This window comes from Methylobacterium sp. 285MFTsu5.1 (assembly GCF_000383455.1).
In the GTDB taxonomy this organism is placed as follows: domain Bacteria; phylum Pseudomonadota; class Alphaproteobacteria; order Rhizobiales; family Beijerinckiaceae; genus Methylobacterium.
Genome location: NZ_KB911300.1, coordinates 1 through 46,034 on the forward strand (window position 1 = coordinate 1; position 46,034 = coordinate 46,034).

Annotated in this window: 40 protein-coding genes and 1 pseudogene; 25 read left to right on the top strand and 16 right to left on the bottom strand. The window is 70.7% G+C overall.

Annotated features, from left to right (window positions below):
• Window positions 1-601 precede the first annotated feature (601 nt).
• The 4 genes from H288_RS0127840 to H288_RS35770 all read right to left on the bottom strand — a co-directional run bounded on the left by H288_RS0127840 (window position 602) and on the right by H288_RS35770 (window position 1,648).
• Complete coding sequence (locus tag H288_RS0127840; RefSeq protein ID WP_020095857.1) at window positions 602-835, bottom strand: hypothetical protein; 234 nt, start codon at window positions 833-835, stop codon at window positions 602-604.
• Between the two features lie 19 nt (window positions 836-854).
• Window positions 855-1,049 carry a hypothetical protein gene (locus tag H288_RS35285; RefSeq protein ID WP_128083422.1) on the bottom strand — a complete coding sequence of 65 codons (195 nt, stop codon included), beginning with the start codon at window positions 1,047-1,049 and terminating at the stop codon, window positions 855-857.
• A gap of 91 nt (window positions 1,050-1,140) precedes the next feature.
• A complete protein-coding gene (locus tag H288_RS0127850) occupies window positions 1,141-1,488 on the bottom strand; it encodes a hypothetical protein (RefSeq protein WP_020095858.1) in 348 nt (115 codons plus the stop codon).
• A complete protein-coding gene (locus tag H288_RS35770) occupies window positions 1,481-1,648 on the bottom strand; it encodes a hypothetical protein (protein ID WP_020095859.1) in 168 nt (55 codons plus the stop codon). Before H288_RS35770 ends, H288_RS0127850 begins: the two co-directional genes overlap by 8 nt.
• A gap of 412 nt (window positions 1,649-2,060) precedes the next feature.
• Here H288_RS35770 and H288_RS0127860 point away from each other — a divergent pair, with 412 nt between their 5' ends.
• On the top strand, window positions 2,061-2,279 hold the full coding sequence (locus tag H288_RS0127860) for a hypothetical protein (RefSeq protein WP_020095860.1): 219 nt from the start codon (window positions 2,061-2,063) through the stop codon (window positions 2,277-2,279).
• Window positions 2,280-2,571: 292 nt separating this feature from the next.
• Window positions 2,572-2,862, top strand: a complete 291-nt coding sequence (locus H288_RS0127865) for a hypothetical protein (protein WP_026605349.1) — start codon at window positions 2,572-2,574, stop codon at window positions 2,860-2,862.
• Window positions 2,863-2,923: 61 nt separating this feature from the next.
• Here the strand turns inward: H288_RS0127865 and H288_RS0127870 are convergent, their stop codons facing one another.
• Window positions 2,924-3,838, bottom strand: a complete 915-nt coding sequence (locus tag H288_RS0127870; protein ID WP_020095862.1) for a manganese catalase family protein — start codon at window positions 3,836-3,838, stop codon at window positions 2,924-2,926.
• Window positions 3,839-4,061: 223 nt separating this feature from the next.
• Between H288_RS0127870 and H288_RS0127875 the strand changes: the two genes are divergently transcribed.
• The 7 genes from H288_RS0127875 to H288_RS0127905 all read left to right on the top strand — a co-directional run bounded on the left by H288_RS0127875 (window position 4,062) and on the right by H288_RS0127905 (window position 11,563).
• Window positions 4,062-4,271, top strand: a complete 210-nt coding sequence (locus H288_RS0127875; RefSeq protein WP_020095863.1) for a hypothetical protein — start codon at window positions 4,062-4,064, stop codon at window positions 4,269-4,271.
• Between the two features lie 131 nt (window positions 4,272-4,402).
• Window positions 4,403-5,575 (top strand): alpha/beta hydrolase, encoded by a 1,173-nt coding sequence (locus H288_RS0127880; protein WP_020095864.1) that lies wholly within the window; start codon window positions 4,403-4,405, stop codon window positions 5,573-5,575.
• 129 nt (window positions 5,576-5,704) lie between these two features.
• Window positions 5,705-7,006 (top strand): MFS transporter, encoded by a 1,302-nt coding sequence (locus H288_RS0127885; RefSeq protein WP_020095865.1) that lies wholly within the window; start codon window positions 5,705-5,707, stop codon window positions 7,004-7,006.
• Between the two features lie 208 nt (window positions 7,007-7,214).
• A complete protein-coding gene (locus H288_RS0127890) occupies window positions 7,215-8,633 on the top strand; it encodes an FAD-linked oxidase C-terminal domain-containing protein (protein ID WP_020095866.1) in 1,419 nt (472 codons plus the stop codon).
• A 438-nt stretch (window positions 8,634-9,071) separates the two neighbouring features.
• Window positions 9,072-10,373 (top strand): oxalate/formate MFS antiporter, encoded by a 1,302-nt coding sequence (gene oxlT / locus H288_RS0127895; RefSeq protein ID WP_026605350.1) that lies wholly within the window; start codon window positions 9,072-9,074, stop codon window positions 10,371-10,373.
• 279 nt (window positions 10,374-10,652) lie between these two features.
• Window positions 10,653-11,354 carry a GntR family transcriptional regulator gene (locus tag H288_RS0127900; RefSeq protein WP_020095868.1) on the top strand — a complete coding sequence of 234 codons (702 nt, stop codon included), beginning with the start codon at window positions 10,653-10,655 and terminating at the stop codon, window positions 11,352-11,354.
• 26 nt (window positions 11,355-11,380) lie between these two features.
• On the top strand, window positions 11,381-11,563 hold the full coding sequence (locus tag H288_RS0127905; protein WP_020095869.1) for a hypothetical protein: 183 nt from the start codon (window positions 11,381-11,383) through the stop codon (window positions 11,561-11,563).
• A 50-nt stretch (window positions 11,564-11,613) separates the two neighbouring features.
• Here H288_RS0127905 and H288_RS0127910 read toward each other — a convergent pair whose 3' ends face one another.
• From H288_RS0127910 to H288_RS0127925, 4 genes are all read right to left on the bottom strand, one after another.
• The gene (locus H288_RS0127910; RefSeq protein ID WP_020095870.1) at window positions 11,614-12,969 is read right to left on the bottom strand and encodes a peptidoglycan-binding protein; all 1,356 of its coding nucleotides are present in this window, start codon (window positions 12,967-12,969) and stop codon (window positions 11,614-11,616) included.
• A 184-nt stretch (window positions 12,970-13,153) separates the two neighbouring features.
• Window positions 13,154-14,446 (bottom strand): cytochrome P450, encoded by a 1,293-nt coding sequence (locus H288_RS0127915; RefSeq protein ID WP_020095871.1) that lies wholly within the window; start codon window positions 14,444-14,446, stop codon window positions 13,154-13,156.
• A 59-nt stretch (window positions 14,447-14,505) separates the two neighbouring features.
• Complete coding sequence (locus H288_RS0127920) at window positions 14,506-15,645, bottom strand: helix-turn-helix transcriptional regulator (RefSeq protein ID WP_020095872.1); 1,140 nt, start codon at window positions 15,643-15,645, stop codon at window positions 14,506-14,508.
• 154 nt (window positions 15,646-15,799) lie between these two features.
• Window positions 15,800-17,668, bottom strand: a complete 1,869-nt coding sequence (locus tag H288_RS0127925; RefSeq protein ID WP_020095873.1) for a di-heme-cytochrome C peroxidase — start codon at window positions 17,666-17,668, stop codon at window positions 15,800-15,802.
• A gap of 422 nt (window positions 17,669-18,090) precedes the next feature.
• On the opposite strand from H288_RS0127925, the gene H288_RS0127930 reads away from it, so the two are divergent.
• On the top strand, window positions 18,091-20,913 hold the full coding sequence (locus H288_RS0127930; RefSeq protein ID WP_020095874.1) for a hypothetical protein: 2,823 nt from the start codon (window positions 18,091-18,093) through the stop codon (window positions 20,911-20,913).
• A gap of 819 nt (window positions 20,914-21,732) precedes the next feature.
• On the opposite strand, the gene H288_RS32950 is transcribed toward H288_RS0127930, so the two are convergent.
• A complete protein-coding gene (locus tag H288_RS32950) occupies window positions 21,733-21,951 on the bottom strand; it encodes a hypothetical protein (RefSeq protein WP_020095876.1) in 219 nt (72 codons plus the stop codon).
• A 261-nt stretch (window positions 21,952-22,212) separates the two neighbouring features.
• Here H288_RS32950 and H288_RS0127940 point away from each other — a divergent pair, with 261 nt between their 5' ends.
• On the top strand, window positions 22,213-22,878 hold the full coding sequence (locus H288_RS0127940; protein WP_234083264.1) for a phosphatase PAP2 family protein: 666 nt from the start codon (window positions 22,213-22,215) through the stop codon (window positions 22,876-22,878).
• 14 nt (window positions 22,879-22,892) lie between these two features.
• Here the strand turns inward: H288_RS0127940 and H288_RS0127945 are convergent, their stop codons facing one another.
• A complete protein-coding gene (locus H288_RS0127945) occupies window positions 22,893-23,054 on the bottom strand; it encodes a DUF1127 domain-containing protein (protein WP_244435356.1) in 162 nt (53 codons plus the stop codon).
• Window positions 23,055-23,438: 384 nt separating this feature from the next.
• On the opposite strand from H288_RS0127945, the gene H288_RS0127950 reads away from it, so the two are divergent.
• Genes H288_RS0127950 through H288_RS0127970 form a run of 5 tightly spaced genes read left to right on the top strand, consistent with a single transcriptional unit; the run spans window position 23,439 to window position 28,126 of the window.
• On the top strand, window positions 23,439-23,936 hold the full coding sequence (locus H288_RS0127950; protein ID WP_020095879.1) for a MarR family transcriptional regulator: 498 nt from the start codon (window positions 23,439-23,441) through the stop codon (window positions 23,934-23,936).
• A complete protein-coding gene (locus H288_RS0127955; protein ID WP_020095880.1) occupies window positions 23,933-25,975 on the top strand; it encodes an FUSC family protein in 2,043 nt (680 codons plus the stop codon). Before H288_RS0127950 ends, H288_RS0127955 begins: the two co-directional genes overlap by 4 nt.
• Complete coding sequence (locus H288_RS0127960) at window positions 25,972-26,181, top strand: DUF1656 domain-containing protein (protein WP_020095881.1); 210 nt, start codon at window positions 25,972-25,974, stop codon at window positions 26,179-26,181. Before H288_RS0127955 ends, H288_RS0127960 begins: the two co-directional genes overlap by 4 nt.
• A gap of 57 nt (window positions 26,182-26,238) precedes the next feature.
• Window positions 26,239-27,186, top strand: coding sequence for an HlyD family secretion protein (locus H288_RS0127965; protein ID WP_020095882.1), 948 nt, complete (start codon window positions 26,239-26,241; stop codon window positions 27,184-27,186).
• 52 nt (window positions 27,187-27,238) lie between these two features.
• A complete protein-coding gene (locus H288_RS0127970; protein WP_020095883.1) occupies window positions 27,239-28,126 on the top strand; it encodes a VOC family protein in 888 nt (295 codons plus the stop codon).
• A 248-nt stretch (window positions 28,127-28,374) separates the two neighbouring features.
• On the opposite strand, the gene H288_RS0127975 is transcribed toward H288_RS0127970, so the two are convergent.
• From H288_RS0127975 to H288_RS0127985, 3 genes are all read right to left on the bottom strand, one after another.
• Complete coding sequence (locus tag H288_RS0127975; RefSeq protein ID WP_020095884.1) at window positions 28,375-28,824, bottom strand: DUF6691 family protein; 450 nt, start codon at window positions 28,822-28,824, stop codon at window positions 28,375-28,377.
• Window positions 28,825-28,827: 3 nt separating this feature from the next.
• Window positions 28,828-29,253: a YeeE/YedE family protein gene (locus tag H288_RS0127980; RefSeq protein ID WP_020095885.1), complete on the bottom strand. Its 426-nt coding sequence runs from the start codon at window positions 29,251-29,253 to the stop codon at window positions 28,828-28,830.
• A gap of 315 nt (window positions 29,254-29,568) precedes the next feature.
• Complete coding sequence (locus H288_RS0127985; protein WP_020095886.1) at window positions 29,569-29,892, bottom strand: metalloregulator ArsR/SmtB family transcription factor; 324 nt, start codon at window positions 29,890-29,892, stop codon at window positions 29,569-29,571.
• A 598-nt stretch (window positions 29,893-30,490) separates the two neighbouring features.
• On the opposite strand from H288_RS0127985, the gene H288_RS0127990 reads away from it, so the two are divergent.
• A complete protein-coding gene (locus H288_RS0127990) occupies window positions 30,491-36,844 on the top strand; it encodes an autotransporter outer membrane beta-barrel domain-containing protein (protein WP_020095887.1) in 6,354 nt (2,117 codons plus the stop codon).
• 185 nt (window positions 36,845-37,029) lie between these two features.
• Here the strand turns inward: H288_RS0127990 and H288_RS0127995 are convergent, their stop codons facing one another.
• The gene (locus H288_RS0127995) at window positions 37,030-38,487 is read right to left on the bottom strand and encodes an FAD-dependent monooxygenase (RefSeq protein ID WP_020095888.1); all 1,458 of its coding nucleotides are present in this window, start codon (window positions 38,485-38,487) and stop codon (window positions 37,030-37,032) included.
• 114 nt (window positions 38,488-38,601) lie between these two features.
• Entirely contained in the window at window positions 38,602-38,826 is a 225-nt protein-coding gene (locus H288_RS36325) for a lipase family protein (protein WP_107353651.1), read from the bottom strand.
• A 191-nt stretch (window positions 38,827-39,017) separates the two neighbouring features.
• Between H288_RS36325 and H288_RS0128005 the strand changes: the two genes are divergently transcribed.
• From H288_RS0128005 to H288_RS32955, 8 genes and pseudogenes are all read left to right on the top strand, one after another.
• A complete protein-coding gene (locus tag H288_RS0128005; RefSeq protein WP_026605351.1) occupies window positions 39,018-39,422 on the top strand; it encodes a hypothetical protein in 405 nt (134 codons plus the stop codon).
• A 48-nt stretch (window positions 39,423-39,470) separates the two neighbouring features.
• Window positions 39,471-39,620, top strand: a pseudogene (locus H288_RS34305) (IS3 family transposase); the annotation flags it as partial.
• A gap of 459 nt (window positions 39,621-40,079) precedes the next feature.
• On the top strand, window positions 40,080-40,901 hold the full coding sequence (locus H288_RS0128010) for a hypothetical protein (protein WP_020095891.1): 822 nt from the start codon (window positions 40,080-40,082) through the stop codon (window positions 40,899-40,901).
• A 301-nt stretch (window positions 40,902-41,202) separates the two neighbouring features.
• Window positions 41,203-41,517 carry a hypothetical protein gene (locus tag H288_RS0128015; protein ID WP_020095892.1) on the top strand — a complete coding sequence of 105 codons (315 nt, stop codon included), beginning with the start codon at window positions 41,203-41,205 and terminating at the stop codon, window positions 41,515-41,517.
• 390 nt (window positions 41,518-41,907) lie between these two features.
• The gene (locus tag H288_RS0128020) at window positions 41,908-43,557 is read left to right on the top strand and encodes an ABC transporter ATP-binding protein (RefSeq protein ID WP_020095893.1); all 1,650 of its coding nucleotides are present in this window, start codon (window positions 41,908-41,910) and stop codon (window positions 43,555-43,557) included.
• A gap of 571 nt (window positions 43,558-44,128) precedes the next feature.
• Complete coding sequence (locus tag H288_RS0128025; protein WP_026605353.1) at window positions 44,129-44,638, top strand: sigma-70 family RNA polymerase sigma factor; 510 nt, start codon at window positions 44,129-44,131, stop codon at window positions 44,636-44,638.
• Window positions 44,639-44,710: 72 nt separating this feature from the next.
• Window positions 44,711-45,658 (top strand): FecR domain-containing protein, encoded by a 948-nt coding sequence (locus H288_RS0128030; protein WP_020095896.1) that lies wholly within the window; start codon window positions 44,711-44,713, stop codon window positions 45,656-45,658.
• Between the two features lie 48 nt (window positions 45,659-45,706).
• The coding region (locus tag H288_RS32955) for an autotransporter-associated beta strand repeat-containing protein (RefSeq protein ID WP_043713263.1) at window positions 45,707-46,034 on the top strand (328 nt) is incomplete at its 3' end.

The window sequence follows — 46,034 nt, forward strand, 5'->3', positions numbered from 1 at the left end:
CCGCCGCGGCTCAGAAGCCCATCAGCACCCCGGCCGAGCCGGTCACCGTCATCGCGAGGCCGCCCAGGAAGGCGCCGATCATCGCGTAGGAGAAGCCCTTCAGGACCATGTCGTGCACGCCTCTCATCGAGCAGCGGGTCTCGGGCGAGACCCGGGATCACCAACTGCAATGATGATGCCGGATCGGCCGGCTGCGTGCGGTGCGAAGAGTCACGCTGCGCCGCGGAACCGTTCGGCGCGCGTTCAGGCGGCGACGGTGGGCGAGACGGCCGCCGGGCCCGTCTCGCTCACGCGAAATGGGCCGGCAGGCTGAGGGCCTGCGCGTAGGTCACGAGGGCGACCGCGCCGGCGATCAGGGTTGCCACCAAGGCGATGCGGTTGGTCCAGGTCATCGTCGTCTCCATCGGGTTCGCGACTGTGTTCGCGGTGTGATCCCGATGTACGCCCAAGCTTTCAGGTCCGGCGTGTCCCGGAACACCTGCAGGGCCGCCGCTCGCGCACGGATCCCGGGCCGCGCACCGGCCGGAGGCGGGCAGGGAGGCCGCCTCCGGGCTCGGAGGGCCCCGCAGAGCGGGACGGGACCCTGATCCGCCGGCCCGCTCTATCCAGCCCCCGCGCCCTGATCCGCGTTGGAGGCGACCGTGAAACCCTCGCGATCGAAGACGGTGTAGAGGATGCCGGCCGGATCGAGGCCGAGACCCCCGATATGCGCGATCGCCGCTTCCTTGGCCTCGGCCAGCGTGCTGAACGGGTCCGGCAGCTGATACATCCGTGAGGCCTGCTCGGCGCCGTCGATCCGCACCGGCGGCGTGGTGATCTCGACCGTGTAGGGCACGACGACTGTCCGCCTCGACCTAGTGGAACACGCCGAGGAAATACAGCAACAGGATGATCGGCAGCGGGATTCCCAGCAGCCACAGCAATCCACCGCGCAGCATTCGCGCCTCCTCTATGTCGACAATCGCACCGAAATATCGGCCGGTTCGAGATTGGAACGCGCGAACATCGGAAAGGGATGCACAATACTGGTGCGAATGCTCGGAGCGCACCTTCGGTAGAGCTGCGTGAGATCTGCAGGCGTCCCGCCCCGCGCGGATGGCCGTCCGCGCCCGACCTCCGCCCGGCCGCGGCTGGGACGGCTCAGCGATGCAGCGCGGCGATCCAGTCCCTCAGCGGATCCACCACGTAGGCCATCCAGGTCCGCGCCCAGGCCAGGGCAGGGCGGTTCGCGTCGATCGGCCGGGCGGCCATCAGGGCCGCCACGTAGGCGTCCTCCTGGGGCTTGCACGCGTCCAGGGCGCCCCGCTCCCGGCCGGGCCTGCTCCGGTGCGCCGGCTGCCGGTCGAAGGCCTCGCGGACGCAGCCGTGCCACGCCCGCTCCAGGCCCGGCAGGTCGGCCGGCTCCGCTGCCAGCGCCGCGGCGGGCTCGGCCCCCGCCAGGGCCGCGAGGAGCGTCAGGCCGGCCGCGAGGGGCGAGCGCCTACTCATCCGACGCGCGCTCCGTCTGCGGGGCCGCGTCGGCGAGGGTCATCGCGCGCGCGGCCGTGCGCAACTCGTGGCGGGCCACGCCGTCCGCGAGCGCGACGAGGGCGACGAGCACGAGCCCCAGCATGAGGAGACGGCGGATGGTCGGGGCGGGGATGAGCATCGAGGGCGCCTCAGGGAGACGTCCGCACCGTAGCGGAGCCGTCGCGCGCCGGCTGCCACTCCAATGCCACATGAGTACGGAAAGCGAACCTCCGTCCACGAAATCCCGGCGGGAGCGCCCCGGCGCGCCCGCGAGTCGCGGATGCCGGCCATCGCCGCGCCGGATCGAGCCGCGGTGCCGGGCGCGCCCAAAAGGGGCCGGTCCGGCGCGACGAAGAGACCCCGCGCTCGATCCGATACTGACGATTGTGCGGCGTCGCACGCATTCGCGGCAACCGCCGGCCTAACATCCATGTTGAAGGATGACATTCGGCCCGACAGAGCCGAGGCGATCAAGACCGCCGGAACGACGATCTTCCTCACTCGCGACAGTTGACCGGATGACTTCGTGCCGAAGTCAGAAAAGGTTTGCCATGACCGTCCGCCTGTTCGCTGCCGCCGCGCTCGCCGCGACCCTCGCCGCCGCCCTCGCGACGCCCGCCTCCGCGCAGGGATCCGCCGCACGCCACGGCCTGTCCGACGTCACCGCGGTGATGCTGCCCGAGATCTCCGTCACCTACCACCGGCCCGTGCCGGCCGACCGCTCCGCCGGCCCGCACGTCGCCGGCCCGGCCGGCCGCCAGCCGCGCTGACCGGTCAGGCCCGGCGCCCGCAGGATTGCCGGCCTTCCGCGATCTGACCTGCACGAGGCGTGCACGAGGCCTGCACGGTGCCCGCACGGTGCCCGGCGGGGAGGGCACGTCTCACGGCGCGAAGGCAGATCTCGATCCGGTCGGGCCGGGCGGCGACGCGCATTCGCCGAGCCCGCGCCCGGTCGACATGCACGCGCGATTAGTGTTGACGGCCGTCAATGCTATGCTCGGTGGTCCGTCCACGGTATGCATCGACTTCAGGAGCGCGCCGGGACGCGAAGGGCCGATTGCTATGACACGCTTGACCGTCGCCGCGCTGGTGTTCGCCCTCGCAAGTCCCGCGATCGTCGCGCAGGCCCAGCAGGACATCCCGATCCAGCAGGATCTCAAGCGCATGGATCGCCTCGATCAACGGCTCGGGCGCGAGGATACCGAGTTGAAGGTCGATCCGAACGTGACGCCGGACAATCCGGACGGTGTGGTCGGCTTCGACGGACCTCCGTTCAACTACGGGGATCCCGGCGTGATGGGTGACGGCCCCCTCCCGCCGGGATCGCCCGCCGACGACGACGACTGGTACTGACCGGGGACGGCGCGGCCCGCGGTTCTGAGACCGCGGGGCCCTGCCCGGTTCTGAGCGCGCCTCAGCGCCCCTTCTTGTAGAGCTTGCTGGCGATCTCGAAGATCTCCTCGGGGGCGTAGTTGGGCGCGAAGGCCCCGTAATTGCCGTCGAGTTCCGGGATCTTGCCGCCCTCCGGCAGGCCGTCGACGACCTCCAGGTTGCCGGGCGGATCCCCCGGCAGCGCGACCTCGTCGTTCGACCAGACGCCGGCCGCTTCCTTGTAGTCGTCCGGGCTGAAGCGGTAGAGGCGCCGGTGCGAGCCCTCCTGCAGATATTTCTGGCACTCCGGAATCTTGTCGAGAACGATGTTCGGGGTTGGCAGCATCTTCTCGATCTCGACGCCGGTCAGCTTCTTGAGCGCCAGCGCGTAGGCGTGCGCGTGCACCGAGCCGCGCACGAGCAGGTAGCCGCAGACCTCGCGGCCGGTCGGGTCCTTCAGGGTCTCGTAGACGCGCAGCTTGTGCAGGCGCGCGCCGCACTCCAAGTGGAAGTTGTGCAGCAGGTCGATGATGATGTTGCCCGTCGTCGTCACCATGTCGACGTTCCAGGACTGCGCGTTGGAATTGACCGGTGTCGCGCCGCCGCCGTTGCTCAGGAAGCTGCCGGCGAGCCGGATGTCCTGCATGTTGTGGAACGGGGCCTTCGAGACGTCGACCTCCTCGGTGTCGTCGCCGGGGCCGTTGTTGAGCATCGCGATGCCGGTCGAGACCAGCTCCACGTGCCCGAGCTCCTCGGCGAAGATGCTCGACACGAGGCTGTAGAAGGGGCGCAGCTTCGACTTGTTGCGGAAGTTGAAGCTCTGGAACATGTAGTTCCCGAGGGTCGACATCTCCCCGTACTTGCCGCCGAGCAGCTCCTGCAGCGCGGCCGCCGCGTTGGGATCGGGCTTCTTCGGCTGTGGCAGTTCGGCCTGAAGGCGGTCGAGCTTCATGAACATGCGAGCAGCTCCGTTCGCGCGGGGTGCGCATGACGGCATCTTCCCGCACGGACGATTGTTCCTGCGGCTGAGACGGGGCGGCCCGCGGGCGGCCTCCCGGCGGCCGGCGCCATCCGGCTGTGGACAGTGGCCTCGGCGCGGGCGCCCGGCCGCCATCCTTTCCGGAGCGGTAACCATGCCGGTCCTACCAGCCGCGACCCCGGACGGTGAGGCAGGTGGACGAATGGGCGACGACGTGGCGGCGATCCTGTTGACCCTCGTGACCGAGAATTCCGAGTTGCGCGAGCAGCTCGCCAGCGCGCAGGACATGCTGATGGAGACGGCCATCGATGCCGGGCAGCTTCATGCCCGGATCCAGGGCCTGGAGGCCGAGCGCGACGCGTGGCGGGCCGAGGCCGGGCACCGGCAGGCCCGCGCCGCCCTGACCGCCTGACGGTTCGGCGGCGCGCCGACTGGGCGCGGAGGTGGGGCAGGGCCGGATGCGCGCGGGTCGGATTTCGCGGTCGGATCGCGGAGCGTGTACGCTCGGCGGCCGTCGAACAATCGGCACGGGAGCGCGCGGCCATGGTGACGAACGTCCTGCCCCCGCTCGATCCGGCCGCCCTCCCGAACGGAATCCGCGCCCGCTTCGTCGAGGACGTCAACGGCCTGCGCATGCACGTGCTGGAGGCGGGCGACGGCGGTCCCGACCGCCCGCTCATCCTCCTGGTGCACGGCTTCCCCGAGATCGCCTATTCCTGGCGGAAGGTCATGCCGGCGCTGGCCGCGGCGGGCTACCACGTCGTCGCCCCCGACCTCCGGGGCTACGGCCGCACCGCGGACGCGCCGGTCGCCTTCGCGGACGACCTCGCGCCCTACCGGCTGCACAACCTTCTCCTCGACCTGCTGTGCCTGATGAGCGCCCTGAAGCGCGACAGGGTCGCGGCGCTCGTCGGACACGATTACGGGTCCTGGGTCTGCGGCTACTGCGCCCTGGCGCGGCCCGATCTCTTCGGCATGGTCGCCCTCATGAGCGCGCCCTTCGCGGGGGCGCCGGGGCTCGACGCCCTGGCACGCGGCCTCCGGACGCCGGCCGACGACCCGATCCACGCGGCGCTGGCCGCCCTGCCGCGCCCGCGCACGCACTACCACCGCTACTACGCGACGCGCCGCGCCGCCGCCGACATGGAGCGCAGTCCCCAGGGCCTCGCCGCGTTCCTGCGCGCCTATTTCCACCACAAGAGCGCGGACTGGCCGGACAATCGACCCCGCGCGCTCGCCGGCTGGACGGCCGAGGCCCTCGCCGAGATGCCGACCTACTACGTGATGGATGAAGGCCGGACGATGCCCGCGACCGTGGCGCCGGAGATGCCGGAGCGGGGCGGCGCGGACTGCGCCTGGCTGACGGAGGCAGAACTCGCCGTCTACGCGGCCGAGTACGCGCGCTCCGGCTTCCAGGGCGCGCTCCAGGGCTACCGGTGCCGCATGGATGGCAGCATCGACCGCGACCTCGCGCGGTTCGCCGGCCGGCGGATCGAGGTCCCCCTCCTGTTCGTGTCCGGGGCGCGCGACTGGGGCCCGTTCCAGGCGCCGGGCGCGCTGGAGCGCATGAAGGATGCCGCCGGCGCGGGCCTGCTCGGCTGCCACTTCGTGGCGGGGGCGGGGCACTGGGTTCAGCAGGAGCAGCCCCGGGCCGTCGCGGACCTCCTGCTCGACGCGCTCGGTCGCGGCGGGGCCGGATCCCGCCCCGGCGCGTAGGCGCCCGCCGCCGCACCGCGTCCGCTTCTATCGGGGCGCCGACGGCCCGGCTATGTCTCCCGCCAACCGACCGGAGGCCCAGTCGGATCGGGCGCCCGGCGTCCGTTCCGGATCCTCGAGGGGGCGACGATGGATGTGGAAGCGCGCGCCATCCGGCGGGTCAGCAGGCGGCTCCTGCCCCTCCTGATCACCTGCTACTTCATCTCCTACCTCGACCGGGTCAATGTCGGCTTCGCCGCGCTGACCATGAACGGGGACCTCGGCATCTCCGCCACGGCCTACGGGCTCGGGGCCGGCATCTTCTTCCTGAGCTACTTCGTCTTCGAGGTGCCGTCGAACCTGATCCTGGAGCGGGTCGGGGCGCGGGTGTGGATCGCCCGCATCATGCTGACCTGGGGACTCCTGTCGGGCGCGATGGCCTTCATCGTCGGCGAGAAGAGCTTCTACGCCGTGCGCCTGCTGCTGGGCGCCGCGGAGGCCGGGTTCTTCCCCGGCATCATCTTCTACCTCACGCTGTGGTTCCCCGCGCGCTACCGCGCGCGCATCATCGGCACCTTCATGGCCGCGGTCCCGCTCTCGAGCGTCATCGGCTCGCCGGTCTCGGGGGCGTTGCTGGGCCTCGACGGGGTCTGGGGCTTCAAGGGCTGGCAGTGGCTCTACGTCCTCGAGGCGCTGCCCGCCGTCATCCTCGCGGGCATCGTCCTGGCCTTCCTGACGGACCGGCCGGCGCAGGCGGCCTGGCTGCCCGACGACGAGCGCGCGTGGCTCACCGAGCGCCTCGCGCAGGAGCGGCGGGCGCGCGAATCCGCCCGCCGCTACAGCGTCGCGGAGGCGCTCCTCGACCGGCGCGTGCTCGCCGTCGCCTTCGTGTATTTCGGCAACGTGGCGCTGCTCTACGGGCTCAGCTTCTTCCTGCCGCAGATCGTCAAGGGCTTCGACCTCACGAACCTCCAGACGGGTCTCGTCAGCCTCATCCCCTTCGCGATCGGGATCGTCGGCATGCTCGCCCTCGGGCGCTCCTCGGACCGCAGGGGCGAGCGCAAGGGGCACGCGGCCTTCGCGCTCCTGCTCGCGGCCGGCGGCACGGCCGCGGCGGCGCTGGTCTCCGATCCCTACGCCAAGATGGCCCTGTTCAGCGTCTCGGCCTTCGGCATCTTCGGCGGCCTCCCGGTGATCTGGACGCTGCCCACCGCCTACCTGTCCGGCGCCGCGGCGGCCGGCGGCATCGCCATCATCAACGCCCTCGGCAACCTTTCCGGCTTCGCCGCGCCCTACGCGGTCGGCGCGATCAAGGACGCCACCGGCACCTTCACGGGCGGCCTCCTCCTCATCGCGGCGGCCGGCCTCGCCGCCATGGTGACGGTCCTCTGCCTCACCCACGACCGGCACCTGGAGCAGGCCGCGGCGCGCGGCGCGCGGGCGGCGGAGTAGGCGCGGCGGGGCAGACGCGGTGGGTGAACGCGACCCGGGGGGAGGGGGCAGCGCCGCCGCCCCGCCGCGCCCGGGTGGCGGGCGGCCGCCGATCGACCTACGGTCGCGTCGCCAGGTCGTCCCAGCGGAGGCCGTGTCGCGGGGCCGCGCGGCCCCCGGGACACGCCGTCCCCGGCGACGCCCCAGTTCGAGCCCATCGGAGCAGCCCATGAACGCCCCCGTTCCCGCCCCGCGGACCCGCCCGGACGCGGCGACGATCGCGGGTCTCGCCGAGGCCCTGCGGGCCGTGCTCGGGGACCGGGTGACGGCGAGCCCGGCGGTGCGCGAGCAGCACGCCAACCAGCTCACCTGGGCGCCGTGCGAGCCGCCGGACCTCGTGGTCTTCCCGCACTCCACCGCGGAGGTGCAGGCCGTCGTGCGCGCCTGTGCCGAGCGCGACATGCCGATCGTGCCCTACGGCGTCGGCACCTCCCTCGAGGGCCACGTCAACGCGCCGTTCGGCGGCGTCTCGATCGACACGGGGGCAATGAACCGCGTCCGCGCGGTCCATGCCGACGACCTCGACTGCACGGTCGAGGCCGGCGTCACCCGCAGGGCGCTGAACGCGTACCTGCGCGACACCGGCCTGTTCTTCCCCATCGATCCCGGGGCGGACGCCACGATCGGCGGGATGGCGGCGACGCGGGCGTCGGGCACCAACGCCGTGCGCTACGGGACGATGAAGGACGCGGTGCTCGGGCTCACCGCGGTGATGCCGAACGGCGACATCGTCACGACCGCCCGGCGGGCGCGCAAGTCGTCGGCCGGCTACGATCTCACCCGGCTCCTCGTCGGCTCGGAGGGCACGCTCGGGATCATCACCGAGGTCACGCTGCGCCTGCACGGCATCCCCGAGGCGATCTCGGCGGGCATCTGCCCGTTCCCCTCGATCAAGGCGGCCTGCGACGCCACGATCCTGACGATCCAGTCCGGCATCCCGGTCGCGCGCATCGAGCTGCTCGACGAGGTGCAGGTGGCGGCCTGCAACCGCTACTCGAAGCTCGCCCTGCCGGAGACCCCGCTGCTCCTCGTCGAGTTCCACGGCACGGACGCGGGCGTGCGCGAGCAGGCCGAGCGGTTCGGCGAGATCGCCGCCGATCTCGGCGGCGGCCCGTTCGACTGGGCGACCGGGGCCGACGAGCGCGCGCGCCTCTGGCAGGCGCGCCACGACGTGTACTGGGCCTCGGTCGCGCTGCGGCCGGGTCCCACGATCAAGAACATGTCGACCGACGTCTGCGTGCCGATCTCGCGGCTCGCGGAATGCGTGGAGGCGACGAAGCGCGACATCGCCGCGACCGGGCTCACGGCGCCGATCGCCGGCCATGTCGGCGACGGCAACTTCCACACCCTGCCGCTCGTCGATGCCGACAGCCCCGAGGAGATGTCCGCGGTGGCCGGCTTCCTCGACCGGCTCGTCGCCCGCGCGCTGGACCTGGGCGGCACCTGCACGGGCGAGCACGGGATCGGCCAGAAGAAGATGCGCTTCATGGAAAGCGAGCACGGGCCGGAGGCGCTCGGCCTCATGCGGACCCTGAAGCGCGCGATCGACCCCCGGAACCTCATGAATCCCGGCAAGCTGATTCCCTGACGCGCCCCGCGACCCGGCGCCGCCGTCCGCGTCGCCCGTCGATCCCTCCGATCCCTCCGATCCGGGCCGATCGTCTGCATCGGTGCTGTTCAGGGCCGAGCGATCACGTCGTCCGATCCTCAAAGCTGGGGATCGCGCCGACGCCGCGGGCCGGGTCTCAGATGGCGCCGGCACACCGAGGACGGGCGTCCGCGAGAGCGGCGGCCGGCCGCGCGATCCGGTAGCACGCGCGAGATCGCCCTCTAATCCCGAATTCTCGGCCGAAACGGATGAATTATTCTGCTTGCCATACGTTCCTGGCACACAGAATAATGCATGCCGCCGTGCCAATTTCGGAACCCAACATAAGGTTCCGGCGCGGGCAAGGAATTCGTCGGCGTGCACGCCAATCCTATAGCACGCCGCTGAATGTCAGCGCAGGAATGAGGGAGGAAGCTCATGGCCATGCCAAATGCCACGCCGGCTACGGCAGTACCCAGTACAAATCGATGGCTGCAGATCGTGCTCGGCGTGATCTGCATGGTTGCAGCGGCGAACATCCAGTATGCCTGGACGCTGTTCGTCCCCGAGATTCAGAAGACCTTCGGCTGGGACCGCGCCGCGATCCAGGTCGCCTTCACGATCTTCGTCGTCGTCCAGACCTGGCTGACTCCGATCGAGGGTTACTTCATCGATAAGTACGGCCCGAGCCGCGTCGTCATGTTCGGCGGTCTGATGACGGGCCTGGCCTGGGTCATCAACTCCTACGCCACCAGCCTGAGCGGCTTCTACCTCGGCTCGGTGGCCGGCGGTATCGGCGTCGGCTGCGTCTACGCCACCTGCGTCAACAACGCGCTCAAGTGGTTCCCGGACAAGCGCGGCCTCGCGGTCGGCCTCACGGCGGGCGGCTACGGCGCCGGCTCGGCGCTCACCATCCTGCCGATCGCCAAGATGATCGACAGCGGCAACTACGCCCAGGCCTTCTTCGTCTTCGGCCTGATCCAGGGTGCCATCATCATCGCCGCCGCCATCGCCATGCGCGCCCCGCGCAAGGATCAGGTGCCGTTCTCCACCAAGGTCCTGCAGTCGCGGCGCGACTACACCCTGGGCGAGGCGCTGCGCACCCCCGTGTTCTACGTGATGCTGCTGATGTTCACCTGCACGGTGACGGGCGGCCTGATGGCCGTGGCCCAGCTCGGCGTGATCGCGCAGGATCTCGGGGTGAAGAACTTCCAGGTCAACCTGTACTTCTTCGCCATGGCCGCGCTGCCCTTCGCGCTGATGCTCGACCGGATCATGAACGGCATCTCGCGCCCCCTCTTCGGGTTCGTCTCGGACCGGATCGGCCGTGAGAAGACGATGTTCATCGCGTTCGCGATGGAGGGTATCGGCATCGTGGCGCTGGGCTACTTCGGCTCCAACCCGTGGGCCTTCGTGATCCTGTCCGGCGTGGTGTTCCTGGCCTGGGGCGAGGTCTACTCGCTGTTCAGCGCCACGGCCGCCGACACCTTCGGCTCGAAGCACATCGGCAAGATCTACGGCGTGCTCTACTGCGCCAAGGGCTTCGCCGCGCTGTTCGTGCCGGTGGGCAACCTGATCATGCAGGCGACCGGCACCTGGGCGACCGTCCTCTACACGGTGGCGACCATGGACCTGATCGCCGCCGTCCTGGCGATCGCGGTCCTGCGGCCGATGCTCAAGCAGCACCACGCGGCGAACAACGACGCGGCGGCTCCGGCGATGAAGCTGGCCCACGCCTGAGCGACGGCCCCGGCCGCTCCGCGGCCGGGGCGAAGCCTCCCCGACCCGGCTCCGGAATTCCGGAGCCGGGTCGGCCAGCACCGGGCAGCTGGCCCGCACGGAGACCGTCTCGTCGAGACGCAGGGCGCCGCGGGCGATCGCGCATGTTCGGGCGCGCATCGACGATCGGGCGAGGGGCGGCTGTCCTGGCGCCTCGCTCTCACGCGATAGCCCGGCCACGCTCGGCGCCATTCCAGGACCTGAGGCCAGAATCCATTCTCGCGTTCCCGGAGTTCGACTGTGCTGCAGCCTTCCGAGACCTCTCTGGGTCTAGCCTCGATCGGACAGACCCTGAGTCTGCGTGAACAGGCCTACGACAGCATCAAGCAATCGATCCTGGCGATGGATCTCTACGCCGGATCGGCGCAGATCCGGCTGCACGAACACCAGATCGCGCAGGATCTCGGCATCAGCCGCACGCCGGTCCGGGAAGCCCTGACGCTCCTGGAGCGGGAGGGCTTCGTGTCCACGGTGCCGCGCCGCGGCCTCTTCGTGACGCGCAAGAACAAGCGCGAGATCGTCGAGATGATCACCGTCTGGGCCGCGCTCGAAGGCATGGCGGCCCATGCCGCCGCACGGAACGCCGAGGATGCCGATCTCCGCGCGCTCGGCAGGGCCTTCGAGGCGTTCGATATCGCGACTCTGCCCGACCATCTGAAGGCCTACGACGAGGCCAACCTCGACTTCCATCGGACGATCATCCGTCTCGGCGGCTGCGGGTTGATGGTCGAGATGACGACCAACCTGTTCATTCACATGCGGGCGATCCGGTCGGCCTTCCTCCATCGGGCCGGGAGGCTCGAGGACTCGATGCGCGAGCATGCCGCCATCATCGCCGCCTTGCAGGCACGCGACGCGGATCGGGCCGCGATCCTCGTTCGCGATCACGCGCTCGGGCTGATCGCGCATGTCGAGGCGCACTGGGTTTGGCCAGAGGGGTGAGAGGCACCTCTGACGGAGGACCACCGATGCTACCGTCCGTTCAGACGACCGATCTGCTCGGCCTCGGCTTCCTGATCATCGGGCTCGCCGCAGCTGGGATCGCCAGCGCGAGCCGGTCCGCGCGTTTCGCAGAGGAGCCGCGCGAGGAGCTCGCGGGCGGGGCTCTGCTGGTGGCGATCCTCGGCCTCGCCTTCGTGCTCGCCGAGTGAGCGGGCGCGGCGCGTCGTGAGCGCCGGACTTCCCGGGAGCCCGCCGCGCGCTACGGGGTCGCCTGCCCCGCGCGTGCGTTCCACTTCTCGAACTTCCCGAGCGCGCCCCACGCCGTCAGCCCGATGAAGATCGGCATCGTGTAGGGGCTCAGCCCGAAGGCGGGCGTGAGCTGTGCGAGCACCTGCCCGAGACCGGTGTTGAGCGGCACCTGGGACAGGATCTGCGTGGCGACGGCGCCGATGATGCCGATCGCCGACTTCTTGCCGGAGAGCAGCTGCCCGATCGTCTGCCCGAGCGCGCCGTTGACCGGCCCGAGGACCGCGCCGTCGGGACGCGCCGCGGGCGGGCCGGGCAAGATCGGGGCGGTCGGGAGGCGCGCACCGTCGATCTGTCGGCGCAGGGCCTGGAGGAACTCGTCGAGCCGCGCCGCGACGTCGGCGGGCGGCGCGGCCGGCGCGATCACCACCGGGGGCATCGAGGCAGGTTGCATCGGGGCGGGCTGCATCGGGGTGACCGCCCGCGCGGCGAGCTGTCGCTCCAGGTCCTGGATCCGCGTCAGCACCGCGTGGTCCGGCGCCGCCGGCCGCAGCGCCTCCTGGATGGCGGCGATCGTGCGCGCGTCCGCGAGGCCGGTATCGTCCAGACCGCACCGCGCCTGGAACGTCGCGACGGCCGTCATGGTCCGCGGCCCGTTCCGGCCGTCCTCGACGAGGGGCGGCGTCGCGCCGAGGCGATTGAGCGATTGCTGGACCCAGAGCGTGCTGTCGGCGAGTTCGTCGTCGGGCTCGCGGGACACGGCCGCCTCGACGGCGCGCGGCGCCGCGAGCGCGACCGTCGCGTCGAGGTCGATGAGGCTCCGCAGGATCACCGCGGTGCCGATCTGCGTGTCGACCACGTTCGGGTCGAACACGTGGTCGCGCACGAACTTGCCGCCGCGCGCGCCCGGCGGCCCGTAGGCCGTCGATCCGCCCCAGAGATACGGCGAGTTCACGCCCCGGCCGTGGTAGCCGTAGCCGTTGAAGCCCTCGAGCCGGTAGAGGGCCCGCGCGACGCTCCAGTCGCCGAGCCCGACCAGGCCCTGGAGGCGCAGCGCGTCGACCGCCCCTTCGACGAAGGCCTGCGGCCCCGTGAACGGCCCGCGCCCCTTCGGGACGATCGTGGTGCGCCGTCCGAGCTTCTGTCCGTTGCCGAGATACGTGTCGAAATCGAAGGCTGATTCCCGGTAGTGGCAGAGCCCGATGAACCACCAGGGCACGCCGGTGCGCGCCTCGATCTCCTGGTAGCGCGGCTTGCCGGCGGCGAGCTGCTGCGCGAGCTTGCGCACGGTCGCGAGCTTCTCCGGCCGGATCTGGAGCGACGCCCAGGTCCGCTCGTAGCCGTCCTGAAAATCCTGGAAGGATGCCATGTCGATGCTCCGGGCTCTGCGGTGACGAAGCCTTGATGGGACGGCCGGCACCTGCGCGCGGCCGGGCGCCGATCGGGCGGGGCTCCGGGCGACGCCCCGGATCCGGGCGCGCGCGGTCGCGCGCCGCCCGGGCTCGCGACGGAGGGACCGGGTGCGGTGTCGGCGACGTCCCGCGCGCGCCGGGCTAACCGGGCCCGGCGGCCCCCGCCGGCCGGCCGGCGCAGGAGATCCGGAACGCGGTCGGGAACGGCGTGCCCCCGTCCTCGACCGCGCCCTCGGCCCGCACGGCGTCGCGCAGGAGGATGCGGCGAACGATCTCCGGGACCATCGCGCCCGCCACGTAGCGGCCGAGGCACTCGTGATGGCCCCGGCCGAAATGGAGATAGGTCTGCTCCGGGCGGGCCGGGTCGAAGCGGTCCGGGTCGGGCACGCCGGTCGCGTCGAACATCGCCGACAGGCTGAGGGGCAGGACGACCCGGCCCTTGGCGATCCCGCTCTCGGCCGGGCTGCCCCGGCCGAGCACGTGGTCGGTCTCCGCCTGGCGGAACATGAAGGCGACGATCGGCGCGAAGCGCAGCGCCTCCCACACGTAGCCGTCGAAGGCGGCGGGTCCGGTCCGGGCGGCCGCGCGGGCCGCCGCGAGGATCTGCGGCCGGCCGAGGAGCTCCGCGAGGGCGTGCACCACGGCCTCCGACGTGGTCTCGATGGCCCCGATCAGCAGGCCGCCGACGTTGATGACGACGCGGTCCATGCCGAAGCCGGTCGCCGCCGGCAGGTGCAGCCGGAGCAGCCGGGTGAGGACGTCGTCGGGCAGGTCGGCGCCGGCCTCGATCGCCGCGACGCGCGCCGGGATGATCCTGGCGAAGGCCGCCCGCATCTCCTGGCGCGCCAGATCCGCCGCCGCGTGGATCGCGTCGGCGTCCGGGCGCTCGTCGAAGGGGAGGTTGTTGAACTGGTCGAACTGGTTCGCGTACGACCAGCGCAGCAGGTCGGCATCGGGCGCCGCGAACCCGAAGAAGCGCTGCACGATCCGCAGCGGGACGCGGCGCGAGACCGACGCCACGACGTCGATGGATCCGCCGCCCTGGTCGAGACCCGCGTCGAGGGCCGCGTCGGTCTCGGCGCCCGCCAGATCGCGGATCGCCGGGAGGTCGCGCCAGGACAGCACGGCGCGCATGACCGCCTTGTCGCGGTAATTCACCTCCGTGCCGTCGAGCGCCAGCATGAACTCGCCCATCTTGGGCTTGTAGAGCGCGACGGAGAAGACCTGCGGCAGGGACAGGATCTCCTCGACCTCGGCGCGGCCGGCGACGAGGATGGCCGCGCCGCAATCCAGGGCGGTCCGTCGCGCGCGCAGCTGCGCGAAGAAGGGCTGGGGCGCGCGGGCGATCCAGTCCCGGGCGCGCTGCCAGCGCTCCGCCACCGGCAGGGCCTCCAGGAAGGCGAGGCAGGGCGTCTCGGGAGCGGCGGCGCGCATGCACGACCTCCTGTGGCGTTCGCGGAGCGGCGCGGGCCGTCCGGCCCGACGCCCGGTGGTCAGTTGAGCGAGACGTCCAGCCCCTCGCGCAGGCGCGCCACGAGCTCGCCCTGCCGGTGCGTCTCGGTCTTGGCGAACAGGGCGCGCAGCTGGGTGCGGGCGGTCGAGATCGCGATGCCGCGGTCCTGGGCGTGGTCGTCGAGGGACCGTCCCGAAGCGACCGCGTTGGCGAGGATCGACTCGGCGACGGTCAGCCCGAACAGCTTCTGCAGCCGCGCGGCGTTGCTCCCCTGGACCTTCGGGGTCCCGGTCCGGATCACGATCGCCAGCTCGGCCCGCACCTTCGACCCGGTGCCGGCCGGCCGCTTCGACAGCGGGTGCAGCGACACCCGGTAGGGCATGCCGCTCTCGCCGCAGGTCACGGTGATGTGGTCGGCCTGCGTGATCGCGACGTCGCCGCTCGCGGCCGCGAGCGCCTCGCCGGCCGCGCGGGCGATCCGCCGCCCGGTCTGGCTGTCCTTGAGGACGAGGCTGCCCTTCACGAAGGACAGGCCGGTCCGGGACCGCGCCAGCGCCTCGGCGGCGCGGTTGGCGTGCGCGACGCGCAGGTCGGAATCCGTGAGGATCACGGCGGCGTCGAGCAGGTCCAGGGCGGAGGCGAGATCGGACGTGCGCTCGGAGGCCTGCCGCATCAATGCGTACAGCTCGAAGGCCCGGCGCAGGTGCGGGACGAGCATCGCCAGGCGCCGGACCTCGTCGGACCGGAAGGGGCCGCCCTCCTCGCCCCGCATCGCCGCGAGCGTCGCCATGACGTCGGCTTCCTTGGCGAAGTAGGTGACGAGGCTGTGCTCGATCTCGAAGGGCTGGACGACCTCCTTGAACAGGGCCGACTCGCGGAACTGCACCGCGTCGACCCCCTCCTCGGCGCGGATGACCTTGCCCTGGTTCGACAGGATGTAGGGGAGGCGCGGATCCTCGGTGGCGTGCCGGTAGAGGAACTCGCGGTACCGCGACCGCTCGAAGCCGGACACCGCCCAGAGCGGCTTGCGGTTCCCGTCGAGGCTGAACACGGCGAGCTGGCCGACCCGGCCGCCGACGAAATCGGTCAGATCCTCCAGGAGCGCCGACCACTCCTCCGGCTGGCCGACGCGGTCGTAGATCGACCCCACCAGAACCGAATACGCCTCGAGATCCTGCATGGCCACGCTCCGCGCTGAGTGCGAGTCTTGAGTGTTGTCAGATCTCCAGCCATCCGGTCGGACCGACAGGTGCCGAAATCGGTTGTTCCATTACGGATGCAATCGAACGACAAATCAATACTGATAAGATAGAAATCGAAACCGCGGAGCTCGCCTACAGGGTTCGCAGATACTCCAGGAGCTGCCGGCGCTGCGCGTCGTCGAGCTGCTCGGTCCCGTAGGTCGGCCCCTCGTGGCCGGTATTGGCATTGCCCGGCAGCGCGGTGTCGAACAGGAACGGCCCGAGATCGGACCGGAACCCGATCCGGTCCTCGTCCAGCTCCCGGCTCCCGACCCGGAACGTCCTGGATCGCCGGCTGGACGGCAGCAGGAGTTCGTACAGGTTCGGCACCGAGCCGTTGTGCAGGTACGGGCCCGTCGCCCAGATGCCGTTGAGCGGCCGTGCCTTGTAGACCATGAGGTCGCGGTCTCTCCGCGCACCGACGAACGCGGCGACGAGGCCCTTGCCGCCGGCGGTCGAGACGTCGTCGAGCATCGCGTTGCGGGCCTCGAGGGCGGCGGTGCCGCGCTTGAGCAGCCGGTCGAGGATGACGGTCTGGTCCGCCCCGACGCCCGCTGGGTCCGGTCCACGGTCGAGGGGCGCCAGGATCGCGCCGGCGACGAGCGTGGCCACGAGTTCGAGGCTGCTCGTCTCGGCGGCCAGCGGCGGCGTCGTCGCGAGGAACGGCATCCGGATCCCTTCGAGGATCCCGGTCCGCGCGCGCCGGGACACGGCGTTCGTCGCCATCTTCGGGTCGGTCCCGATCTCCGCCAGCGGCGTCAGGGTCACCGTCAGCGTGCGGTTCGCGCCGGTCGGGGCGATCGCGTGGCAGGACAGGCAGTACCGGTCGTAGTGGACCTTGCCGGCCGCGGCGTCCCGGGCCTGCGCCTCGGTGCGCGGCGCGATCCGGTCGGGCCAGGCCGGCGCCGTGAGGGCGCCCAGCTGGTTCTCGATCCGCAGGAGGTTGACCCGGTCCGCCGAGGTCTCGAACCAGAGCGGCGGCAGGGTCGGCTCCCGGATGTCGGTGCGGGCGAAGACCCCCAGCACCTCGCCGACATTCCGGCCCAGGCGCTCGACGGCGAGCCCGTTCGCGGCCGAGCCGTTCCACTGCACCCGGTCGTGCCACGACGTATCCCACAGGAACGGATAGCTGACGGGCGCGTCGGGCGGGGCGATGTTGTGCGGGTCGCGCAGATCGATGCCCGTCGCCCGGTTGAAGATCATGCCGAACGCGTCGAGGCGTGCCGGCCCCCAGGGCACCGCGGTCCGGCTCGACGCGACGTAACGGGAGAAGTCCTCGGCCAGCCGCGTCAGGCTGGCCCGCAGGCGGCGGCGGTCGGGCTCGGACGGGCCCGTCCCCGGCGCCGACAGTTCCGTCGGGATGACGCGGCGGGCGAAGCGCTCGAAGCGCGCCGGGTCGTCGCGCGTCCGCGCGAGGGCGCGGCCGAGTTCCTCGATGAAGGCGAACATGTCGGCATCGGCCGGGCCGCCGTCGATCAGGATCGACCGACCGCGCAGGTCGACCCGGTTCACGTGGCAGGCGGCGCAGGTCAGGCCGATCCACTCGCCGCGATCGTCGACGTCCTTCACGAACCCGATGGGGAGCCCGCTGCGGTCCGATCCGCGCGTCCCGTCGTACGGGTTCGGCAGGTAGCCGAAGCGCGCGAGCCCGTCCGCGACGAAGAGCGTGTCGTCGTCCGGGCGCTCCAGGGACATGAACCAGGCATACGGCATGATCTGCGAGCCCTGGCTCGCCCGGTAGAACCACGCGCGCTCCTGCGGCGTCCAGGATTGCTCGAGAAAGTGCGGGGTGCCGTCCGGCCTGTCGCTCGGCCCGTCTGCCGGCCCGTCACCCGGCCCGTCTGTCGGTCCTCGGTCGGCGGCGCGCGATCCGGCCTGCGCCGGGAGCAGGATCGCCGCGGTGAGCGCGACGACGCGGGCGGCGTGGCGGGCAGTCTGGCGGGCGGCCTGGGAGCGGGTCACGATCGCACCTGGGACATGGCGGGAACCCTGCCTTCGCGAAGCGTCTCGCCGATTTCAATAAACGCCGATCCCCGTGCGCGCGTCATTCGAATGGATGATGTTCGAATACAGTTTTTCTGTGAGGGTCGGCGCGCCGGTAGTTTCGAGCTTCGGTGGTGCGGCGCCCCTGCTCGGCCGCAATGCTGATTCGGGCAACCTGTTCTCCCGACCGTTGTTCTCGATGTCGTTTATATAGCGGTTACTGATCCCGTAAAATTTTATCGTCACTTGTTTCGACATCGGGCGGGGAGATGTTCGAGAGGTCACCGATCAGGACGGCCGGGGCACGGTCGCTGTCGTGCCCCGGCGGCTGAACCGCACAGTCCGGCACGGTCCGGCACAGCGCGGGCGATAGCGGGCGATAGCGGGCGATAGGAGGAGCGATGAGCGCCAGTGTCGCGGACATCCAGGCGGATGCCTCTCCCCACCATCTGCCCGCCCTGACGACGGGCCGGGACGCGTGGTTCCTCGACACCGAGCAGGCGCTCGCGGAGGAGATGGATCATTTCTGCGGGCCGCCGGAGCCCGGCGATCGCGCGCCCTGGCAGGCGCGGGCCGACCAGGCCCGGCTCGCCGCCCTGTGCCTGTCCGGCGGCGGGATCCGCAGCGCCACCTTCTGCCTCGGCGCACTGCAGGCCCTGGCCAGCCGGCGGATGCTCGGCGAGTTCCACTACCTGTCGACGGTATCGGGGGGCGGTTTCGCCGGCGGCTGGTTGCAGACGTTCATCCGTCAGTGCGGCAGCATCGCCGAGGCCGAGCGCCAGCTCGGCGGCTCGGGCAACGAGATCTTCGCCAAGCTGCGGCGCTACACGAACTACCTGACCCCGGAGGTCGGGATCCTGTCGCGCGACACCTGGGCCGGCATCGTTCTCTACATCCGGAACACGATCCTCAACTGGTTGATCATCTTCCCGCTGCTGCTGTTCGTCCCCCTCGCGCTGCTCGCCTACCGGACGGCGCTCGAGGCTGCGAGCGGCAGCACGCTGTGGCTGCCCCTGGTGCTCGGCAGCGCGGCGCTGTTCGTCGCGACGTTCAGCGCCTGCACCCTCCTGCCGAGCCATCGGCCGCGGACGGGCGGCGTCACGGCGTACGCGTCCCCGGCGCGGATCGCGGCCTGCATCATCGCGCCGACCTGCGTCTGGGCCCTCGCGCTGCCGTTCACGCTCCGCGCGCTGTTCGAGCAGCCGCTGCCGGTCTCGGGCCTCTCCCTGTGCCGCCTGGGCCTCGCCTACTTCGCCGTGCAGGTCGCGGCCTATCTCAGCGGCCTGATCTGGCAGACCTCGAAGGGCCATCCGGGCCTCTGGCTGTACGAGCGGAATCTCGGTCCCTGGCTCGCCAGCAGCCTCGTCTCGGCCGGGCTGATCTGCGTCTGCGCCGACGCGTCCATCGGCTGGCTGGTCGGTGGCTCCGCTGCCGGCTTCGACGCCGCGAAGGCCGAGGTCTCTCAGATCCTGACGGTCGCGGCCCCGCCGGCGCTGATCGTCATCCACCTTCTCCAGAGCGTCATCTTCATCGGGTTCCGGAAGAGCGCCGAGTGCGCCGACCTCGACCGCGAGTGGGTCGCGCGGGTCGACGGCCAGTTCCTGCTGGCCGCGATGGGCTGGACAGGCCTGTGCCTGTGCTGCCTCGTCCTGTCCGCCGACGCCCTCGGCCGCCAGGACGCGCAGATCCCCGCCCTGTTCGGCGCGCTCGGCGCCCTCGCCACCGGCCCGGCCGCCGCCTTCCTGGGCAAGCAGGTCTTCGTCCGCGCGCAGTCCCTGGCCGCCAAGGGACGCATGGACGACCTCGTGATGATCGGCCTCAGCGCGATGGCGGCGGTCTTCGGGATCAGCCTGTTCGCCCTGATGGGCTGGTGCCTCGGCCGCTTCCTCGGCCAGGCGCACGATTGGTGGGGCAACTGCCTGCTGCCGCGCCGGGCGCTCGGCGGCGCGGACACCGGCGCGGATGCCGGCTCCGTCTGCGGCATCAACCCCTACGGCATGATCGTGATCCTGGACGTCGCGGTGGCGGCAATCCTGGCCGGGGCCGTCTGGCTGTTCGGCCGCGTCAACGTCAACCGCTTCTCCATGCACGGCGTCTACCGCAACCGCCTGACCCGGGGCTTCCTCGGCTCGGCGCGGACGCGGCGCGACGCCGATCCGTTCACGGACTTCGACGAGGAGGACAGCCCACGCATCGCCGATCTCGGGACCGAGAAGCGGCTCCTGCCCGTCGTCAACATGACGCTCAATCTGACGGATCTCCTCCACACCGAGTGGGCGGAGCGGAAGGCCGCCTCGTTCACCGCGACACCCTTCGCCTGCGGCTCGGCGATCCTCGACCGCGCCGACAGGGCGCGCGACCGGCCCGGCACCGTCGGCCCGCGCGGGGCCTACATCCGCACGTCGCAATATGCCGGGATGGAGACTCCGGGCGACCGTGTCAGCGCGGGCCGAGGGCCGCTGCTGGGCGGTCTGCTGACGATCTCCGGGGCGGCGGTCAGCCCGAACTGGGGCTATCACTCGTCGCGCCTGATCGCGTTCCTGATGACCCTGTTCAACGTCCGGCTCGGCGCCTGGCTGCCCAACCCCGCGGTGGCGCGCCGGGACGACCTCAAGCTCGCGAAGCCGAGGAACTCCGTGCTCGCGCTCCTGAGCGAGCTCGGCGGCCGCAGCACCGATGTCCGGCAGGCGATCTACCTCTCGGATGGCGGCCATTTCGACAATCTCGGCGTCTACGAGATGCTGCGGCGGCGCTGCGCGCGGATCGTGGTGATCGACGCGGGCCAGGACGAACGCTGCACGTTCTTCGACCTCGGCAACGTGATCCGGAAGGCCGAGGTGGACGGGCTGGCGAAGGTCCAGATGGGCGAGATGCGCATTCTCCCCCGCGCGACGATCGAGCGCGAGGGCAAGCGTGCCGGTGCGCTGGGCTACGCGCGGGGTACGATCGCGTATCCGGGGGGCCGCGACGCGGCCTCGCTGATCTACATCAAGCCGAGCTTCCTCGACGACATCCCCGCCGAAGTCCGCGCCTACGGCGCCACCAGCCCGGCCTTCCCGCACGAGAGCACGGCCAACCAGTGGTTCTCGGAGAGCCAGTTCGAGAGCTATCGCGCCCTGGGCTACTACCAGGTCAGCAAGATGTTCGGCTCGCAGCTCACGACCTTGTCGGACTGGTCCGTGTATCTCGACAGCGAGATCGGGCGCCGGACCGCGGATTCCTAGCGCGGGCGACGCCGGACGCGCGCACCTCCCGATCACGGTCGCTCGGCCGAACGCTGCGGCCGCGCGGACGCGCAGGTCCGGGACGACCGGCGCCGGGGTGGGGTGTCCGTCGCGCCGGCCGCGCCCCGGCGGCGGCGCGTCGTAGCAGAGCGGAAGATCAGTTCCTTCCGGGGCGGCCAAAGCGCAGGAAAGCCGATGCCGATCCGGCCGCGCTCAGGATCTCGGCACGTCGTTCAAGGCATCGCGGCTCGACCAGAGCGCCCCCTGTCCGCGGCATCCCGAGCGCCGCCCGGCCGGCGGGGCAGGGAAGTCCTTCGAACCCGCGCGCGGTCTGTGTCGAGCCGGCCACCGTCTGCCACGAGACCGAGCGGCCGAAGCTGATCGGGGCCGGGATTATTTCGTGCGCAAGCCAGATCGGTGAAGCGAGGGACGTGGAAACTCTATTGCGCGGCCCGATCAGGGCATCGATTGAGAAATCTACGTAAACTTGCGCGCTGCAGAGGCGCGGAATCGATCAAATGATGGATGCGTTAATTGAAAGTAGCTGCTAGGACACGTCGTGATGTCGTGCGGAGGAGCGGATGCGCTACCGGGCCGTAAGTGTCTTGGATGTGTCGGCGATGGCTTCGGAAGAGAACCCGACGGACGAGACCCTCATGCTCCGCGAGCACATCCGCCGTATCCTGCGCAAGCTCTCCCGCGCGCGGGCCGAGCTTCAGTACAGCTGAACGGCGCGGGGCATGCCGGCATCGGTGCGGAACGCCGCGCCCGCACCGTCGCGATGCGCGGCGTCGCGCGCCGGTCCGAGCCTCCGCGGTCTCACGAGGTGACGTCGGTGTCGTGGCGGCTCGGCGCGGGTTCGACGTCGCGACAGGACGGGGTGTAGGCGCACCAGCCGCACTGCCCGAGGTCGGCAGCCCGGGGCGCGTTCCACTGCGAGCACAGAGGGCAGACCTTCAGCACCAGCTTGGCGCCGTGCGCGAAGGCCAGACCGCGGCCGCGGAACGTGACTCTACCCTGGGGGAGATCAGTGGACATCGTCGCCCTGACTGTAACACAGGTTAGTCACTGGAACCTGTCCAATCTGTCCGATTCCGTCAACTCCGGGCCGGCCTGACGGGTATTCGGGGCCGAGCCGCATGTCCGATTCCGCCGGTCCTGACTGAGATCCTGGCTCAGATCCTGGCCGATCCTCTCCATCCGCCGGGCCCGAGTTCAGGCGATCACGGCCTCTCCCGTCCGGACCGTGAGTTCGCCGACGCGGCGCGCGTCCCTGATCGGGCGCGGGTGCGGTGGCGGGTGCCGTTCGCGGAGGCCGCATCGAACGAACGCCCGTCGGGCGCGTTTATGGCCATGCTTGCGCGATCCCCGAACAGCCCGTCCGACGTCAGAGCACGCGACACCGCCAACCGATTCGAGGCGGCCGACGTCGCCCTCGGCGTCGGGCTGGCACGCGCGAAAGACCACCCCGTCGTTCGAACGGTGGGGACGGCGAGCGAGATCGGGAGCTGGCAGTCCCTGCTCTCGCTGTCTGCCGGCACCCTCGTCCTGGGGCTCATGGTGCGCGATCGCCGGATGGCAGAAGCGGGGCGGCACATGCTGCAAGCCGGTCTCCTGGCCGGTGTCGTCAAGACGAGCTTGAAGCGGGCGGTGCATCGGACGCGCCCGAACGTCCTGATGGACGAGGGGGTCTACGTGCGGGGATGGCCGGGAACGGGCATCGGTCCGTGGCAATCCTTCCCCTCGGGTCATTCCGCCCTGAGCACCGCCGTCGCGTGCGCCGCCGCGCGCGCCTATCCGGAGATCAGGGGACCGTCCTACGCCGCCGCGGCCGGCGTCGTCACGGCGCAGGTTCTCCGCGGGGCGCACTTCCCCGCCGACGTGCTGGCGGGTGCCGTCATCGGCATCGCCGCGGAGTTCGCCGTCGACCGCCTGACACGCGACCGGCGCAGGTCGCCGCGCTGACGGCGCCGGGATCCTCAGGCCGCGCCTCTCCGCACGGACCGCGCCGAGGCGATGCGCTTCACGTCACAGCCGACGAGATCGAGATCCGCGAGGTCGCGCTCGCTGAACGACGCGAGTTCGCTCCGCGCGCGACGGCAGTCGAGCCATCGCCTGATGAGGGAGAACGGAGCCGTCATCTGATCCTCCTGGCCTGCGGAGACTGACATGCCCTGTGCGCCGCTCCGCGACCGTGACGAAGGTCACGGTCGCCCGGGCGCCTGGCCCGCCGCATGGGCGGGAAGGTGGGAGCCCCCCGGCCGCACACGCCGCGTTGCCGGGACGTCCCAGGCGGAGACGGCGCCGGCGTCGGCTCATCGGCCGCGAGGGGCGCATCGCCGAGGCCGGCGTCGCGTTCCTCGCGGACCGGGCTTCCGGCCTCGAAGATCCGCGGGATGGACCACCGCGCGTTGTGGCCCGCCGGCGCGCGCCCTTGAACAGCGCCGCGCCAATCGATAGGTTACTATCAATATCGGTGCGGGGCCGCCCGATGCGCGTCACCACGATCCGCCGGGAGGCTTGAGATGGCAGCCAAGACCCTACGGCAGCTCCGTCTGGCCTACACCCACACGCTGCTGCTCTCCGGACGGCAGTGGCGGCGCCTGGCCAACGCGGCGACCGAGGCCCACGGCATCTCGGAGGCCAAGGCCCTGCCGCTGGTGCTGATCGCCCGCATGGGCGGCGAGCCGCGCCAGACCACCCTGGCGGACGCGATCGGCATCGAGGGGCCGTCGCTGGTGCGGCTCCTGGATCAACTGGAGAAGGCGGACCTCGTCGCGCGCCGGGAGGACCCCACCGACCGCCGCGCGAAGGTGCTGACCCTGACGCCCGCGGGACAGGCGGTCGTCGCGCGGATCGAGGCGGATCTCGAGCGCCTCAGGGAGACGGTGTTCGCGACCGTGAGCGCCGCGGACCTGGAGGCCGGCCTGCGGGTGTTCCAGGCCCTGCAGGATCATCTCCGCGGCGAGGCCGGGCTCGACGGGGCGGAGGCCGGGGCGCGTCGCGGCGAGGCCGCGGAATGACGCTCCCCGGCTGGCGCGACTGGGCCTTCGCGCTCAAGACCTTCGGTGCCGGCATGCTGGCCCTGTTCCTGGCGTTCTGGATCGATCTGCCGAACCCCTACTGGGCGCTCGGCACCGTCTACATCACCAGCCAGGTACTGGCCGGCGCCACCCGCTCCAAGGCGCTCTACCGGGTGCTCGGCACCCTGCTCGGGGCCGTGGTCACGGTCGCCCTCGTGCCGAACCTCGTGAACGCGCCGGAACTCCTGACGCTCGCCATCGCGACCTGGGTCGCGACGTGCCTGTACTTCTCCCTCCTCGACCGCACCCCGCGCAGCTACCTGATGATGCTCGGCGGCTACACGGCGGCGCTGATCGGCTTCCCGGCCGTGGGCGATCCCGGGACGATGTTCGATGTCGCGGTGGCCCGGGCCGAGGAGATCACCCTCGGCATCCTCTGCGCCAGCCTCGTGAACACGATCGTGCTGCCGCAATCGGTGGCGCCGGTGATCTCCGGCCGGCTCGACCTCTGGCTGCGCGACGCGCGGGGCTGGGTCATCGACGTCCTCGGCCGCACCCGCGCGACGACGGACACGCAGGCCACCCGGCTGAAGCTGGCCTCGGACGCGGTCGCGTTCGATGCCCTGGCGACGCCGCTGCGCTACGACATGACCGGCGCGGAACGCTCGGCGGATGCCATGGCGACCCTGCGCCAGCACATGCTGATGTTCCTGCCCATCGCCTCGGCGGTCTCGGACCGCATCGAGACGCTGGAGCGGGCGAGCGCGCTGCCGCAGCGCCTGCGCACCCTCCTCGACGCCATGGCCGCCTGGCTCGCCTCCGGAACCACCGAACAGGCCGAGGCCGACCGCCTGAAGGCCGACGCGGACGCCCTCGAACCCGGGCTCGGGGAGCGGCCGTCCTGGGACGCCCTCGTACTGGCGAGCCTCCTGGCGCGGCTGCGCGACTTCATCGACCTGCGCCAGGACGCGCGGATCCTGCAGCGGCACATCGCGGACGGGACGCCGGTCACCGAGGACCTGACCTTCCGGTACACCGCGGCGGCGCGCACGATCCGCCACCGCGACCACGGCATGGCGCTGCTGTCGGCCCTGGGCGTGTTCCTGACCATCCTGGTCACCTGCGCGATCTGGATCGCGACCGGATGGCCGCACGGCTCGGCGGCCCCGATGATGGCCGCGGTCGGCTGCTGCTTCTTCGCCGCCCAGGACGATCCCGCCCCGTTCATCGTCAGCTTCGCCAACTCGGCCATCGTCGGCGCCCTGGGGGCGGGCGCCTACCTGTTCGCGGTCCTGCCGCTGGCCACCACCTTCGAGATGCTGGCCCTGGCGCTGGCCCCGGCCCTCCTGGCCTGCGGGGTGTTCATGGCCCAGCCGAGGACCGCGCCCCTGGCGATGGGCGCGGCGGTCAACGGCTCGGCCATGATCGCCCTCCAGGGCAGCTACACGGGGGACTTCGCGGCCTTCACCAACGCCTCCGTCGCGGTCATCGTCGGCATGTGGGTCGCGGCCATCGTCACGCGCCTCGTCCGCTCGGTCGGCGCCGGCTGGTCGGCGCGGCGCCTGCGGGCCGTCAACCGCCGCAGCCTCGCCCGCGCCGCCGGGCGCCAGGGCGCGCAGAACGGTCTCGAACTCGCCGCGCTGATGCTCGATCGGGTCGGCCTGATCGCGCCGCGGCTGGCCGCCCTGCCGTCCGACGACGCGGAATGGACCGCCGACCTCCTCGCCGAGGTCCGGGTCGGCATCAACGTCGTGGAACTGCGGCGCGACCGGCGGCAGCTCTCGGAGCCGGCCCGGGCGGCGGTCGAGGCACTCCTCGTCGCGCTGTCGCGGCACTTCGCGGCCGAGCCGGGGAAGCCCGCCCCCGGCCTGCTCGAGGCCGTCGACGGGGCCCTCGACGCCGTCTCCCGCGACGTGCGGCGGGCGGCCGGCCGGGCCGCGCTGATGGGTCTCGTCGGCGTCCGGCGCGGCCTGTTCCCGGACGCGCCGCCCTACCGGTCGACGCTGCCCACCACCACGCATCCGGAGCTCGCGGCATGACGGGTGAAGTCGACCTGTACGGCGTGTTCGTGCCGAGCCTCGCGGCCTGGATGCTGATCGCCTTCGCCCTGAGCCTGCTCGTGCGGCGGGTGCTGGCCCGGACCGGGTTCTACCGCATGGTCTGGCACCGGCCCTTGTTCGACCTCGCCCTCTACGTCGTGCTCCTCGGCCTCGTCGTCTCGGTCGCGGTCCCTCTCACCTCCTGACCGGCGGGCTCGTCCGGCCGCCCGGTCTCGCCCTGCCCACACCTTCCGGATCCCTCCATGCCCCGGCTTCTCGCCCTCTCGTTCCGCCTCCTCGTCACCCTCGGGACGGTCGCCGCCGCGATCGTCGTCGGGCTGGCGCTGTGGGACTACTACATGGAGGCGCCGTGGACCCGCGACGGGCGCGTGCGCGCCGACGTGGTGCAGGTGGCCCCCGACGTCTCCGGCCTCGTCACCGAGGTGCTGGTGGCGGACAACCAGGTGGTGAAGCGGGGCGACGTGCTGTTCCGCATCGATCCCGAGCGCTTCGATCTCGCCCTGCGCCAGGCGGAGGCGGTGGTCGAGGGCAAGCAGGCGACCGCCGAGCGGGCCGCCGCCGACTACGTCCGCTATCAGAAGCTCAGCGACGCCGCCGCGTCCCAGCAGAGGGTCGAGGCCGCCCGGGCGACCGACCTGGAGGCCAGGGCGGCGTACGGGCAGGCGGTGGCCGACCGTGACCTCGCCAAGCTCAACCTCGAACGCTCCGCGGTGAAGGCCGCGGTCAACGGGCGCATCACCAACATGGAGCTGCGTCCCGGCACCTACGTGTCCACCGGACGGGGCGTGATGGCGCTCATCGACAGCGACACGCTGCGCGTCGAGGGCTATTTCGAGGAGACGAAGCTCCCGCGCATCCATGTCGGCGACAAGGCCAGCGTCCGCCTGATGGGCGAGACGTCGACGCTGAACGGCCGCGTGGAGAGCTTCGCGGGCGGCATCGAGGATCGCGAGCGCACGGCGGGCTCGAACCTGCTGGCCAGCGTCAACCCGACCTTCGCCTGGGTCCGGCTGGCCCAGCGCATCCCGGTGCGGATCAAGCTGGACGACGTTCCCGACGAGACCCGCCTGGTCGCGGGCCGCACGGCGACGGTCGCGGTCGCGTCCGAGGGCGGGACCCCGCATTTCAGCCTGTTCGGATCCTGGCGCGGGGCGCCGGAGCCCGCCGCCCGGGAGACGAGAAGCCGCTGAGGACCGGCCGGCGATCCCACCTGCCGGACGGACAGAGATCGGGAGACGAACCATGGCGACACCCGCTTCGAGCCGGCCCCAGGCCGGGCCGGACCGCGTCCTGGCCGAGGCGCCGTACCGGATCGGTGCGGTGACCCTGGCCGTGCGCGACCTCGACGCGCTCACGCGGTTCTACCGGGACATCATCGGGCTCGGCATCCTCTCGGAGACCGAGAGTGCCGTGCATCTCGGGACGGGCGACGCGACGCGCCTCGTCCTGCGCCGTGACCCGAACGCGCGGTCACGGGACCCGCGCGAGGCCGGCCTGTTCCACACGGCGTTCCTGCTGCCCGACCGAAGCGACCTCGGTGCCTGGCTCCTGCACGCGGAGAGGCACGGCATCGCGCTCACGGGCGGCGCCGACCACCTCGTGAGCGAGGCCGTCTACCTCGACGATCCGGAAGGCAACGGCATCGAGATCTACGTCGATCGCCCGGCATCGGCGTGGCCGCGTGCGTCGGACGGTTCGGTCGTGATGCGCAACGAACGGCTCGATCAGGCCGGGATCGTCGGTGCCGCGACGCGTCCCTGGTCGGCGATGCCGGCCGCCGCCTGCGTCGGGCACGTCCATCTCCAGGTGGGCGACCTCGGAGCGGCAGAGCGCTTCTACGCGAACCTGCTCGGCTTCGACGTGATGTGCCGCTATCCGGGAGCCCTGTTCCTCGGCTCCGGCGGCTACCACCATCAGCTGGCCGGCAACGTCTGGAACAGCCGCGGTGCGGCCGTCAGATCCGAGGGGCGGACGGGCCTCGCCGAGGTGGTGCTGCTGGTCGATCGACCGACCCTGGCATCGACGGGAGACCGTCTGCGCGAGGCCGACGCGCCCCTCGGCGCGGACGACGGCGCGCTCGTTGTCCGCGATCCCTGGGGCATGGCTCTGCGGCTCCAGCCCACCGACTGACAGCGCCGCCGACGCTCCGTCGGGCGCGATGCGCGGAGCGCGAGACCCGAAGGCTGGAGCCGCATCGCCGTCGCGGCCGCCACCACCGGAGCGATGCCGGATTCCGGACCCGAGCCGTGCCCGCCGCGCCCGCAGAGCGTCGCCTTGGGGCTGTCGGACCGCGAGCGCAGGGCGACGCCGGCACGCGGACGACATGGCGGGAGCGTCCGATCCCGACGCAGCGAACCCGCTTGCCCGAGCGGTGCGCTTCAGGCGCCGGCTCCCGGCACGGCCTTCGGCTTCGGACGCACCGGCGGCACGAGGCGGAACAGCAGCATGCCGGCGACCATCGCCGCCACGAAGGTCAGGGCCTCGGCCGGGGCCACCGTCAGGATGGTGAGGGCGGGGCCGGGGCAGAGGCCGACCAGGCCCCAGCCGAGGCCGAAGATCGCGGCTCCGGCGATGAGATGCAGGTCGAGGTCGCGCCGGGTCGGGACATCGAACCTGGGCGCGAGCACCGGCCGGCCGCGCCGCAGCGCCAGGCGGTAACCGGCGGCCGAGACCGCGACGGCACCCGCCATGACGAGGGCGAGGCTCGGGTCCCAGCGGCCCGTCACGTCGAGGAAGGCGCGCACCTTGGCCGGGTCGGCCATGCCCGAGACGAGGAGGCCGAGGCCGAACAGGAGGCCGACGGCGAGGGCGGAGACGGTCTTGGCCATGGCTCAGGCTCCGACGAGACGCCGCGCGACGAGGACGGTGAGGATCGCGACGGTCATGAACGTGCCGGTGGCGGCCAGCGAGCGGGGCGAGCCGCGGCCTATGCCGCAGACGCCGTGGCCGCTGGTGCAGCCGGATCCGAGGCGCGCGCCGAAGCCGACCAGCAGGCCCGCGACGACGAGGAGCGGGAACGACGCCCCGATCGTCACCGGCGGCAGGTCGCCCCCGAGACCCCTGTAAGCGACCGGCGCCAGGACGAGGCCCGCCACGAAGGCGGCCCGCCAAGCGGTCCCGCGCGCGGGCGGGACCAGGAGCCTGCCGAGGATGCCGCTGATGCCGGCGACGCGCCCGGTGAGGAGGAGGAGGAGCGACGCGGATGCGCCGATCATCGCTCCGCCGATAAGGGCGCTGACTGCGGTGAAGTCATCCATCTCGATCTGCCCACAGCTCCGGTCCAGGCGAGGCCCGGCTCGGCGGCGGAGAACGCTGTCCCGCGCGATAACATTAGACGGCTCTTATTTAGTGCACCCTAATGTTCTGCGGCAAGCGCTGCGAGCGCCGGAGCGACGCGCCGGCCGGCTTCCCGGAGCGCGCGGGCTTCCTCCGCGATCGCCGCGCGCGACGGGCTGCGGGCTTGCTCTCGCCATCGCCGCGATGGCGTTACGCCGCAGCGGGCCGAGCCTGCGGCTGCGCAACCGGCCGGACCGTTCGGGACTCGCGGTGGAGATCCTGCGTGGCTGACGCGGTCAGGCGAGTTCCGGGCAGAAGATGTCCTTGAGGGTCGCCAGCACGCGGGCGACCCGGGGATCCTCCAGGCGGTAGTGAAGCGTCTGGCTCTCGCGCCGGTACGCGACCAGCCCGTCCTCCCGCAGCTTGGCGAGGTGCTGCGACAGGGCAGACTGGCTGAGTCCGACCGCCTCGGCGAGGCTCGTCACGTCCATCTCGCCGCGGGCGACCAGCAGGCACAGAATGAGCAGGCGCTTCTCGTTGGCGAGGAGACGGAGCAGACGGGCCGCGTCGCCGGCCCTGTCCTGAAGGCGCAGCAGTTCGTTCGGCGTGACGACGTCCATCGGTCCGGATCCGGGCGCTCTCAGGGTCTCTTATTTAGCGGATCCTAATATATCGCGGGCGTCGCCATTTGCCACGCCGGCGCGCGCCTTGCCTCACCGAGCAGCTCGGCGAGCCTGTCCGGTTCCGACGGCCGGCTACGGCGACGAGACCCGGCAGGACGGTCGTCGAGGGACAGCCGTCATTCCTGTTCCGTCTCCGGCCTGTGGCGGTGTGAAACGCGTCCCCCGACGGGGTGGGAAACGCCGACCGTCTGAAATCCACCGCACCTACATTGCTGCACCCGAGACGCGTTCAATTCGCTCCAGGCGCGGCCTCGAATATCTGAGGGCATTTAAACATGGACTCAGATACTAAAAATCGTGAATTCGCCAAGAAATATGGGTTCGGTCGCTGTTAGAAATATCGATCTCGGTCCGCACAATTGCTCCAGAATTGGGAAAAATAGGACCATCATCGGCCCGACAGATCGTTCTAAACGTTTTGTTAACCATGTAAGAGGAATGCATTCAAAACTTCGTGTGGACGATCGCTGGGTGCCCTGAGCCGCGAGGGCCCGGATTTTTTCTTGAGACAGCGGCGCAGAGAGACGCGTTCCTGATGGGTCACCGGCCAGGTCAGCTCTGTGTCCCACGCCGCGACCGGCAGATCCGCGATGGCGGACGGCTCGTCGTCGCGGCCAGCACCGGCCTGGTCCTGGTCCTCGACCTGCCGGCGCGCGCCGCGGAGCGACCTCGGCCCGAGGTGGTGACCGCCACCAGCGGCCGCGATGGTAGAGCCAACGTCATCGCGTCGAATGTCGTCGCGACGGCCGGTGCTGACGGCCCTGACCTGTCCTTGATCAATGTCGATGCCGCGGCCGCCGGCAACGACCTCGCCGCGACGATCCGGACCGGTTCGGTGGGCGGAGCGGGCGGGCGCGGCGACGCGATCGTGGGGCTGGCATCCGTCCCGGGCGCGAGCGGTGGGCGCGGCGGTGCCGTCGCGGTGACGCTCGGAGAGGATGTGAGCGGAGAGGGGGATCAGGTCGGCTACACGACGCGCGCCCGCGTCTCCCAGCTCCAGTTCCGGCCGATCCCGCGGTTCTGGGTCTTCTCCCGGGGTGGGAACGGCGGCGACGCCCAGAAGAATGTCGGCGCCGGCGGCGATGCCGGGCCGGCGACCCTGACCCTGTCGTCCCGCGTCGCGACCGAGGGGCAGGCCTTCCTGGGGGTCCGGGTCAGTGCGGTCGGCGGCGATGCCGGCCGCGGGGGCACCGACGCCGACCAGACCGCCTCCAGACGGGGCGGCGCCGGCGGCGCGGCCGCGCTCACGGTGACACGCTCCGGGCAGGTGACGACCGACGGTGTCGGGGCGACCGCGGTGATTGTTGAGTCCATCGGCGGCGCGGGCTCGATCCGCGGGTCCGGGACCTTCTACAGCAACCCCTTCGTGACGCCGGGCGGCGCGGGCGGCACCGCGCGCCTCGACATGGCCGGGACCATCCGGACCTCCGGCGACTCTGCCCTCGGCGGCCTCGTCCAGAGCATCGGCGGCGACGGCGGGATACAGCCCGATGCCGGCGGCCGGCCCGGTGGCCGGGGCGGTGACGGCGGGACCGTCACGGTGACCCAGAGCGGCACGATCGTCACGGCGGGCGACTACGCCCTCGGCCTCGTCGCGCAATCGGTCGGCGGGCCGGGCGGCAAGGGCGGCGGCGGCGTGTTCGGTGGCGGCGGCGGGGGCGATGCCGCCCCGGGCGGATCGGTGACCCTGACCAACAGCGGGACGGTGACGACGTCCGGCGCCGGGGCGACCGGCCTCGTGGCGCAGAGCATCGGCGGCGGCAGCGCCCTCTCGGCCCTGCCGCTCGCGGCCCTCGACGTGGCGCCCGGGAGCGGCGGCGGGGCCGGAGGCATCTCGCTCTGGTTCGGCCGCGGCGGGGCCGGCGGGACCGGGGGCGCGGGCGGGACCGCGGAGATCGTCAACGCGGGTGGCCGGATCACGACCGAGGGCGACTCGGCCTTCGGGGCGTTGGTGCAGAGCATCGGTGGCAGCGGCGGCAGCGGTGGCGGCGCCTTCCCGGCCGGGGCCTTCTTCGCGGTCGGCCTGGGCGGCAGCGGCGGCGGCGGCGGTGATGGCGGTCTCGCGCGCTTCACCGGCCGGGCCGGCGCGATCGAGACCGGCGGGGCGGGATCGACGGCCGTGCTGGTGCAGAGCATCGGCGGCGGCGGCGGCGCCGGCGGCGACGTCAGGAGCATCGCGGTGGGCGCGGCGCTCTCCGCCTCGTGGGCGATCGGCGGATCCGGTGGCAAGGGGGGCAACGGCGGCGAGGCCCGCATCGAGAGCAGCAGCACCGTGACCACCGCCGGTCTCGGAGCGGACGGCCTGGCCGTCCTCAGCATCGGCGGCGGCGGCGGTGTCGGCGGCCTGGCCAGCGCGACGGCGATCACGACGCCCCTGGCCACGCCGAGCGGGCAGTCGCTGCCGAGCTTCGCCTTCTCCACCGCGATCGGCGGCTCGGGGGGCGACGGCGGCAATGGCGGCCCAGCGGGCGTGATCAATGCCGGCCGGGTCACCACCTACGGCGACGCGGCCGCGGGGTTGCTGGTCCTCAGCGTCGGCGGCGGCGGCGGGATCGGCGGCGATGCCGCCGCCTACGCGCTGGCGGTCGCCCCGCCGGGCCAGATGGCCGTGTCCGCCACCTCCACGCTGGGCGGGACGGGCGGCGGCGGCGGCAATGGCGGCACCGTCACCGCCGCGAATAGCGGCGCGGTGCGCACGTCCGGGGACGGCGCGATCGGCATCCAGGCCCAGAGCATCGGCGGGGGCGGCGGCAATGGCGGGGGCGCGACCGCGACGAGCAACAGCCTGAGCCTCAAGCAGAACGTCACGGTGGCGCGGAGCGTCGGCGGCACCGCGGGCGTCGCCGGGATCGGCGGCGCGGTCACGGTCACGCAGTCCGGCAGCGTCACCACCGGGGGAGCCGGCGCGGTCGGCATCCTCGCGCAGAGCATCGGTGGGGGCGGCGGCAACGGCGGCAACGCCGCGAGCCTCGCGGCCCCCGGCTTCTCCTTCGACAAGACCCTGAACGGCCTCGTCGGAAAGCTTCCGATCGCCGATACCCTCTCGGTGACGGAGACGATCGGCGGCGGGAAGGGCAAGGGCAATGTCGGCGGCGCGGTCACGGTGACGAACCGGGGCGCGATCACGACCGGGGGGTCGGACGCCCACGGCATCGAGGCGCAGAGCATCGGCGGGGGCGGCGGCAACGGCGGCACCGTGTCCGGATCGGCCGTCGGCAAGCTCACCGTCGGCCTGACGCTCGGCGGCCAGGGCGGCAGCGGCGGCAGCGGCGGGGACGTGACCGTCACCAATGCCGCTGGCGGCCTGATCGCGACCAGCGGCGACGGCTCGCACGGGATCGTGGCGCAGAGCGTCGGCGGCGGCGGCGGCATGGGCGGCAGCGTCGCGGCGCGTGACGTTTCCGACCCCGACACCGTCGGAACGATCTGGACGCAGATCAAGAAGACGATCGGTGTCGCCGCCTACCAGGAGTGGGCGAAGGACAAGGAGAACAAGGACGATCTCGATCGATTCCTGAAGGACATCAAGTCCAGCGACACGTACAAGGGCCTGGCGGATCAGCTCAAGAACTCGGATTTCGGCAAGGCGCTCAAGTCCTACAGCGGCAGCGTCTCGAGCTATCTGGACGCGCAGAAGAAGGGCGCCACCAAGCTGCCCGAGGTGGCGTTCACCCTGTCGCTCGGCGGGAGCGGCGCGCAGGGCGGGAACGGCGGTCGCGTCTCGGTCGAGAACGGCGGCACCGTCCGGACGATGGGGATCGGCGCGCACGGCATCCTGGCGCAGAGCATCGGCGGCGGCGGCGGCCAGGGTGGCCTCGCCTACGCGGAGGCGACCAACAGGACGACCGTGACGGCGACGCTCGGCGGCACGGGCGGCAGCGGCAACATCGGCGGCACGGCCAAGATCGTGAACACCGGTTCCGTCGCCACCGCGGACGATGCCGCCTACGGCCTCTACGCGCAGAGCATCGGCGGCGGCGGCGGCAACGGCGTCGGCGCAACGGTCGCCGGCAGCCAAGCGAACAAGGGCCTGACGCTCAACCTGACCGTCGGCGGATCGGGAGGGACCGGCGCCCGGGGCGGATCTGTCCAGGTCGATAACCACGGCTCGGTGACCACCGCCGGGGCCGAGGCGCATGCCGTCGTCGCCCAGAGCATCGGCGGCGGTGGCGGAAGCTTCTCGGCGCCCTCCGCCGAGGCCGACACTCCCGCCGCTGCCACCCCCGCCGCTGCGGCGGAGGGGACGGAATCATCCAAGGAGCCGGCCGCGAGCCAGGTTCAGAGCCAGACCAAGAGTGAGGCGAAGAGCGGGACGAAGAGCGACGCGCAGGCGCTGGCGGACGCCCTGCTCGCCGCGCTCGACATCGAGCGGATCGCCCCACCGGAGGATCCGGCCGGCGTCTCCGAGAGATCCGGCAGCCTGACGCTCGGCGGCTCCGGGCGCGTGGCGGGCGACGGTGGCGGCGTGACGATCGTGCAATCCGGCACGGTCGCCACGACGGGCTTCGGGGCGGTGGGCATCCTGGCGCAGAGCATCGGCGGTGGCGGCGGTCTCGCCTCGGTGGCGGCCGGCCCGGGCGGCCACCGCTACACGTTCGGGATCGGCGGCGCGGGCGGCGCCTCGGGGAGCGGCGGCCCGGTCGGGGTGAGCCTGACCGCGGGCGCGCAGGTCTCCACCGTCGGCGACGCGGCGCCGGCGCTGCTGCTGCAGTCGATCGGCGGCGGCGGTGGCTACGGCGGCGCGCACCAGGCGATGGGATACGCGGTGCCCTACGCACTGCGCGACGGGTCCGGCGGCAACGGTGGGACGATCCGGGTGACGCTGGAGGAGGGCAGCGCGATCCGCACGTCGGGCGCCCAGTCCCACGGCCTCCTCGCCCAGAGCCTCGGAGGCGGCGGCGGCCTGCTCCTGGACCTCGCCGGCCCGGCCGCCGGGGCGTCGGGTCAGAGCCGTCTGAACGCGACCGGCAAGGGCGGCGACATCTCCGTCGCGTCGTCCGGATCGATCATCGCGTCGGGCCGCGACGCGAACGCGATCTTCGTCCAGTCCGGCGTCCAACGCACCGACGGGAGCCTCGAACCCGACCCGGAGCGGGGCGGCAGGATCAACCTCCAGGTGAACGGCCTCGTCACGGGCGGCAGCGGCACCGGGGCGGCGATCCGCATCGACGGCGGGCGCTCCACTACGATCGTGATCGGCGGGCGCGCCGTGGTCAGCGCGGCTTCGGGCCGGGCCATCGTCGGCGCGTTCTCCGCCGGCGAGATCAACAATTACGGCACCGTGATCGGCGACGTGGACTTGGCCGCCGGCCAGGCGGGGGGCGTCACCTTCGTCAACGGCGGTTTCCAGAACACGGGTGGGACCTCGGCGATCCTGCGCACCGGACCCGAAGGCGTCATCGCCCTGGGGCCGAACGGCCGCCTGCACAACAGCGCCACCCTCGACATCGGCGGCGTCGGCAAGGTCGCCCGAGCGACGGTGACCGGCAATTTCGAGCAGAGCGCGTACGGGCGGATGCTCGTCGACGTGGCGCCCCTGGCGCCGGAGGGGGCCCTGCGCGCCGATCTCCTCACCGTCACCGGCACCGCGTCACTGAAGGGCCTCGTCGAGCCGCATCTGATCGACGGGCTGCTGCCCGGCCGGTACGCCTTCCTCCGGGCCGGTCAGGTCGTGGAGAGCGGCGCCATGGCTGTCGGCAGCAGCCTCCATTCCGGCGCGGTTCCGATCTCCTGGTCGATCGTCGCGTCGGGCGACACCCTCTCCCTGGTCCCGAGAGCCCGGTTCACGGAGCCGACGGGCGTCACGCTCACGCCGGACCAGCGCAGCGTCGCGCAGGGCCTGCAGGATGCCTGGGACGGCAATACCAGGCAGCTCGGAACGCTCTACGGGCGCTTCCTCTCGGTCGACAGCCAGAAGGCCTACGCCGCTGCCCTCGACGAGTTGAAGCCCGAGTCCAACCAGGACAGCCTGACCGACCGGACGCTCGACACCCGCAAAGGTCTTCAGCGGGCCATGAGCTGTCCGGCCTTCAGCGGCACCGGCACGCTCCTGCGTGAGGGCGAGTGTGTCTGGGGGCGGATCACGAGCGCCCACACGACCCTTTCCGCGACCGCGGAGGACGGCGGCTATCGCCAGACCGCCCTCAGCTACCAGACCGGCCTCCAGACCGAGTTCGCCCCTGACTGGTTCTTCGGTCTGACCGGCGCCTACACCCGCGCCATCCAGAGCGATCCCGACCGGATCACCGGGACGACCAGCGATGCCGGCGATGTCTCGGCGGCGCTCAAGCACCAGATCGGCCCCTGGTTGCTCGCGGCATCGGCCAATCTCGGATATTCCTGGGCCGAGAACAGGCGCCTGATCGACTTCGGCGGCGCCACGGCCACGGCGCGCAGCAAGTCCGGGATCCTCTCGGCGGGCGGGCGGCTGCGGGCAAGCTACCAAGTCCTGTTCGGCGATTGGTATCTCAAGCCCTACGCGGATCTGGATCTGCTCTACAGCTACAGTCCCGCCTATTCAGAGACCGGGGCCCCCGGCTTCAACCTCGACATGCGACCGGTCGCCAAGACGCTGGTGGCGTTCAGCCCGATGCTGGAGATCGGCGGCCGGATCGACCTCGATGCGGGGCGCTGGATCCGGCCTTACGGTATCCTCGGCGTGACGCTCCTCTCGGACGACCATTTCACCGGCAGGGCGAGCTTCCAGGGGACCGGCGCTCTCGGCCTGTTCGCTACGGAATCGTCGATCCCCGATCGCCTCGGCGAGATGGGGCTGGGCTTTCAGATCAGCCTCGGTGGCGGCATCGAGGTGACCGGCGAGTATCAGGGTCAAGTCGGCGATCACTTCCTCTCGCATGCGGGGACTGCTCGGATGCAGCTGCGCTTCTGAGCGCGACGTGGAGCATTCCAGGGACGTCGCGTGGGCGGAGGTGACGAAGCGGGCGTGACGGACAGGCCGGTGTGACCTGACCGACTGGCTCTGGACCGGGCTGATTGAGAGGATCGGCCAGGACCGAAGGAGTCGGGCATGCGGCGAGGTCAGAAGACGAGCGCGGAGCAGGTGGTGCTCGGACCTTACGCGAGGGCTCGCAGATACTGCTCGGCGGTCTCCCACGCGCCGTCCCTCGCAGCCAGACCGATATAGCCGTCGGGTCGGACAACGATGAGGTCGGAACCGCTCGGCAGCGACCGACGCGTCGGTTCGAGCAGGCCGGGGAAGCGCTCGATCAGTTCAGCCCCACGCGTCGCGTCCGCCGCATAGAGGACGAAGCGCGGCTCGCTGCCGGCGCCCGGGGGCGGTCCCGCGTAGGCAGCAGGCTCCCAACGCGCTCCGGCGCCGTGTCCGAGGGAGAGCGGGCTGTCGGCATAGGCGATCTCGATCTCGCTCAGCTGCGTCGCCATCCGGTCGCGGACGACATGGAGGCCGAGCAGGAAGCGCAGCGCGAGGTTGCGCGCCGTCTGCGCCGCCGGGTTCGACAGCGTCGCCATGTCGGTCAGCCGGGTCGCGTTGCGCAGGACCAGCTCCCCGACCGCGCTGCGCTCTGGGCTGTAGCTGTCGAGCAGGGACGCGCTCGCTTGACCGCGCACCACCATCGCCAGCTTCCAGGCGAGGTTCACCGCGTCCTGCATACCGGTGTTCATCCCCTGTCCGCCTGCGGGACTGTGGATGTGCGCCGCATCGCCGGCGAGAAAGGCGCGCCCGCGCCGGTAATCCGCGACCTTGCGCTCGTTGATGCGGAAGTGCGTCAACCAGACCGGGTCAGACACGCGGAAGCCGCCGCCGGCGCGCTGATCGACGAGGGCTTGCACGTCGTCGAGGGTGGGCTCCGGCCGCGGGTGCGTCGCATCCGCCTTGCCCACCGTCGCGATGACGCGCGCCCGACCGCCCGGGATCGGGAAGACGACGAAGGGGCCGTCACGGTGCAGGTAGGTCGCGATCTCGTCCGCCGGCGGTGCTGCGGGCCCCTCGAGGCGCACGTCGGCGAGCAGCCAGTCGTCCCCCTGCGCCGAGCCGGAGAACGGGATGCCGAGTTTGTGCCGGACCGTGCTGTGAGCACCGTCGCAGCCGATCAGCCACGGCGTCCTCACCGTCTCCTCGCGCCCGTCGGCGTGTCGCACGTGCGCGTCGATGCCGTCGGCCGTCTCGGCGAAGTCGACCAGCTCGACCTGACGCTCGATCTCGACGCCGAAGGCGCCCAGCTGCGCGGTGAGAAGGCGCTCCGTCTCGCATTGTGGGATCATCAAGGCGAAGTTGTACGCGCTCGCCACGCCTTCCAGGCGCGGGCTGCCGAGCACCTTGCCGCCGCTGCGGATCGAGGCACCGGGAGCGCGCAGTCCCGCATCCAGGAAGGCTCGCGTGCAACCCATGCGATCCATGAGTTCGAGGGTGCGCGACCAGACCACGAGGGCCTTCGAGGTCTCCGTGGCGTGCGGGGCGCGGTCGATCAGGCGCACTCCGACGCCGTAGCGGGCCAGCTCCGCCGCCATGGTCAGACCGACCGGCCCCGCGCCGACGATGAGAATGTCCGTCATGGACCCGCCTCCCGCGCCACGTGGCTCGCTCGGTCGCGTATCCTGAGGCGGTACCACCTCAGTCTCGAATTCGCCCAGCGGAGAGACCCGACCCTAAAGGGCGCCGTCCGGTGGTCAAGGCTCGCCGCACTCGCTCGGTGCCCGCACGCCGGCGGAGCGGTCACCGATCCGGTCGAGGGCCGCCGGCGCAGCGTCCTTGGCCATCGACAGATGTCCCACGCCAGGCACGCGGTCGAACGCGACCCGGCTGCCGGCTCGGCACAGCCGCGCGCGATACTCCTCGGTCACCCGCGGCGGCACGCGGTTGTCCGTGCTGCCCTGCGCCAGGAAGATCGGGATGCGCGGCGGAGCAAAATCAGGAGCCGCGTGAGAGCTGGAGAGCCGCGCCTTCGTGCGGCCTGAACGGCATCCGGCCTGTGCTGCACGTCACGGCAATCTCTGGAAGATCGCCTACAATCCTACACAGTTCGGCGGGCCGACGTAAACGCGGATCTGCTAGACGCCACCGTGCATGCAGAAGGTGTGGGATAGTGAAGACGTTGCTCGCAGCCGCCATACTTCTCGGATCGACGGTCGGCGCGATGGCGGTCGAGTCGTACGGGGATTACCGTGACTATTTCGATGCGAAGCCCGTGACCGCGAAGCGCGCGCCGCGCAGCGCTTCCCAGAAGAAGGCTCCCATCGACATCACCACGGACTTGAGCGCGGTGCGACGCCGCGCCGATGGCGACCACCGTGAGATGTACCGCTACGAGACTGGGTCGAGGCTGATCGCTGACATGAGGCCTCGCAACTGGGACGGCGGGCATGTTCCCGTGCAGCCGCACAGTTGGTCGCCGGATGGCTTCTGGAGCCCCATGGTACAGTCACACGAGGGGCGCGAGCGGCCCGACCAGTCATTCGAGGGGCGGGGACGGCCCGAGCGATTCCGGTGATGCTGCGTCCTGTAGGGCGCGATGGACGCTGCGGCGTGAGATCTTGAGCGCTCGTTCGAGGCGGTCGAGTACGCCACCCTCGAATGGGTCGACTGGTTCAACCACCGGCGGCCGCTCCAACCGATCGGCACGCTGCCTCCGCCGAGACGGAAACCCGCCGCTTCTGCCGAAGCCGAGGTCCGAGCCTTGGCCGCCTGACCCGAACCGGACAGGCTCCGGGAAAGCCGCCGCGGTTTACTGCGGGTGACGGCGCAGGCCCGCAAAACCATAGACCTCGATGGGCTTGTCCAGCGGACTAGCTCATCGCCGTGGCGTGACGACGCCTGTTATGCGGCGTACAAGAACAAAGGCGCTTGCGCTGAGCGGACTCGGGTTTGTCCGACGGGTCTGCGACGATTGCCGAAGTCAGAGCGGGAACGCTGGTGGCTTGCGGCAACGAACAAACCTAACTTTTGACTACCATACAGGGCCGAGTTCCTGCTGAACCATAGCTGGTGACATCGCCTATTCGCGGACGTGCGACAAGGTCGTCGGATGAAATCCTTATCCCGTCTCTTTGTGGCCGCATCACTGGTCGGATGTTACAGCATTGGGTGCGCGCGAGGGCATGCTCCGGGACTGGGTGACGCACGTGGGGCCATCGTGCGTCCCGCGGCCATGAAGCTGTTTGACGCCGAGCCCGTCTTTCCTCGGGTCCCGGCGATCATGTCAAGTCCGTGGATGCCCCTCGAGGTTGGGCGGACCATGGGGGCGATCTGCAAGCCCCACGACGCGGGCGGAGGGACCTCGTTCCTCGGGCTTCATTTCGACGATTACTGCTTCGGCCCGGCTCCTGAGCATGTGGCACACGCTGTCTTGGCCCTCCCTGTCCGAGCGTTCGACCTCGAACGTGACACGCGCCGTGAGGATCTGCGCAAAGCTTTTTATCTGGCGGCTCCCGGCTTCGGGCGCCGTCCTGACTTCACGCTGGGGGCCGGCGCGTTCATGGTCCGCAGCTTCGAGGGAGCGGACCCCCGAGACACCGTGTACCTGATCTGGCCCGTACGATGCGACGAGGGTGAGGCGGGGTTGGATTGCCGCAACGGCATGGGTCGGAAGGCTTTTCGGTTCGCTGCCGACGGCGCCTTGCGGGATGTCAGTGCGGACGTGCTGCCGGCGGATCCGGTCCTGAGCTTCGACGACCGCGTGCGTCAGACGAAGTACGGCGGCAGCGTCCTGTTTCTGCTCGACGACAAGCTGCCTTATGCGCCCACCATGCGCTGGATCATGGAATTCGATCCTGACTCGCCACCACTCGAGAAGGACGATCCGAAGGCCGCGGGCCCTTGGGCCCACTTCGGCTTCGTCCACTGGACCGGTTCTCGTTTCGAGCTCGTCGATCGAATTGCCCGATCGCAATGGCCGTGTCGGAAGCTCAATGACGCCCCGGCCTGCTCGACGTATCCCGACGGCTTCGAGGATCCCTTTGTCATCCCGTGAGCGGAACTCTCGAAGTGGAGGGTGGGGCGGTGCCATCGCCGGAGCATTTGCTGCTCAGGATCGACGGTCCGCCTCTCGATCCAGGTGACGCTCGTCCTCTGTTCGCTCTCTCAGGGAGACGGTGATCGTCCCGACACTTTTGAATAGGGGCGCATCGTGGCTCTGTCGGGCGACCGTTGGCACGCGACAGAGGAGGTCGAACAGGCAGCGATGGAAGGACATCGGCGAAGGCGCACGCCCGCATGGCGTGCTCAATGTGGCCGGTTGCACCCTCGACGCGGCCAACACCGGAGACACACCGTTGACCAGCCGTCCCAAGATCAGCTCCGTTCCGATCGTCCCCAGTGAGGTCGAAGGTACTCTCGAAGCTCCCGTCATCTACTTCGAAGCCACATCGACGCATGGCGTCGGAGGAGGCGTCGGTCGCCTCGCTCTCGAGATGATGCTCTCCGAGCCCAGCGCGGACGGCACCCCGATCAGTCGGCGAAAGATAGTCGTACACCTGCGCGGCCCGCTGGGCGCGTTCATAAGTCTGAAAGCCGCGATTGAACACATCGAGGAAATGGCCGCCGGCCCGCTCACGGCGGACATCGCGGAAGATGGGAAACCCAATTGAATCGCGTGCAGATCTGCGTCAAGCGGTGCTCTCGTACTCAGGTCCTATTGGTTCATTCCGGTTTTCCGTAAAATAGAACTTGTATTGATGCTTGGATCGGAGCAGGTCGAATTTCCGGATTGCGTGAGGGATAATCGATTGGCATGGCAGTATGTGATGTATCCCGCGCTGGACATGCAGCGTGTTGATATCGGATATTCGTTCGTCATCCGGTCATAGGGCAGAACAGGGCAAATATTCGGGATAGTTGGCTTCTTGCCCGTCCTCTCCCGGACGGCGGATGCATCGCGGCGGACAGATCCAGTCGCGGATTGCCGCGAAAAATCTTGCATTCCTCAAGCTTGCGAGGGATTCGAAAATCGCCCTCAGGATTTTCCCTGGCAATTTCGAATGATATCGATTCTGAACGCGTTGCTGCGAGCCTACTGGCGTGACGCCCGCCTGACGACCATCGCGGTGATCTCGGCCAGTTTGCTCGGTGCATTGGCCTCGATCTCGGCTCCGTACCTTTTCTCACGCGCCGTCGACGATCTGGCCCGCGGACAAGTGCGGTCCGACGCGCTCCCGCTCCTCATGTCCTACGCGTTCCTGTTCGGATGCGCGAAAGCTCTGGGCATTGGATCACGGTTCCTGATCGTGCTTTGCGCGGAGCGTCTATCGTTCATTGCAAATACGGCCTTCTTTGCGCGCCTCCTACACAAGACGCCAGCCTTCTTCCTGGAGCACAACGCCGCGGAGATCGGGACTGCCCGTCAGCAGGGAACCCAGACGCTGAACCTCATCACCCAGCTCGGGCTCGGAGGCTTGCTCCCTGGATGCGTCCAGATCGCCTTCAGCGTCCTAGTCCTCGGCAACCTCGTCAGCTGGGACATAGCCCTGATCATATTCATCTACGGCGTGGTCGTGATCGCGCTCGACTACACGCGTATCGGCAAAGTCAAACCCGCTCTCAATGAGGCGATGAATCAAAGTCAGGCCAATGCGCGCTTGGTCGGCAACGCCATCGCCGTCATCGACACCCTGCGCCAGACACGCGGCGAACGATGGATCACCGAGCGCTTTACTGCCAGCGCGGGTGATGCCTTCGCGAATTTGCGGCGCTACGCGCTGGTGAGCAGCGCCTTCTGTGGGCTTCTGGGCATCGCTGCAGCCTTGCAGTTGACGGTCACGTTCCTGATCCTCGTCCCCCGGTTCGAGGGCGGCCTGATCTCGATCGGCGGCATCGTGCTCTTCAACACGTTGCTGATCCAGTTGAATGAGCCGTTCCACATGGTCGGCATGGCCATCAAGGAGTCGGTCGAAGCAGCGGCCCGCTTCCGGCCCTTAGCGATGATGTGGAGAGCACCGGAAGAACTCGAGCCCGCCGATCCGCTGCCCTACCGGCCGTCCCTCGGCATCGTCGCTTTCGAGAACGTCAGCTTTCGCTACGCCAATGGTCGTGGCGTTGCCGGCCTCTCCTTCGTCGCTCGCCGCGGCACGCCGACCTTCCTTACGGGTGAGACCGGTGCAGGCAAATCAACCGTCGTTCGCCTGCTGTTGAAGGGGTTGCAACCGAGCGGCGGCCACATCTTCGCCGACGGAACCGACCTGACTCGCATCGCGAGCGATGATTGGTTCAACCATGTCGGCGTCGTGCCGCAAGAGGTGACACTGCTCAACGATACGCTGTCGGCCAACATCGTGCTGGGCCGTCCGTTCGACGCGGAGCGCCTCCGCCGGGCCTCCGCGCAGGCCTCCATCCTCACGCGCATCGAGGCCATGCCGGAAGGGTTTGAGACCGTCGTGGGCGAACGGGGCCTCAAGCTGTCGGGCGGTGAACGGCAACGCATCGCCATCGCGCGGGCGCTCTACGGCGAACCGGCGATTCTCGTTCTGGACGAAGCCAGTTCGGCCCTCGACGACGAGACCGAGCGGCACATCATGGACGGCTTACGTGACCTTGTTGACGGGTTGACCATCATCGCGGTCACGCACCGCACCTCCATGATACGGCCAGGAGATCAGAACGTCCGCCTGTCGGCGTCCCCACCACGGGCGTAGCCGTCTGAGATGGGCCGACAGCCGAAGGGCGGCTCCGGGTGGAATGCCGCCATTTTTGCTGTGGGACGGCAGATGTAGCGAAGCGGATATATAGCCGCACGGACCAAGTCCGACCCTTTTCCGACCCTCGCTGCGCCAGAGTGCAGGCCGCGTTGCGAGGCGAAGGTTCGTGGCCGGAACGGGCGGCTCCGCGATCGGCCGGGTTCGAGCACCATGTCGAGGACGTGGGCGTTCGACGTCTGACGGAAGGCCGCCCCGGGACGCTGAGCGCGTCTCGACCACGAACGGCGCGAAGCCGGGTCCCAGAACGCCACCGGCATGCCCCGATCCATGCCGCAGATTTGCAACAGAACATGGAAAACAGCCGTTCTACTAGAACTATTCCAGTTCAAGGCCCCGCATTCGCATCGCTGTTTCGTAGCGGCCGAACAAGCGTTTGGCTGAGAGCAGATGCATCAGTTTAGATCGGCTAAAAGCGTTCAGAACGCTTGCGTCTATCCTCGGCGTGACAGTCTAATCGGCCGGCGCCGCGCGCTCGTGTGCGTCGGCGAGGCACCTGAGGATTGGAGTTATGGTGGCGGTATCATTGGATGCCCTACATCGCAGTGAGAACCTGAACCTCCAGCGGTTCCTTCTTCGCAAACTCGGGAACCCTGCCGACGCAGCCGACGCCGCGCAGGAGACGTATCTTCGCCTCGTCAAAGCACTCACGACCACCGACTTGGAGCATCCGCGCCTCTTCCTGTTCCACCTCGCGCGCAACGTCGCCGCCAATCTCGGCAAGCGCCGCCGGTTCGAAGCGCGCCTCTTCCGATCCATGACCGATCTCGAACTGTCGAGCGTCGTGGACGGGCACGCCCAGACCGAGACGCAGGTGATCGCCCGCGAGCAGCTGCGCCTCGTGGCGGCAACGATCGACGGGCTGCCGCCGCGCTGCCGGGAGGCGTTCCTGCTCAGCACCGTCGAGGGCCTCTCGAACTGGAAGGTCGCCGTCCGTCTCGGCGTCAGCCGCAACATGGTCGAGAAGCACCTCATCACGGCGCTGCTGCACATTCGTCGCGCGTGTCACGAGTTTTTCTGATCGGGCACGTCAGGAGTTCGCGGCCTCGATGGTCTTCATAGGTCGGACGGGCGGAGCGGGCAGCGGGTCGACATGGAGGAGGAGCGCAAGCCCGCGGGCGACGACGAGGCCGCCGACGACCCGATCTACGCGCGGGCCGCGTTCTGGGTGGTTCGCCTGTCCTCCCCCGACGCGACCGACGCCGACCGGGCAGCCTTCGAGACCTGGCGCGCCGCCGACCCGGCCCATGCCGAGGCCTACGCGGAGATGGAGGCGTGGCGGGGCATCGCCGGGCGCGTGCCCGATACGCGCCGGCGCAGGCGGCCGCCGCCGACGCGCCTCGTCGGTCTCGCGGCAGCGCTGGGCCTGTCCGGATTCATCACCTACGAGAGCGGGATCCTCGACCGTGTCCGCGCCGACGTCTGGACCGGGATCGGGGACATCGAGACGGCGCGGCTCCCCGACGGCAGCCGCGCCGCCCTCAACACCGACACCGCGCTCGTCCTGCACTTCACGGCCGCCGCGCGCGACGTCCACCTGCTGCGCGGCGAGGCGGTGTTCGATGTCGTGCCCGACAGCGCCCGACCCTTCGTGGTCTACGGCGGCGGGTTGCGGGTGCGCGCTGTGGGGACGCGCTTCTTCGTCCGGGCCGGCGGGGACGCCGAACCGGTCGGCGTGGCGGAGGGGCGCGTGGACGCGTCGACGACCGCGGGCGCCGTGACCATCGGAGCCGGCGAGGTCGCCCTCCGGAGCGCCGACGGCCATCTGACGGTCGAGCGCGGCGATGTGGGGCGCGCCACGACGTGGCGGGAGGGCAAGCTCGTCGTCACGGGGCAGCCCCTCGCCGCGGTCGTGGCCGACCTGAACCGCTATCGGCGCGGGCGCATCGTCCTGCTCGGTTCGGGGCTCGGCGCGCAGCGCTTCAGCGGGACGCTCGACATCCGCGACACCGACGACGCGCTCGACGTTCTGGCCGCGACGATGAGCCTGCGCGTCACGCGCCTGACTCCGTACCTCGTCCTCGTCAGGCCGCCGGCCTGACGAGGCGAAAAAAACCGACGCGGGGAGGTCAGGAGTTTCGCGCCTCGATTGTCGTTTGTCCGTGAGGGCCACGGCACCGCCCTCACGCTCACCGACCTCGCCGGCCCGGCCTCCGCCGTCCTGGGCAACGGCGCCCTCACGGTCTCCAGTGCGGCCGCCTCCACCTACGCCGGCGCCATCCTGGAGACCGCGAGCCCGACCAGCCTGACCAAGGCCGGCCCCGGCACGCTCCTGCTCACCGGCCCCGGCCTCTTCTCCGGCCCGACCACAATCCAGGCCGGCACGCTCTCCCTCAACGGCCTCTGGACCTCGCCGGTCACGGTCGCGGCCACCGGCACCCTGCGCGGCATCGGCACCGTCGCGGCCCCGGTCACGG

What these genes read in the sequence shown, in the direction of transcription:
- H288_RS0127850 (WP_020095858.1), bottom strand. Translation starts at nt 1,488, where the DNA reads ATGAGTAGGCGCTCGCCCCTCGCGGCCGGCCTGACGCTCCTCGCGGCC.
- H288_RS35770 (WP_020095859.1), bottom strand. Translation starts at nt 1,648, where the DNA reads ATGCTCATCCCCGCCCCGACCATCCGCCGTCTCCTCATGCTGGGGCTC.
- H288_RS0127860 (WP_020095860.1), top strand. Translation starts at nt 2,061, where the DNA reads ATGACCGTCCGCCTGTTCGCTGCCGCCGCGCTCGCCGCGACCCTCGCC.
- H288_RS0127865 (WP_026605349.1), top strand. Translation starts at nt 2,572, where the DNA reads ATGACACGCTTGACCGTCGCCGCGCTGGTGTTCGCCCTCGCAAGTCCC.
- H288_RS0127870 (WP_020095862.1), bottom strand. Translation starts at nt 3,838, where the DNA reads ATGTTCATGAAGCTCGACCGCCTTCAGGCCGAACTGCCACAGCCGAAG.
- H288_RS0127875 (WP_020095863.1), top strand. Translation starts at nt 4,062, where the DNA reads ATGGGCGACGACGTGGCGGCGATCCTGTTGACCCTCGTGACCGAGAAT.
- H288_RS0127880 (WP_020095864.1), top strand. Translation starts at nt 4,403, where the DNA reads ATGGTGACGAACGTCCTGCCCCCGCTCGATCCGGCCGCCCTCCCGAAC.
- H288_RS0127885 (WP_020095865.1), top strand. Translation starts at nt 5,705, where the DNA reads ATGGATGTGGAAGCGCGCGCCATCCGGCGGGTCAGCAGGCGGCTCCTG.
- H288_RS0127890 (WP_020095866.1), top strand. Translation starts at nt 7,215, where the DNA reads ATGAACGCCCCCGTTCCCGCCCCGCGGACCCGCCCGGACGCGGCGACG.
- oxlT (WP_026605350.1), top strand. Translation starts at nt 9,072, where the DNA reads ATGGCCATGCCAAATGCCACGCCGGCTACGGCAGTACCCAGTACAAAT.
- H288_RS0127905 (WP_020095869.1), top strand. Translation starts at nt 11,381, where the DNA reads ATGCTACCGTCCGTTCAGACGACCGATCTGCTCGGCCTCGGCTTCCTG.
- H288_RS0127910 (WP_020095870.1), bottom strand. Translation starts at nt 12,969, where the DNA reads ATGGCATCCTTCCAGGATTTTCAGGACGGCTACGAGCGGACCTGGGCG.
- H288_RS0127915 (WP_020095871.1), bottom strand. Translation starts at nt 14,446, where the DNA reads ATGCGCGCCGCCGCTCCCGAGACGCCCTGCCTCGCCTTCCTGGAGGCC.
- H288_RS0127920 (WP_020095872.1), bottom strand. Translation starts at nt 15,645, where the DNA reads ATGCAGGATCTCGAGGCGTATTCGGTTCTGGTGGGGTCGATCTACGAC.
- H288_RS0127930 (WP_020095874.1), top strand. Translation starts at nt 18,091, where the DNA reads ATGAGCGCCAGTGTCGCGGACATCCAGGCGGATGCCTCTCCCCACCAT.
- H288_RS32950 (WP_020095876.1), bottom strand. Translation starts at nt 21,951, where the DNA reads ATGTCCACTGATCTCCCCCAGGGTAGAGTCACGTTCCGCGGCCGCGGT.
- H288_RS0127945 (WP_244435356.1), bottom strand. Translation starts at nt 23,054, where the DNA reads ATGACGGCTCCGTTCTCCCTCATCAGGCGATGGCTCGACTGCCGTCGC.
- H288_RS0127950 (WP_020095879.1), top strand. Translation starts at nt 23,439, where the DNA reads ATGGCAGCCAAGACCCTACGGCAGCTCCGTCTGGCCTACACCCACACG.
- H288_RS0127955 (WP_020095880.1), top strand. Translation starts at nt 23,933, where the DNA reads ATGACGCTCCCCGGCTGGCGCGACTGGGCCTTCGCGCTCAAGACCTTC.
- H288_RS0127960 (WP_020095881.1), top strand. Translation starts at nt 25,972, where the DNA reads ATGACGGGTGAAGTCGACCTGTACGGCGTGTTCGTGCCGAGCCTCGCG.
- H288_RS0127965 (WP_020095882.1), top strand. Translation starts at nt 26,239, where the DNA reads ATGCCCCGGCTTCTCGCCCTCTCGTTCCGCCTCCTCGTCACCCTCGGG.
- H288_RS0127970 (WP_020095883.1), top strand. Translation starts at nt 27,239, where the DNA reads ATGGCGACACCCGCTTCGAGCCGGCCCCAGGCCGGGCCGGACCGCGTC.
- H288_RS0127975 (WP_020095884.1), bottom strand. Translation starts at nt 28,824, where the DNA reads ATGGCCAAGACCGTCTCCGCCCTCGCCGTCGGCCTCCTGTTCGGCCTC.
- H288_RS0127980 (WP_020095885.1), bottom strand. Translation starts at nt 29,253, where the DNA reads ATGGATGACTTCACCGCAGTCAGCGCCCTTATCGGCGGAGCGATGATC.
- H288_RS0127985 (WP_020095886.1), bottom strand. Translation starts at nt 29,892, where the DNA reads ATGGACGTCGTCACGCCGAACGAACTGCTGCGCCTTCAGGACAGGGCC.
- H288_RS0127990 (WP_020095887.1), top strand. Translation starts at nt 30,491, where the DNA reads ATGGGTCACCGGCCAGGTCAGCTCTGTGTCCCACGCCGCGACCGGCAG.
- H288_RS0127995 (WP_020095888.1), bottom strand. Translation starts at nt 38,487, where the DNA reads ATGACGGACATTCTCATCGTCGGCGCGGGGCCGGTCGGTCTGACCATG.
- H288_RS0128010 (WP_020095891.1), top strand. Translation starts at nt 40,080, where the DNA reads ATGAAGCTGTTTGACGCCGAGCCCGTCTTTCCTCGGGTCCCGGCGATC.
- H288_RS0128020 (WP_020095893.1), top strand. Translation starts at nt 41,908, where the DNA reads ATGATATCGATTCTGAACGCGTTGCTGCGAGCCTACTGGCGTGACGCC.
- H288_RS0128025 (WP_026605353.1), top strand. Translation starts at nt 44,129, where the DNA reads ATGGTGGCGGTATCATTGGATGCCCTACATCGCAGTGAGAACCTGAAC.
- H288_RS0128030 (WP_020095896.1), top strand. Translation starts at nt 44,711, where the DNA reads ATGGAGGAGGAGCGCAAGCCCGCGGGCGACGACGAGGCCGCCGACGAC.